The organism is Paraferrimonas sp. SM1919 (assembly GCF_010993985.1).
GTDB lineage: Bacteria > Pseudomonadota > Gammaproteobacteria > Enterobacterales > Shewanellaceae > SM1919.
Genome location: NZ_WINH01000007.1, coordinates 1 through 57,671, shown reverse-complemented (window position 1 = coordinate 57,671; position 57,671 = coordinate 1). Strand labels below are relative to the sequence as shown.

The window sequence follows — 57,671 nt, the reverse complement described above, 5'->3', positions numbered from 1 at the left end:
CTGTAACTGTCACTAAACCTCAAATCGCCATAGATATTCATAATTTCCCCTGTAAATATTTGCTCAACTCAAACTGAATACTTATAGTAGCTAAAATTTTTACAGATTATAAAGTGAATTCAACAATGGCTGTCATCCCTAATAACTATGCTCAACTTGAACAAGGCTACCGTGATAAAGCATTAAAACTGTTCCCATGGGTTTGTGGACGCTGCGCTCGTGAGTTTCAATACTCTAATCTTAAAGAATTAACCGTTCATCACATTGACCATGATCATACAAATAATCCGAATGATGGCTCTAACTGGGAGCTGCTGTGTTTATACTGCCACGATAACGAGCATGAAAAATATACCGATGCAGCACGCTTTGGTAGCCATGTAGAGGCTGGGGCTGACTTAAAGACTGAAGCAGCGACTCACAACCCTTTTGCAGACCTTAAAGCTATGATGGGTAAAAAATAATGGCGGCGATTTGGGTGGATGCCGACGCATGTCCAGTCGTCATAAAAGAAATTATTTACAAAGCCGCAGACCGTACTCAAACCCAAACCACACTCGTGGCTAATCACGCCCTACGCACGCCTCCATCGCGTTTCATCAAGGCCATGCAAGTCAATAAAGGGTTTGATGTCGCTGATGATGAGATCGTCAAACGTGTGAACCCCAATGATATCGTCATCACCGCCGATATACCGCTGGCTAGCGAGGTTTTAGCCAAAGGTGCTCACGCGATCAACCCTAGAGGGGAGCGCTATACTGAACATAATATTAAGCAGAAACTTAATATGCGTGATTTTATGGATACCATGCGCGCAAGTGGTGTACAAACCGGTGGCCCAAGCAGCCTAAGTCACAGCGATCGAATGTGTTTCGCTAATACCTTAGATAGTCTGTTAACTAAGCTAAAGAAAACGCTATAATAGAAGCGTTTTCATTTCATACTGTAAAAAGGCACTTCAGTGACCGATATTCGCTTAAATAAATTTATTTCTGACTCTGGCTTTTGTTCACGCCGCGAAGCAGACCGCTTTATTGAACAACAAAAGGTCACACTTAATGGCCGTGTGGCGGAAATGGGCACCCGCGTCAAACCTGGGGATAAAGTACTTGTTTCTGGTAAATTGATTAAAGCCAGTGCTAGCAATAAATCGGATCGTGTCTATATTGCCTACAACAAGCCTATCGGTATCACCTGCACCACAGAGCGTCATATTAAAGGTAATATTATTGATGCGATTGGTCATCGCCAAAGAATTTTTCCTATCGGACGATTAGATAAGCCTTCTGAAGGGTTAATCTTTTTAACTACCGATGGTGATATCGTAAATAAGATTTTGCGTGCTGAAAACGCCCATGACAAAGAATATGTCGTCACCGTTGATAAAGCCATTACCGACAGTTTTGTTAAACGCATGAGTTCGGGGGTGCCAATCCTAGGCACGGTAACCAAACGCTGTAAGGTAACCAAAGTCAGCGACCATGTATTTAAAATCATTTTGACTCAGGGTTTAAACCGTCAAATTCGTCGGATGTGTGAGTTCTTAGGTTATAACGTGACTAAGCTAAAGCGAACTCGCATTATGAATGTCACTCTCGGCAAGTTGCAGCCCGGTCAATGGCGCAACCTAAGCACCGAAGAAATGAATGAGATTAACCAAGCAGTAGCAGGCTCCAGCAAAACCTCCGTTAAAGTGGATCAAGCTAATGCCCCGCAGCAGCCCAAGGCGAAACCGCAAAAGCCAAAAGTAGATTCCAAATCGCCTTTAGCTAAGTATCACGCTAACCATAAGTCTAACACAGACAATAAACGCAGTGATGGGCCAAGCTTCAAGCCAAAATCTGGCGCCAGCTTCCGACCTAAAAAGCGTTAAAGGAGTAGATCAGCACTGATTTCTTGGTAATGGTCGCAGGCTTTAATCAAGCTTGTGGCGGTGAGATTCGGTGCTGAAATCACGCGAGTTTTAACACCGAGGCTGCGCAACTTATCCAGTAATATAGCAAAATCTCCATCCCCAGATAGCAGCACCACTTCGTCGACCTTGGTTGCCAAATCGAGCATATCAATGGTTATGCCTACATCCCAATCCCCCTTAGCACTGCCATCGGCGCGACTTATAAAAGGTTTTAATTTTACTTCAAACCCTATATGTCTGAGGGCATCTTGGAATTTAATTTGACCGTCATCACCCTTATCGATGGCGTAGGCATAAGCATGAGTAATATCACCATACTGAGTGAGTTGCTGCCAACATTTGCGGTAATTAAACGACCCGCCTAGGCTCTCTTTACAGGTGTAATAAATATTTTGTACATCAGCAAACACCGCCAGCTTAGTCATGGTTTAACTCCCACATCATTATTTGTGCATCTTCCTTGGTTTGCCCTAGGGTTTTATAGTAATTCTTACGAAGCCCCATAGCTTCGAACCCCATTTTTTGATAAAGCTTTATCGCCCTATGGTTGCTTGCCCGTACTTCAAGGAAGACTTTTTCTACTTTATTAGCTAAATAATACTGCTTAAGCTGGGCCATAAATGACACTCCAAATCCATTTCCTTGGTAGGCTGGATCGATACAGATATTGAGTAGATTGGCTTCTTCAAAAAGAATTTGATTCACACAGAATCCTATTAATTGATTATCTAGATAGAGGCCTAAAGTATGGCCAAATTTATCATTTAGGCTCGACTCTAATAATGACTGTGACCAAGGGATTTTGTGAGCACGCGTTTCGATTCCATACAACAGGGCAATATGCTCAGCATTCAGACGTTTTATCGATAATACCATTAACTGATTGCTTTTAACTTATCCCAAAGCAAACGCTTTTGCTCTGGTAAGTGGTTAAGGGCACTGAGATCAGCAGTCACAACCGCACCTTGGTAATCGGCATCAATTGCCCAAACCAATTGCTTATTTGGAAATTTAGTCGCTATCGTCTGGGTTTGCTGGGTCACTTGCCATTGGTTGGGGAGGAGTTTGGCAGCTTTAATGATGTTTTTAAAAAGCGCTACATCGATCAATTGATCTCGAGAAAGCTCGCTAATGACGACCAGCTTAATGGCCGGTTCAGACGTGATTGTTTCAGCGAGTCTGTCTGCCTGACTTTTTAAGCTCCAACGGGTTATGCCCATTTTATCTAAAATTTGCTCTCTCAAAATCTTGCCCTTTACCCTAGTGTTTATTCAACCATAATAACAAGCTCATTATTTTTTCTCTACCAAGGATAGACTTCACGCTCTCGGTAAAAGCCGCCTGTTGGACCGTCTTTAGCTAATGTTGCCAACCAAATGGCCGTGTCCGCGCCCTGCTCTGGTGTTAACGGCGCACCTTCCCCTCCTAAGGCTGTTTTTACCCAGCCCGGTGCAGCGCTATTGACCTTAATATTTGAGTAATCATTCAATTCTAATGAGAGCACTTTAGTTAAGGAGTTTAAGGCATTTTTGGAAGCACGATAAGCCAAAGTATTGCCCATTTGCATTTCGTTTAATGAAGCTAACTCACTGGATATATTAACAATTCGGCCATATTTATGACTTTTCATAATGGGTAACACTTGTTGGGTCAGATTCACTTGAGCAAAAAAGTTAATTTCAAAAGTGTGCTTGAGTACAGCCATATCAAGATCCTGAATAGGCACCCACTGATCTTCGGCCACCCCAGCATTATTAATGAGAACATCAACTCTGCCTAGGCGGCTAATTAGCAGCTCTAAATTATGGATGACGGCCATTTCATCGGTAATATCTAGGGCAAGGGTTTCAGCGCTTTTGCATTGGCTGGCGGTTTGTTCGAGCCCCTGTAAATCACGGCCTATTAGCACTAAGTGCATCCCTTTCTCTGCCAAACCAATAGCGATGGCTTGACCAATGCCTTTACTGGCACCAGTCACAATAGCAACCTTATTTGCCATGTATTCCCCCCAATAACTTGCAGATCTTAAACGATCTTTTTTAGTAAAAATTAAATTTCAGCTTTACTCTAACGCAACTTTAGATTTAATGTTATAGCTATATGACATTTTAATGCATTCTAGGAGCTCAAAGATGGCGGTTGATTATTATGGGTATAGAAAAAAGTTTGCGTTGCTGGTGCCAAGCACCAACACCGCAGTAGAGGTTGAATACAACATGATGCGCCCAGAGGGTGTCGTGTTAGCCACTCGAGGGTGTGTGATCCCGCCATTTAAAGTCACCAATGAAGCAGAATTTGTTGCCATGGTTGAAGCCATTGGTGCAGCAACAGAGCAAGGTTTGCGTGACGCCCTAACCTGTAAACCTGACCATGTCATTTTTGGGTATTCCGCCGAAACATTCTGGGATGGTAAAGAGCGTTCTGATCGAGAGTTTAAACGTTATAACGATATTGCCAATGAAGTAGGCAACTGTAATGTAACATTCGGTGCTCAGGCGATTTTAGATGCCCTAAGCTGCTATCCAACTGTACGTAAAATTGGTGTGGTCACCCCATACATGCCTGTCGGCGATAATATGGTAGTTAAGTTCTTAGCGGATATCGGTTATGAAGTAGTGACAATTAAAGGTCATAACTCGCCAGGGCCAGTAGAAATTGCCCATGAAAGCTTTGCTAAAACTCGCGCTTTGGTTGCACAGGTAGACTCTGAAGAAGTAGATTTAATTTTACAAGCTGGCAGCAACCTCTACTTTGTTGAACTGGCGGCCAAGCTAGAACAAGAATTAGGCAAGCCGGTACTGGCGATTAATGCCCTGACTTTCTGGCACGCCCTACGCAGCAATGGCATTAATGATCGTATTCACGGCTTTGGCTCATTGCTGTCTGAGCATATCGAAATCCCTTCTAAAGCATGATTTCACTTAAGCAGAAGCTGCTTCAACCTGGGGTAATAAAAGCCCCAGGGGTCTATGACGGTATGACGGCACTGCTGGCCCAACAGACTGGATTTGAAGCCGGCTTTGTTTCTGGCGCTGGTATTTCTCTAGCTCGATTTGGTTCTCCTGACTTGGGTTTAGTCTCTATGTCGGAAGTCGCTACCTGTGTCAGTCAAATGCGTGAACGGGTCGAATTGCCTTTGATTGTTGATATTGATACCGGTTTTGGTAACGCCATCAATACCGCCCGTACAGTGAAAGTGCTAGAACGCGCAGGTGCCTCTGCGCTGCAATTAGAAGATCAGCTTATGCCTAAACGCTGTGGTCATCTCGCGGGTAAACAGGTAATAAGTAGCGAAGAAATGGTCGGTAAAATTCACAGCGCCTTAGATGCCAGACAAGCGAGTGACACCTTAATTATTGCCAGAACTGATGCCTTAGGGGTGAATGGTTTTGAAGATGCAATCGCTAGAGGTCAGGCTTATTTAGAAGCAGGAGCGGATATGTTATTCATAGAAGCGCCAAAATCCCTGGCGCAGATACAAACCATTGCCAAACTGTTTTCAAATAAAGCGCCGTTAGTGCACAACTTAGTCGAGGCGGTCAATTCTCCAGTGAATGATGCTAACCAGCTTGAGCGGTTAAATTACAAGATCGCCCTATATCCATTAGCGTTATTAGGCAGCGCCATTGCCGCTCAAAAACGAACGTTAACGCACATTTATGACACAGGTGAAAGCCAATGCCAATTGCTACCTAAGGAGAATTTGACAGAAATCAATAATACAGTAGAACTATCTAAACTATTGGATTTGATGAAAAAATATATTTAAGTTAACAATAAGGACTGACTTAAAATTAACCAAAAATACAATTGACATAATGTAATAACATTTATACATTCAAGTATGAAAACATAAAACTAAGCCACAGCTGTTTGATGGTAGATAAATTATAAATACTCCACACCTGAGGTTAATGCTATGAAACACTACAAGGTACGTTATCCTGTTATTACCGCAGCAATTACAGCTGCTCTAGGTTGTAGCTGGTCGGCAATTGCTGCCGAAGCAGAGGATGCACAAGCTCAAGAAGATGCTGCCATTGAGCGCATCATTGTTACTTCCCGTAACAAAGAAGAATTGATCAACAAAATTCCGGTTGCCGTTAGTGCGTTCTCAGGTGATGACATTATTAAAAATAGCATTAACTCTGTTGAAGATGTGATTGCTCAAACTCCAGGTGTGACCTTTGATTCTACCGGTTCTGACGGTACTAACGGTCCCGTTATCCGTGGTCTAGCCCAGCCGGGTCTAGTCGGCGATGAAACCAACGTTGCGGTATTTATTGATGGCGTGTATGCCTCAGGCCGTGAAGCGGCGTTCATTCCTTTCTCAGGCCTAGAGCGTGTGGAAGTGGTACGTGGTCCACAATCGGCAATTTATGGTCGTAACGCCTTCGCCGGTGCGATTAACTATATTACTAAGGGTACTGCAGATGAGCTAACGGGTGGCTTTAACGTTACCCTAGGCACAGATAAGATGAGCAAAGTTGACCTTAACTTATCTGCACCTATTAGCGATAAACTGGGTTTCCGTTTAGACGCTGCCCGCCATGATAGCGGCTCAACCATTGAAAACATTAACCATATTACCGGTGATAAAATTGATGATCGCCTCCTTGGCCGTAAGAAAACCGATACCGTTAATGCCAAATTAAGCTTTGACCCAACCGATGATATAAATATCGTACTTGGTCATGCTTATACTAGCAGTCATGAAACACCACGAGCCACTGCCTATATTGATGCGAATGCAGGCATGAAAGATACCTTTGTAGGAACTTATTACCATCTTTATAAAGGTGAACTTAACCATGACCTCTGGAACTCCAACTTCACTGGTGTACCAACGGCTGCAACAGGTACCGACCAAGAAGTTAACCGTACCACTTTCAAGTTTGATTATACTGGTGAAGATGTAAACTTCACCTATTTAGCAGGTTTTAATAAGAGCAAATATAGAATTAACGTTGGTCAAATAGCTCCACAAGATGGCATGTTAATGATGCCTACAGCATTAGCTAATATTTATAGCCCGGTAAATATTTTAGATGTAGTTAATTCTGACTTTAGTGCATTCCCACCTCAGATGGTATACCTAGCTCAAGCTCCATTCCCTGGTGCACCAACACTTAGCGGGATGGCTATTGGGCCTTCGTTAATTGGTACTTTCGCTCATGGTTATGATATTGGTGGCCAACCAAACAAAGATCGTAAAGAATTTAGCCATGAAGTCCGTTTAAGTGGTGATATTGGTGATGTCGGCTGGGTAGTTGGTGGTTTCTACAGCAAACTAAACCTAGATGACTGGTTACACTATGCTTTTGTCCCAGTCACTACCATGACTCAAAATGGCCCATTAACGGCTGAAGATCAAGCAGCATTAGCAAGTTTCTTAGGTGAAATGCAAGGTGCTGATGGTAGCCTTCCAGTTCGTAAGTTCAATAACTACACGACTAAAACTCAGTCTGCTTTCTTTTCATTAGATTATGACTTCCTAGATGATTTTAACATCACCGCTGAAGGTCGCTACACTAAAGAAGAAAAAACGACAGATAACACAGTTGGTCTACAAGGCCCAGGCTCTGAAACTGGTTACCAATCTGGCGATTGGAGCTACTTCACTCCTCGCGTAACCGTTGATTACGACTTAAATGAATCATCACTGCTTTATGCCAACGTAGGTAAAGGGGTGAAATCAGGTGGTTTTAACGGTGGAGCAATGGGAGCTGAAGCTAAGTTTGAGCCAGAGGAAAACTGGACCTATGAGCTTGGTTTAAAAAGCTTCGTTATGGATGGCATGGTTAAATTTAACCTAGCCGCCTACTTTATCGATTGGGATAAACAACAAATTCGTACTTTTGCATCGAATGATAATGCGCAACTAAGCAATATTGTTGCCAACCTAGGTAAAACCGAAGTTAAGGGTATTGAATTTGATTCTCGAGTACAAATTAACGACTACTTTGGTTGGAACTTAGCTGTTGCATATAATGATGCTAAAGTGAAAGAAGGGGTGGTTCAGTCAGAATACGGCTACCAAGATACTGAAAACTTTAATATGGAGACTATTGATACGCCTATCTATGCATACCCTGCACCTGGCGCACCAATCGTAGGTTATAACAGTATTACTAATGGTGACATTTCTGGCACTACCATGCCACGTACATCTAAATGGACAACCAATTCCTCACTGGATTATAACCAAGTTTGGGGTGAAACCACTAGCTTCGCTAAACTAATTTTTGGTTACCGTTCAAGCCAGTTCTTAGACAACACCAACAGCACCGAACTTCCTGGTGTATGGTCGTCAAAGTTTACCGGTGGTATAGAACGTAACGGTTATCGCATCAGCTTCTTCGTTGATAACCTACTTAACGAAGATATTCCAACTGCAGGTTACGGTAAGTACATTTGGAATGGTAAACGCCAAAACGTAATTGAACCACGCATTGGCCGCCAAGCGGGCATCAGTTTTGCTTATCAGTTCTAATATTTGATTAGAAAAACAAAAGGGGCTACCAGTTGGTTGCCCCTTTTTATTGGGGATTATTTATATTCTAAAGCGATTAGAACTTGTACTTCACGCCAACTTTGATTTGCCACGCACTGCGGTTAGTACTTTGACCAGAGTAATTACGTAGGTCTAACTCATCATAACCATGTGGCATTGAGTACTTATAAGTACCTGTTTCTGGATTGTAATCGTAATCAACTAGCTTCTTAGATTGATAACCCACGTATTCTACACGGCCCCATTCATCGTTTAGGAAGTTAAGAACGTTAACCATAGTGAAGTAAGCTTCACCTTTATGCTCTTTAACAAACCCAGGAACCTCTTGAGTGAATTTGAAGTCTAACTGGTGAACCCATGGCATATTGTGAGTGTTTTTATCAATAATAGAACCTTTGTAACCGTCTAAGCCAAGTTCAGATACTGCACCCATAAAGGTATCGCAATCCATTCCTGAACCCCACTCGACATTCTTATCATCACAACCTGTAGGAATGTAAGGTAGATAGTAGCTTGAACCAGAAAAACGTGATTGGTCGCCTAAGTCACCATCACGCCATGAGCCTAGTACCCAGCTAAATGGCTTACCTTCACGGGCATCATAGAATAGGTTGAAGCTAGATTTATAGCCACTGAAAATCTCAGTGTTGTAACCTAGAGTCATGGTAATACGGTGTGGAACTTCGTGGTTACCTGTACCTAACGTGGTGCCATTACGGTCATACTGAACTGGAGTGTACTGGAAGTTAGAATCCGCAGTTGATGAAGAACCTTGGTTACCTTCTTGTACGCGGTTAGTCGCATAAGAGGTACGGAAACTCACACCGTTATCCCAGTTTTTAGCTAAGGTAAAGGCAAGAGTTTGACTATTACCATCCTTAGCAGCATTGGTAAACATGATATCGTAACGGTTAGTCTGTTCACCGGTTAGTGGATCGTGTGTTTCATATACTACACGGCCTGTATCATCGGTATGGCTGTAACGACGGGCAAGATCTACCCAAGCAACATCGTTCTCTTTTTGAATGTATAGGAACTCAGCACCAGCAAACCAATCTTCACCTAGAGCACCTAAGTCCCAGATAGAATCCACGGCAAAGTTTGCACGCCAATCTGAAGGCAATTTAAAGTTAGGGGCAAGTACGTTGGTGTTACCATCACCACCTACCATGCCATTGTGCGCTTGGTCAGGTACCTGTCCAAAATCAGGCGTACCCCACTCTGAGTTCCAACCACCGTTGTAAGACAGCAAAGTCGTACCATCATTTTGCAGTGAATTAGCAATCCAAACCGTTGGCATACCACCAGAGAAGCGGCCTACGCCACCTTTTAGGGTTACGTTATCAGTTGCAATGTAGTTAAAGCCGACACGCGGTAGAAAGATGTCATGACCATCTAAGCTCGTGGCATTAGAGAAACCGTAACGGTCTTCAAAGTTTTGGTTATGACGAGCGACAGAGTCAGTGCTAATACGCTCGTAACGCACGCCATAGTTAAGCTCTAGGTCTTCATTAACCAACCAAGTGTCTTCGACAAATAGAGCTAGCTTCTTCATGTTGATATTCGCTGCAAGCTCATCAACGTTACCAGAGGCAGCGTTTGAGTAATCAAAATTACCTACAACACCATTTTCAAAATCTTCTATAGAGCGGAAATTCCACTGGCCCATAACATTACGAGCATATAAATTGCGAATGTTTAGGTCATTGTATTGCACACCAAAACCAATAGTATGCTCATCTAAGAAGTAATCACCAGTAAATAGCACTTCTAGGTTTTGGTTATCTAACTCGTTGGCTTGACGAGAGTAGTCGGTACCAAAGCTGATCTCACCATCATTTACGCCAGTTTCAATGGTTACATGACCAATGTTTAGTGGATCAAGCGGGTTAGCACGCTTAGAAGAATCTTTATGAGAAACTTTAAATTCTGTAGATAAGTTTTCAGACCAATCCGAGTATAGATTTAATGCAAAAGTCTCTAAAAATTGCTCTTCGTTATACGCCATTGAAGTGGTGTTAATAGACTTAAAGCCTGAGGTATTGCGGGTTTCATTACCAACGGTGCGTTGGTAAGTCACTGCTGCACGGTGGTCATCGTTAATGTGCCAGTCGATTTTAGCAAGAATCTTTTCGTCTTCTTCCACTGGATCCATTTTGTAAGAACCAATGGTGTTTAGACCATATACATCTTTAGCGATTTGTTGTACACGCTCAAATTGCTCTAATGTTACTTCACCAGGAGCGGCATAACCTGAACCGGCAGGACCAATTGATGCTTCGCGTGGAGCATTGTATTTTTCGTAGGAACCAAAGAAAAATAATTTATCTTCAATCAGAGGTAGACCAATGGTACCGCCCCAAGTGGTTTCATCGAAGGTTTGATCAACTTTGGTACCATCACGTAGTTTTGAGTAACCAGCCATTGAGTCATTGGTAGTTTCCCAAAATAGTGAACCAGATACTTCATTGGTACCTGATTTGGTTACGGCGTTAATTTGCGCACCTTGGAAATCACCAATACGGGCAGAGAAAGGAGCAATATTTAACGCTACTGACTCAATGGCATCCATAGAAATTGGTGAACGTAGTGAAGGGTAACCACTCTTATTAAGACCAAAGTCATCATTTTGGGCAATACCGTCTACTACAAATGAGTTTGAACGAGGGTTCATACCGGCAACTGATAGGTTTAAACCATCAGTATCGAAAACCGCCATTGGGTTTTGCTTAACCACATCTTTAAGGTCACGGCTAATACTTGCTGAACCATCAATAGCACCACGACCGAAATAATTGGTATCACCAGCGACCTGATAAGCAGATGCACTACCACCCACGGCAATACGTTCAATAGTAGTTAACTCTAAAGCTTCGTTTAAACGGAAAGTCTCACCTACATTCAGGTAGATACCTTCGATGGTTTTTTGTTGTAAATCAGCTGAATCAACAACAATTTTGTATGGGCCACCAACTGGTAAATTGCGCGCACTAAAGTAACCTGCGTCATTAGTGGTCAAGTTTGTAATATTACCTGTTGGCTCATGGGTAATCACCACTGTTGCATTAGCTGCTACAGCACCATTGATATCAGTAATTTGGCCACGGATGTTAGAAGCGGTTTGGCTTGCTACAGCTTGAACGCTTAAGCCTAAGGATAAAGCTAACGCTACTTTAGTTAACTTGCTGTTTAAAAGTTTCATCATTTCCCCAATGAATGCAACGTGATATTGAAAACGGCGCAATAATACACAGGGAAAAATTACATTTTTAGCGAACTTTTCTTACAAACCGCGAAAATCATTAATAAAAACAATAAAAACCATATAAAACAATTACTTCAGCAATTATACCCCCCATTGGGTAGACACTTAACAAGTTCACGCAACCACCGAAAATTTAACCTAGATCACACAATTAAACGGTCGATTGTTTCCAACATGTTACTCCCAAGCAAACAAAAAGGCTGCCAATTGGCAGCCTTATATACAAGTTACTAACAACTAATTAGAATTTGTAGTCTACACCCACTCGTATTTGCCATACCGAGCTATTAGTGCGAATAGTTTGTGGGTTATCACCATCAAAGTTAGTAAATACATACTGGCCTTGATCGTTGATGTAAGCATCCACAACTGGATTGTTATACTCGAAGTTTACTTGACGACGAACACCCCAATCATCATTTAACATATTACCTAGGTTATAAATGTTAAAGAAAATTGACGCTCTGTGCTCAGGGGTAAACCCCTTGAACTCTTGACGAACATTCAAATCAACACGGCTCCACCAATCAGAGTTAAAGGCATTACGCTCTTGGATTTGACCACGGGTCATACCTTGCTCAGCGATTAATTGATTAAACCCATCTAAATCGAAATCAGCATCGTAGATAACGTTTGGATCATCCGTTGCACCTGGACCTGAAGGTACATATAACAAGTTACGATCTTCCCATGGAACAGTATCACCAAAGCCAGGATCCCAGTCGAAGTTATAGCTGTAAGCACGACCTTTCACACGTTGACCAAACATGCTGAAACGTGTCTCATAACCATCAAAGAACTCATGAGAGTAGCTTAGCTTTAAGGTGAAACGATGTGGCGTTTCGTAGTTTGAAGTGCCCACCGTTGGGTTATTAATATCTAACGTAGATAAATTACCAAAGTTTGAACCAGCAGTAGAGCTCGTCATTGGATGCACTTCTTGCATGTTTTGGTAAGTGTAACCAGCGCGTGCATTAAAACCACTCTCGAAACGTTTTTCAGCAAATAAAGTCCCTACAAATGACTGACCAGAGTCATTAGAGTTAGTTAGCATGTAATCAGGGTTGCTACGCTTAACACAAGCACCGCTTGGATTATCAACATCTGTGGCACAATTTGTATAAGTTGGACGACCATCAGGTGCAGTACCAGTGGCTTGTAAACGAAGATCCTGAACAATCGCTGGATTATTTTCTTTAGTAACAATAACGTCTGCACCTGTGAAGTAACCACCATCCCACTCCTTTTGAACACCTAGGTTAAACTTCCATAAGCCTGGAGCTTTAAAGTTAGGGTCAATGGTATTCACCTCACCGTCGCCACCGGTAAAGTAACGTGGATCCGTTGATAGTGCAGGCACTTCATAACCAAAGTTAGTTGTATTGGCTGCGTTTAACGCATCAAGCTCTTCTTGAGTATCTCCTTCAAAATTTGAACCTAAAATTGCCACACCGTTATTCGAGTAGTTATTAGAGATCCAAACATTTGGGTTACCGCCAGAGAAAAGACCTAAACCGCCGTAAACCATCATGGTTTCATCGGCAGACCAGTTAAAGCCAACACGGGGTTGGATTAAGTCAAAGTTTGGTGCGATAGCGTTGCTGAAACCATAACGGGTTTCAAATTTAGGGTTATGAGTTGGCTTGTCATCACTTTGCCACTTATCCCAACGTAAACCAAAGGTAAGGGTTAAGTCACTGTTTACTGACCAGGCATCCTGCACATATAAGCTGTAGTTAGCTAGGCTAAAGCTGGCTGCAGCATCATTAGCATTCAGGCTAGGCGCATTACGGTAAGTAATGTCAGAAGCGATACCATTTTCGAAATCTTCTAGGCTTGCGAATGTGAATAAGCCTTCACTTGAGTGAACGAATAGGTTGAAGAAGTCGTTCTGCTCACCTTCAAAACCAGCGGTAATTTGGTGATCACCCACTAGGTAGGTACCTGCAACCTTAAAAGTTAAAGTATCGTACTTTAACTTGTTGGCATGACGGTATTGATCAGGCCCCATGTGAATGTCGTAGCCATTCACATCTTCAATCTTGAATTCGCCAAAGTCTGGACGGCTAGTTAATGGCTTCTGGCCATTATCAATTTTAGAGCTGGCCACACGTACTTCTGTGCTGAAATCTGAAGACCAGTCCGAGAACAACTGCACGGCAACTGAGTCCATTTTATTTGAACGCTCATAAAAGTGATCAGAAAAAGCAAATCCGCGGGAGTTATTATCAGTAGTGCTAATGTTATTACCATTAGTGTGTTGGTAAGTCATTTGCGCACGATGGTCTTCGTTAATTTCCCAGTCTAATTTAAATAGGAATTTTTTCTCTTCTTCGTCGAAGCTGTTTACTAGTGGGCCAGTTTCATAGCCATACACATCACGAGCGGCATTAGATATACGTTGAACATCAGCTACGCTTAAGCCAACGTGCTCATTAGAAAATCCTGCTCCCTCTGGACCATATTCTACAATTTCACTTGGGGTATGCTCTTCATAAGCGAAGAAAGCAAACAGAGTGTCTTCAATAATTGGCGCGCCGAAAGTTAAGCCATAACGATATTCGTTAAACTTAGGAACGTCGAACTCATTGCCTTCAATTGAATTGCCTTGCATTTTGTCATTAGTGAAATCAACAAATACACTGCCTTCAATTTCATTCGAACCAGAGCGAGTTACTGCGTTAATCGCACAACCGCTGAAACCACCATAGGTTACGTCGAAAGGTGAAATTTCAACAGCAACTTGATCAATAGCATCAAATGGGAAAGGTAAACGTTCAGTTGGGTAGCCATTGTTGTTTAAACCGAAGTTGTCATTCATACGAATACCATCTACGGTTAAGCTGTTGTAACGGTTATTCGAACCGGCACATTGAATAGCATTAGAGTTGGTTTCATCGATCATGATACGAGGATCTTGAGCGATAACATCTTTAATATCACGAGTAACTGACGGCGCATTTTGTAAATCATCAAAACCAAATGAAGCCGATGCACCATTACTGTCAAAGTTTAAGTTGGTTTGACGAGCAGTCACTACGATAGTTTCAACGCTTGACTCTGCTAGTGCTAAATCTAAACCGTATTCTTCACCAAGCTTGATAAATACATCGGTTACTGTTTGATCGGCTAGATTATCAGAATCAAACTCTACCTTGTATGGTCCGCCAACACGTAAGCCTTTAAAGGTAAATATACCATTCTCATTTACGATTCCTGAACGAACCGAGCCTGTTGGTACGTGAGTAACAGTAACTTGAGTGCCAATAGCTGGACTACCATTTGGACCAGTAACCACACCACGCATAGATGATGAGGTTGAGTCAGCTAACGCGTAACCGCTTACGCCAAAAGTCAAACCAACGGCTAAAGCGACTTGGCTGAGTTTCCTATTCAATTTAGACATAGTCTTCCCTGTAAAGTGAAATGTATTTTTTTGAGGTAGTATTTTACCTTATGCAAGGTTACATTTTATTTACAGAGATTAGAATAAAAATTTACATACACGCAGCATTTATAACTCATACCTGTGATAAATGAATTTTTCTAGTGCATTACACTACCCTTCTAACCATTACTAGAATTATGATTTATCTAGAATTTTATTAAGTTATTGTCTTATTATTAGGTTATTCAGCTGCAAATACATGTTTTAGGAAGCATAATGCCAAACACAATAACAAAAGTTGCTCTTATAGCACTATCCATCTGCTCTACTGACGTTACGGCCTGGGGGCAAAATGGGCATAGGATTACGGGCGACATTGCCCAAAAGTATCTATCCACTGAGGCCACAAAGCAAATTACCGCAATCATTGGCGATATGCCTTTAGCTAGGCTGACCACTTGGCCAGACGAAATGCGCAGTAATCCTGACTGGGATCATGCCAAACCTTGGCATTATGTTTCTATTGATGATGGTAACACCATCGAACAAATGCAGCGCAACCCACAAGGGGATCTATTAACGGCACTTAAAAGCTACGAGAACCAACTTAAAGACCCTCGGTTAACACCCCAACAAAAGTGGCAAGCACTGGCCTTTTTTACCCATTTTTTAGGGGATTTACACCAACCTTTGCATGTGGGTCATAGCCATGACCTTGGTGGAAATAAAGTCAAAGTAAAGTGGTTCAATGAAGAAACCAACCTACACCGAATTTGGGATTCAAATTTAATCGAACATAAGCAACTCAGTTACACCGAATATAGCGCCTTTTTACCAGTAACAAAAAATGAACTGGAAACTTGGCAGAAGGGGAATTATCTGAGTTGGGCTTACGAATCAAAGGAGACCCGCGATGCTGCCTACGTTTTTGATAAACCAAGATATGAAGATCAAACTGGTCATTTAGCTGGCTGGAATTATGTATATAGAAACACCCCAATTGTTGAAACTCGATTAAAGCAAGCTGGGGTTCGTATTGCTTATAAATTGAATCAAATCTTTAAGTAGGTTTGTAAAAAAGTTTATTATCGCGCCTAAACTAAAAAGGCCCAACAGTGAAAACGGTTGGGCCTTTTTGGTCACTGTTGCTATTAAGCTTCGGCAGTTGCCTTTTCAGCTTCCATAGACTTAGCAATTAGACGATGCATTTGGTGCATTGAACCTAATTGAGTAAAGATTGGACCTAAGAAGCCGCGCTTACGTAGATCTGCAAATTGCTCATCTGAAAGTTCGTTTAGCTTCTTCTCATCAATCATGTTGATACCAGTAATATTACGCTTCTCACCATTGGTTTCCAGAGTAAAATCCTGTGCCTTAAATAGATCAAGTTCAGCAAGTGTTTTACAGAAAGCACGAGTAATTTGAGTGTACTCGAATTGAGTTACAAGAGCTTCTTTACGCTTAGCGAGTGCTTCAGACTCTGTACCATCTTCGTTAAATAGACGCTGGCCTGACTCTTTACTTACTAGGTCTGAGTCTTCAACAATAGCAACAAGCAGTTTATTTTCATCTTCTTGTGATGGCACAAGTGCTAATGGGTAATGAGTAATTGCTGCAGGTACATAAATACCCGGCCATTGAGACTTACCTGCGTATAGGTTTTGTTTTGACTTAAGGCCAAGCATTACCACAGGTTGGTATTCACCTGTGTTTTCATGCTTAATGAAAACAATTGGAAACTCAGCTGCTGCATTTGGAAATTCATGCACTACAACTGGAGCCATATGTTGAAATTCAACATGCTTAAAATCTGTAATTGGGTTTAGATGTACGTCTGCATGTTTGTTTTTATCTAACAGGGCTAAGCTTGACATATTTAATAATCCTTTGGCTTTATTATTCTTTTATATTTAAGTATGCACTATCAATAAAGTGCTTGCATATTGGCAATGATAACACCACAGCTTAAGTTAAAATTCAAACCCATATTGGGTTATTTATGAAAATTCATACTTCCCAAGCTTAACCGTTCAATCCTTGACCATAGAAAAATATGGGGATTTTTGTTGCCAATTACAAGCCTCCCTACACTCAATTAACTAAAAAAGCAGCAATCAGACTCATTAAAGGGCTGATAACAGAAAAACAGGTTGACCCTAAGCCCAAAAACAAGTTTAATAGCGCCCCGTTGAGAGACAAAAGTGAAAGCTTTTTCTTGAAGCCTCGATAGCTCAGTCGGTAGAGCAGAGGATTGAAAATCCTCGTGTCGGTGGTTCGATTCCGCCTCGAGGCACCATATTCAATTACATTGATGTGGCGTCATCGAACAACGTTCGATTAGAACCTACATCCATGTAGGTTGCCTTAAGGCCATCCTTCGGATGCTCAAAATTGTTCCATACAATTTTGTCCGCCTCGAGGCACCATATTAATGGAGCCTAAAACTCCAAACTTAGTTAACCGAAACTAAGCGCACAGATTGCTGTGCCTCGATAGCTCAGTCGGTAGAGCAGAGGATTGAAAATCCTCGTGTCGGTGGTTCGATTCCGCCTCGAGGCACCATTTATAAGAAAGCCCGGTATTTATATATCGGGCTTTTTTGCTATATAGCGCTGCTGTTAAGTAGGCGACATCGAACTTCGTTCGATTTATAAAGTACATCCTTGTACTTTACCCTACGGGGAGCTTAGCTCTACAAAATATCTTCCCTGTTATTTTGTCCGCCTCGAGGCACCATTTATAAGAAAGCCCGGTATTTATATATCGGGCTTTTTTGCTATATAGCGCTGCTGTTAAGTAGGCGACATCGAACTTCGTTCGATTTATAAAGTACATCCTTGTACTTTACCCTACGGGGAGCTTAGCTCTACAAAATATCTTCCCTGTTATTTTGTCCGCCTCGAGGCACCATTTATAAGAAAGCCCGGTATTTATATATCGGGCTTTTTTGCTATATAGCGCTGCTGTTAAGTAGGCGGCATCGAACTTCGTTCGATTTATAAAGTACATCCCTGTACTTTACCCTCCGGGGAGCATAGCTCTACAAAATAACTTCCCTGTTATTTTGTCCGCCTCGAGGCACCATTTATAAGAAACCTCTTCTTTTAAGAGGTTTTTTTATATCTAAATTTTTTATTTTTCGAGAAGGCGAACTCGAACTCCGCTCGATGCATAAAGCTACATCCCTGTTATTTTAAATGCTTGTTTATGCTTATACATAAAAAAGCCCCCAATAATTGCTATCCAACTATTGGGGGGCAGTTCATAAAGTGTAGCGCCCTAGCCTCCAAACAAACCTTTCAACCTGTCTTTTAAGCGATTTTCAATTTCTTGCTTAGCGCGATCTTGTAAGTACTGTTCAAGCTTTAATTCGTATTGAATATCATCCGTAGTGCCATATAAACGTACTGGTAATGTCGAGTTGTTGTGTTTCTCAGTCGCGGCTATATTCATATCAAATTCACCAGAAACGAGCTGATACCAACCATCGGCTGTCGCATCGACTTCATTACCCGTCATTCGCGTTTGAGAAACCACCGCTTTACCATCGACAAACTTCACTGAGGCTGACATGTTATCAAAGTTGAGACGGTTAGCTGGCAACTGCTTAGGTTTAGCTAAGGATTGATAAGCACTGAGTAATTGTTCACCCACCTTACCACCTTCGATACTGCCTTTTGTTAATTTAAGCTGACCATCACCATTTAATGAGTTCAGTAAACTGTCTTTATCTAAGCCCTTAGTGGTAAGTTTAAGCTGGCTATTTAAGCTTGATTTAACAACCTCTTGGGCCGCTAATTGATAACTTATTGGCGCTAGGTTTAAGCTCTCAATGGTTAAGTTTGCCTTATGACCTGCGTTCGGCGTCGCCAGTGCCAACTGCGCATCAAAACTTACATTGCCATCATAAAGTTTGGCTATAAAGCGCGGCATGGATAGCATTCCTTTATAAAGCTGAGCTTTACCAGAAAGACTATCGATCATCCAACCTTGTGCTTTTATGTTTGCTAAATTCAAACTAGCGTTAATGGTAAAAGATTCTAATGAGCTTAAATCAAGGGGTTGTTGATCATCTTCTTTACCCTTAGTTTCAATGGCCGGCTCTTCCTTTTGAAGGAGTAATGCATCTAAGTCCAATAGGTTTGAATCAACATTGAATTGGTAATTTTGTTGGGCTAAATCCGCTTCTACCTCAAGTTTTGAATAGATTGCTTTAGGGGATTCAAATTGTGCATCTGCACTAAATTTACCGTCATTAATAAGATAATCAGCATCAAACTTTAAAGAAAATGGTGTCTTTGGGTTAGCTAGACTTGGATTGGTTAGCTTGATATCTAGCACACTATTTTGCGCCTTAAAGGAAGAAAACGCTTTATCAATGGAAAACGGTATTTCACCATTTAACGCAACTTCATTTTCCCCACTCACCAGCTCACTTTGAATATTTAAAGTACCCACTTCATTAAAGTTAAAAGAAGCTAGGGCTAGTTCAAAACGTTTTAAATCAAGTTCAGCAGACTGTGCTTGCAGGCTGCCCTTAACATCTGAAAGGGCAAAGCTTTTAGGATCAGGTAACATCAAGCCAGAGGCTTCAACTTGAGCGGTTAACTCATCAACCACAATGTTGGAACGAAATGTAAATTGGTGCCACTGACTCATGCCTTGCTTAGCCAAGCTAAAGTGAACGCCACTTATTTGCTGGCTAACCCCTTTGGTTTCATCAATATAACTAAAGCTGGCGTCGTTGAGCTCGAGTAGTGCAATATCTAAATTTAGTGAGTTCGGAGATTGCTCAGTCTCAACTTCTACTTCCACATTAACATCAGCCTCAGTGACGTTAACGCCCTGCTCCTCAATAAAGTTGCTGCTTCCATCTTTGAGCTTTATTAGATTAACCTGTGGACGATTAACTCGAATAAGATCAACCTCTAACTGGCCCTGCAAAAGCGCCGCTAATGACAACTCTAATTCAACGCTCTCAAGCTGTGCCACTGGCTGCGACTTAGTCTCTGGGGCGTAGATAATGGTCTCACCAAGATTTAAACCAATGCTCGGAAACAGTTGCCAATCAATATTGCCAGGCATATCCAGCTGGTAACCAGAGTTTTGCTCCGCTTGCTCAGATAGCTGTTGTTTATAATCGTTAGGATCGACCGCTGCCACCAGCGCCAAAGCCGCGGCAATTCCAATAGCCACAGCCGCCAACAAAAGTAAGATTATTTTTTTCATATGTATTTTTTAAATCAACAAGTTAATATACTTATGATAGCCGATTTATTTTTGACTTTAAAATGATGCTTGATCGTTTATAAGCTGATAAATTCTAAATCTGCATTGTTTGCTAAGGAAAGCACATTGAACACTTATACAACAAATACTAAGTTTTATACTTTTACAAAACTAATAAAAATCGCCTTAATCACGCAGATAGTTGTGGCCATTTTTTCTATTATCTCCAATAACCTTGAATATAAATTATTAGATGATTTCCAACATGGGGCTTACCTTTCACAGGAACTCGCCGAGGCCGAGGCCACTGCCAGTGATAATCGACAGCAAATAGCAGGGGGTATTTATCTCATTACATTTATTATTACTGGGACAATGATTTTAAGATGGATATATCTCGCTAACCAAAATGTAAGAGAGCTAGGTGCTGAAAACCTTGAATATACTCCGGGTTGGTCGGTGGGTTATTTCTTTATTCCAATTTTATCACTTTGGAAGCCCTACCAAGCAATGAAGCAATTGTGGCAAGCCAGTCAGTCACCTGCAGACTGGCAAAATCAATCTACACCAGGTTTATTATCCATTTGGTGGACACTCTGGTTAGTTGGAAATGCACTAGGGCAGGTCATATTCAGACTCGCCAACAGAGCGGAAGAAATAGAGCAGTTTATAATGTTAAACATTATTAACCATATTAGTGATGTCATTGATATTTTATTAGCCATCGCATTAATGCAAGTAGTCAAAAACATTTCAGAAATGCAGCAACGACTACAACCTAACACAGAGAATAATATTCCAATTTATTACGCCTCTAAATAAGGGGCCTACAAACCAAAAAAGCCGAGCAGTGCTCGGCTTAATTAAGGTGTCTTTGCAAGCCTTGCAAAGTGATAACAAGGCACTGAGAAAAACGAGCCCGGGGAGCATAGCTTGCCTATGTGACTCGGGTCGGCTTTTGCAGATAACGCAGTTAGGTCAAACTAGGCGCAGCAGAATTTTTCTACAAGCATTGCGAAGTTAACGCAGTATAGTTTTTCTGCAAGCTCTAGGAAAAGAGAACAAGGCCGCAAGAATTTTCAGCCCCAGGAGCTTAGTTCGCTAAGTGACTGGGGTGAAAATTAGCAGCAACGCAGTTATCTTGAACTAGGCGAAGCAGAAATTATTCCCATTCGATAGTGGCGGGAGGCTTGCCCGAAATATCGTAAACCACGCGGCTAATACCGTCGATTTCATTAATAATGCGATTCGACACATTGCCTAAGAAATCATACGGCAGGTGCGCCCAATGGGCCGTCATAAAGTCAATGGTCTCTACCGCACGCAGACTCACCACCCAATCGTATTTGCGACCATCGCCCATCACCCCAACCGAACGTACTGGTAAAAATACCGTAAAGGCTTGAGATACCTTGTGGTAAAGGTCGGCTTTATGCAACTCTTCAATAAAGATGGCATCGGCACGACGCAGTAAGTCACAGTATTCCTTCTTCACTTCACCCAGTACACGTACCCCAAGGCCTGGGCCTGGGAACGGGTGACGGTAAAGCATGTCATACGGCAAACCTAGCTCTAGGCCAACGCGACGTACTTCGTCTTTAAACAGCTCTTTTAATGGCTCAACAAGGCCAAGCTCCATATCTTCTGGTAAACCACCAACATTATGGTGTGACTTAATCACATGGGCTTTACCCGTTGCCGAGCCTGCCGACTCGATTACATCTGGGTAAATGGTGCCTTGGGCTAGCCACTTAGCATTCACTAGCTTTGAAGCTTCTTCATCGAAAATTTCAACAAATACATGGCCAATGATCTTACGCTTAGCTTCAGGATCATTCTCGCCTTTTAGGCGATCTAGGAATCTATCTTCAGCTTGCACATGAACAATGTTCAAGCCGAAGCCTTCACTGAACATTTCCATTACCTGCTCGCCTTCGTTTAAGCGCAGTAAACCGTTATCAACGAATACACAAGTCAGTTTATCACCAATAGCGCGATGCAGTAATAATGCGGTTACCGATGAATCAACACCACCTGATAAACCTAGTACCACTTCGTCATCGCCCACTTGCTCTTTAATACGGGCAATCGCATCATCAATAATTGAGCTTGGCTTCCAAGTTGACTCAAGGCCACAGATGTTTAGGGCGAAGTTGGTAAGTATTTCTTTACCCATTTTGGTGTGAGTCACTTCAGGATGGAACTGCACTCCATAAAAGTTACGAGCTTCGTCAGACATCGCCGCAAACTGACAGGTATCAGTGTTGCCAAGGCCAGTAAAGTTCTCAGGAATTTTTGATACTTTATCGCCGTGACTCATCCAAACATCAAGCTGGTTACCTAAGTTGGCAAACAGCTTAGATTCAGCCGTTAGGGCAACATTGGCATAACCAAATTCACCTTCACCTTCGCCTTTAATAACTTTACCACCTAGCTGCTCTGACATGGTTTGCATGCCGTAGCAAATGCCTAATACAGGCACGCCAGCGTTAAACACATATTCTGGAGCTCGGGGAGAGTTATCCTCAGTAACGCTTTCTGGACCACCCGCCAAGATAATTCCATTAGGGTTAAAGCCTTTAATCTGTTCTTCAGATACATCCCAAGCCCATAGTTCGCAATAAACACCGATTTCGCGGATGCGGCGAGCAATCAGCTGGGTATACTGAGAGCCAAAATCTAGGATAAGGATACGTTGATCGTGGATGTTGCTCATGATCTTCTCTTAATAAATATGCTTCGAAAAAGGCCAAGTTGAACACTTGGCCATATTAATTAACCGCGTTGGTAATTAGGTGCTTCTTTGGTAATCGTTACATCGTGAACATGCGACTCACCCATACCAGCAGAAGTCACTTGCACAAACTCAGCTTTGGTTCGTAATTCTTCAATGGTGGCGCAACCAGTAAGCCCCATGCAAGAACGTAAGCCACCCATTTGTTGATGAATGATCTCTTTTACGCGACCTTTGTAAGGCACTCGACCTTCAATACCTTCCGGTACTAATTTGTCGGCAGCATTATCAGATTGGAAGTAACGATCTGAAGAACCTTGCTTACCTGACATCGCTCCTAACGAGCCCATGCCACGATAAGATTTATAAGCACGACCTTGAAATAGTACTGTCTCACCAGGCGCTTCTTCGGTCCCGGCCAGCATAGAGCCTGCCATGATACATGACGCTCCTGCCGCAATCGCTTTAGCGATATCCCCTGAGAAACGGATACCGCCATCGGCAATCACTGGAATATCTAAATGAGCCACTGCGGCCGCAGCATCGGATACAGCTGTAATTTGTGGCACACCTACACCGGTAACAATACGGGTAGTACAAATTGAACCAGGGCCAATCCCGACTTTAACCGCACTGACACCGGCTTCAGCTAAAGCTAATGCGCCTTCACCAGTGGCCACGTTGCCACCGATAATCTGCAGATCGGGGTAAGCCGCTCTGGTATCACGAATACGCTGTAACACCCCTTCTGAATGGCCGTGAGAACTGTCGATTAACAGCACATCAACACCCGCCTCTACTAGAGCTGCTACACGCTCTTCGTTGCCAGGGCCGGCACCTACAGCTGCCCCGACTCTTAAGCGACCTAGCTCATCTTTACAAGCATTGGGCTTACGCTCGGCTTTTTCAAAGTCTTTACAAGTGACCATGCCAGAGAGTGAAAAATCAGGGCGAACCACTAAAACTTTTTCAATTCTGTGCTTAGACATTAATGCACGGCACTCATCTAATGATGCGCCTTCTTCAACAGTAACAAGACGCTCTTTAGGGGTCATCACCTGGCTCACGAGAACTTTATGATCATCCACAAAACGAACATCACGGCCCGTAATGATACCAACCAACTGGTTATCATTATCGACAACAGGAAAACTGGCAAAGCCGGTATGTTGTGATTTCTCGATGGCCTCGGCAATGGTCATATCAGGCGTCACAGTGACAGGAGCCTGAACCACACCCGATTCGTATTTTTTCACTTTACGAACTTCATCGGCTTGTTCTTCAATTGGCATATTTTTATGGATAAAACCAATACCGCCTTCTTGTGCCATAGCAATAGCTAGACGGGCTTCGGTAACGGTATCCATAGATGCTGAAAGCATAGGAACGTTTAGTTCAATAGTTTTAGTTAGTCTCGTTTTTAGGGAGGCAGTGTTTGGTAGAACTTCAGAATGAGCCGGTACTAGTAGTACGTCGTCAAAGGTTAGAGCTTCTTTTTTTAAACGCAGCATTGCAATATCTCGCTTGGGTTTAGGTGAAAGAACGTGATTGATATTGCGGCTAAATATTAGCTTGCAAATTCACTTTAGTAAATGTGAAAATGAATAAATTACAATTACATTAGATTTTTTCACTATGGGGCACTCCTCAAAGCATCCAATTAGCGTTTCAGAGCTTAATTATCAGGTTAGAAATTTGTTAGAAGGCACCATCGGCCAAATATGGCTCACTGGTGAAGTATCTAACTTTTCAGCTCCTAGCTCTGGCCACTGGTATTTCACCCTAAAAGATGATAAATCTCAAATTCGTTGTGCGATGTTTAGAGGCCGGAGTTCATTAGTTAATTTTATAGCAAAAAACGGCCAGCAAGTCATTGTATGTGCCAATATTAGCGTATATGAGCCCAGAGGGGACTATCAATTAATTGTTGAAACGATGCAAGCGGTTGGCGTAGGCCTACTACAGCAACAATATGAACAGTTAAAACAAAAACTATTTGAACAAGGCCTATTTGAACAAAGCCATAAAAAGCCCATTGGTAAACCCAATACCATAGGCATCATTACCTCAGCTACAGGGGCTGCTCTGCACGATGTATTGCACGTCCTTGCTCGACGAGCCCCCGATCTTGAAGTGATTGTTTATCCTACCCAAGTACAGGGCGAAGCAGCCCCCGCGCAAATTATTAATGCTATTAACATCGCGGTTCAACGTAATGAAGTCGATGCGATTTTGCTCACTAGGGGCGGTGGCTCCTTAGAAGATTTATGGTGCTTTAATGATGAAGCCTTAGCCCATGCTATTTACGATTGCCAGCTGCCTATTATCAGTGCAGTGGGCCATGAAGTGGATGTTACCATCTGTGATTTTGTCGCCGATTTAAGGGCGCCTACACCATCGGCTGGAGCTGAAATTTTATCCCAAGACAGGCAAGAGCAATGGCAACAACTACGCCAGTTAAAATCGCGCCTGTGGCACGGATTTAATAACGTAAGGTCAAAGCAAAATCAAAGTTTTGCTAATTTGAAACTGCGCCTTGATAATTGCCACCCCCAACGCCGACTGAATCAGCAATCACAACAACTCGATGAATTAAGTGTCCGTTTAGAAAAGTGTTTAGGACAAAAACTGTCACAACAGCAATTAGCACTGGCAAATTTAACTCAAAGATTAAACCGTAAGTCCCCTGAGCTTAAATTAAGCCAACTTGCTGCCACTAAAACTCAGCTTGAGCAAAGGCTCACCCAGGCAATAAAGGCTTTGGTTACCGCCAAAGTACAGCATGCCGACAAACTCTCGACCACCTTGAATGCCGTCAGCCCATTAAACACCCTCAATCGAGGCTATGCCATCGCCTTAGATGAGCAACAAAAGGTTATCCAAGACAGCAGCACGCTATCTAGTGGAGATAGAATTCAAGTGCGCCTCAAGCAAGGACAGCTAGAGGCCACAGTGACGCAAGTTAAACCAGATTAACGTCTACTGACTAATACCATTAACAATTTCTGGCAGCTCTGGCTGTAGATTTTGTGGGTACATGGTGTAGGTGAGATGGTATTTCACCAGCGAGGTTTTCTTTACCCCTTGGCTGACCAATAACTTATGCTTGAGGGCCAGCTTTGCAAAAGCTTGGGCATCGCCACGCACAAATAAACGCACCGGTTTGGTAAATTCACCATCCACAATCGTGGCGGGGTACTCGCTCGCACACAACACTACAATCGGCTTACCAATGCCCTTGATCATAATTTTTTCATCAAGCACATCTTCAAATTCGGTTTCCCAATCATGGGCTTCCACGTCTTCTAATAGTGCAGTTAAGCGTTCACCCATGCCCTGTTCATAGCCTTGCACTTGCTGGTATTGCGCTTGAATATCTTGCAACTGCGCCACCAGATTAGCACCCGCTCCCTTTGAACGTGCTTGGGATACAAAAGCATGCAACTGCTTGGCAATCAAGTTAGAGAAGCGTTGCTTTTTAATTGCGGTCACAATCCAATGGGTTAGAAAATGATTTTCTGCCTTACCACTTTTTGCGGCTGAATCACCGCGCCACTGCTCGAGTTCGGTTAAGGCCGCATCAACAAATTCAATAATGGCTTGATTATAATTTTGTGCTTTAGACAAAATAATTTTCCTAAAAATAAATTTTGCAGCTATTTTAGCTAATAGCTAAGGGATTAGGCACTAAAATCTTTGAAATAACGTACCACTTCACCATCCCAAGCGGGATCCTCATCAATCCCTGTAGATAAGTATTCCAGTCCGATGCGCTGCATGACCTTAACCGAAGCCGCATTTTCAATCGCCGCAACGGCAATGTATTTATGGTTTCCGGCAAGCTGTAGCTGCTGCATTACTGCCTGCGCCGCTTCAGTGGCATAGCCCTTACCCCAACTGCTTTGCACAAAACGCCAACCTATCTCTAAGGCGCTAAAATCCGGCTTATCAGTAAAAAAGCCAGCAGGGCGAATAAGAACCCAACCAATAAATTTTGATTCTAAAAAGCAACCCCACAGTCCCCAGCCTTTATCTGGATTATGGTACTTAGCCAGCCGTGGCAAAAACCTATTATTAATGTCATCCCAACTGGAAGGTATACCATGGTTTAAATGACGCATCACTTGTGGGTCTTGGTCAAGATCAAACAAAAGCTGCTTATCATCAGCACTTAATAGGCGATAGGTTAATCTTGGTGAAGGGGAAACTTGCATATCATCATCCATAAAAAAGGCCAGCAATATGCTGACCTTAACCTAATCCTACTGAAACTTACAGCGCGATAAAGATACCCGCTAGAGTTGCGCTCATCAGGTTTGCTAGGGTTGCAGCAATCACAGCTTTAAGACCTAGGTTCGCCACATCACCGCGACGCTCTGGCGCCATTGCCCCAATCGAGCCAATTTGAATCGCAATCGAGCCAATGTTTGCAAAACCACACAGCACAAAAGTAATAATCACCTGCGTGTTGGCCGATAACGTATCTTTAATAGAGGCAAAATCGATAAAGGCAACAAACTCGTTCATTACTACTTTTTGGCCAATTAAAGAGGCTGCCGTTACCATTTCACTGGCTGGAACTCCAATAATAAAGGCGATAGGGGCAAATACATAACCCAGTATTTTTTGCAGCGTTAAGCCTTCAACACCTACTGCCGCACCCAGCGTTTCAAGGCCGGCATTCGCCATCGCAATAACCGAAATAAATGCAATCAGCATAGTGCCCACAGCAACGGCTACCCGCATACCATTCATGGCACCTGCGGCCATGGCATCAATACCATTTGAAAACTCGCTTTTCTCAAGTTCAATATCATCTTGATTAGAAACCTGCTGAGTTTCTGGCACTAAAATTTTAGCCATTAATAAGCCCGCTGGAGCCGCCATAAAACTAGCAGCAATCAGGTATTTAAGCTCAACCCCTAAACCAGCGTAACCGCCAAGCACAGAGCCGGCAACCGATGCCATACCACCTGTCATTACCGCAAACAGCTCAGAACGGGTCATCTTATTTAAAAACGGACGAACTAATAGCGGTGACTCACCTTGGGATAGGAAGATATTACCCGTCGCCACAAATGATTCTGCGCGAGATGTTTTTAATAAACGCTGTAAGCCACCACCAATCACTTTAATCACCCATTGCATCGCACCGATATGGTATAGCAACGAAATTAGCGCACTAATAAAAATAATAAGTGGTAGAACTTTAACCGCAAAAATAAAGCCGGTATCGTAAAGGTCACCCAATACAAAACGAATACCCTGCTCAGAAAAGCTTAATAAAGAAGCCACACCAGAACTCATCGCGCCTAGTAACGACTGACCTAATGGCACGTATAAGACTAATGCCGCAAAAGCAGCCTGCAGACCTAGCGCGCCTAGTACGGTACGCCAGTTGATTGCCTTTTTATTTTCCGAAAGCGCGAAAGCGCAAAGCAGTAGAGTCACTACCCCTACCAATCCCATAAACAGCTGCATGTTTTACCTATAAATTACCCAACAACAAATTAGGAGCAATTGTACCCACAGCTTTTTAAGTCACTAGCGGCAAAACATGATTATCAGCCCAGCGTCACAAAAAACTTTTTATTGTTTACCACGGGAAAATATAAGCTCACCCTCTCATCACCAGCCTGTGGTAAAATAACGGCGTATTCATCTTTTGGGTTAAACATGTCAGCGTCTTTATCTTGCGAACAATTACAACAACTTGCCAATCAAATTAAACAGTGGGGGCTAGAGTTAGGCTTTGCTCAGGTTGGTATTAGCGATATTGATTTAGAAGCCCACGCGCTGCCATTACAAAAATGGCTCGATGAGGGCATGCATGGCAGCATGAATTTTATGGCTGAACATGGTTCAAAACGTTACCGACCAGCTGAGCTGCACCCAGGAACCTTACGAGTAGTCACTGTCAGAATGAACTACCTACCTCCTAATGCCAAATTTGCCAGCAACCTAAAGGATCCTTTACAAGCCTACATCAGTCGCTATTCCCTTGGTCGTGACTACCATAAAATGATGCGTAATCGCCTCAAAAAGCTCGGGCAAAAAATCGCCGAAGTGGTACCGGAATACCAAGGCCGCCCTTTTGTCGATTCAGCCCCCGTTATGGAGCGCGCCCTCGCTGAAAAATCCGGCTTAGGTTGGACAGGAAAACACTCGTTATTATTAAACGAGAAGGCAGGTAGCTGGTTCTTTTTAGGGGAGCTATTCGTCAACTTGCCCTTGCCCACGGATACTCCAGTGAAGAATCAATGTGGCAGCTGCGTAGCCTGTAAAACCATTTGCCCAACTAATGCCATTGTTGCCGATGGCGTGGTCGATGCCAGACGTTGTATTTCTTATCTTACCATTGAGCATGATGGCGCAATCCCTATCGAATTCAGACAAAATATGGGCAATCGTATTTATGGTTGTGATGATTGCCAATTGGTATGCCCATTTAACCGTGAAGCTCCAGTAACAAAAGAAACCGACTTCCACGCCAGAAGTGAACTCACCACCCCACAATTATTAGAACTGTTTAGCTGGAGTGAGCAAGAATTTTTAGATAAAACCCAAGGCAGTGCTATTCGCCGTATTGGCCATAAAAAGTGGTTAAGAAACCTATCTATTGCCCTAGGCAACGCCTGTTATAGCGAGCAAATTATTCAAGCCTTAGAGCAAGCCAATGATTACCAAGAAAGTTTTTTACAAGAACACTATCAATGGGCATTACAGCAACAAGCACTAAAAGAACAACGCCCTTTTAGTCATCAAAGAAGCACCCAACGGCTCATTCGAGTCATAAATAAAGGATTGCCCAGAGACTCCTAACCAATCAAAAAAGCAACAAAATACCCCCATAAAGTCAAAACTTTAGCCACAATAACGACTGGTCATACCTCATATTGACTATTTATGCTAAAAAAGCGCATTTTTAATGAAAAACTCGATTGATTATTCGAGCGAAATGTTATAAATTGGAAAAATGGTCTGACCAAGAAGACGGACTGATTATAATTATTCAACATGAGATTTCATCATCTGAAATGATTATAAAAAATTAAAACATGGGAATGCATTGGATGCTGAGTTCATCTAGATTTTTAATCTTTGATTTAAAAGCTAAACTAATTTTGTTAGCAATGTCATCTCCGAACAATAAGAAAACATACCAACCAAACATTGTGAGGACATCATGATCGAGTTACGTCATTTACGTACCCTGATAGCACTTAAAGAAACAGGAAGTCTTGCCGGGGCGGCAAAAAAAAGATTTGTGACACAATCTGCGCTATCACATCAAATTAAAGAATTAGAGACTCGAATTGATGCTCAACTTTTCATTAGGAAAAGTAAGCCGCTTAATTTTACCCCAGAAGGTCAAAGGCTAATCAGCTTAGCCGAAAAAATAATTCCAGAAGTTATCGCTGCAGAGCAGGAGTTAAAAGCGGGATTAGAACAACAAAGAATAGCATTAAATGTTGGGGTTGAATGTCAAAGTTGTTATAGATGGATGCAACCAGCACTAGAAAGATTCCGAGTAATGCACCCAGATGTTGATATCAACTTCACTGCCCGCCATGGTTTCCAATCTTTAGATGCTTTAGAAGCCAACGACATCGACCTCGTATTTACCTCTGACCCAACACCAAGTTACCAAATTCAATACCAACACCTTTTTGATTTTGAAGTTCGATTACTTACTTCAAAAAATCACTCGCTAGCGCATCAAGAATTTGTTAGTCCCCAGCAACTAACTGATAGTAACCTTCTGACTTACCCTCTTCCACTTGATAAAGTTGATTTATATAAGCACTTCTTAGCGCCAGCACAAGTGACAATTGGTCAGCAAAAACAATGTGAATTAACCCTGATGCTGATGCAGCGAGTTGCCTCTGGAGATGGTGTCACTGCGTTACCAATTTGGTCAATACCTGAAACCCATGGTATTTCGTTAGCCAGTATTTCTTTAGGCAAAGACGGACTGCATAGACCTTTATTTAGTGCAATTAATCGAAGCACTAAACACCAAGATCTCCTTAATCAGCTTAAAAATGAAATTTGTTTAGAAGCGAGTCAGTATCAACTTAAAGAAGTCGCCGCGGCCTAACCACTGCTGTTTTCCCCTAAAACGCCGAATGAGCATCTCATTCGGCGTTTTTGTTATTACTCCTTGGTGGCAATTGGGTTGAAATTGCTAAACTTGGCTGGTTAAATGCGCAAATTTCAATTTACAGGCAAATTCTATGGCAAGCTACACTGCACTTGAAACCTTAATTCACCAACGTCGCTCAGTGCGCAAGTATGACCAGCAACATCAATTTAATCATGATAGCGTCCAACGCGCCCTGGAATTAGCAACTCTCAGCCCCAACAGTTCTAATATGCAGTTATGGCAATTCCACCGTGTGATTGACGCCGATAAAAAAGCCGCTTTAGCTAAAATCTGTATGAACCAAAACGCCGCCAAAACCGCGAATGAATTAGTGGTATTTGTCACCACACCAACGGATTGGAAACAAAGAGCCGAGAATAATGCCAAGCATATTCGCGATAGTTTCAATGGCCGTACCGACAAAGCGGCCCTGGGTGCCTATAAGTATTACGAAAAGCTCATCCCGTTTCTATACAACAACGATAGGTTTGGTCTTTATGGCATGGGGCGTAAAGTCATGAGCTTTGTTATGGGCTTTAAACGCCCTATGGTTCGTGAAGTAGCGAAGTCAGATGTGCACGCCACCTTGCATAAAAGCAGCTCATTAGCCGCCATGACTTTTATGCTGGCTATGACAGAACAAGGCTATGACACTTGTCCGATGGAAGGCTTTGATTCCAATAAAGCCAAAAAGCTCCTTGGCCTACCGAGTAACGTCGATATCACTATGATCATTAGCTGTGGTAAGCGTACAGATGAAGGCGTTTATGGCGAGCGCCAACGTGTTGAAAACGATTCTGTAATTTTTAAGCATTAAATCAGTCTTGAGAGTCGAGGGGGGCTTCGCAACGAAGTGCCCTCTAAGTCACACAGTGACTCCCTTTTCGGCACACATATAGACACCCATAATTAATTGCTTTCGAGTAAACACACCACTTATCTATTCAAATTTTGCACTGCACCTGCGGTGTCACAGTGTTGCGTGATTTTTGATGAATAGATACTTAAAGTAACCAAACCAAGCCAATAAAGCTCAACCTTACTTCCAAGCACCACAGAGTATGGCCAACATGAATGAAGCTTGATTGAAGTTCAAGATTTTGTGTTGTAAGTTATTGATTAATAATGGGTGGCTATAGTTAATTTTATCGGAAAATTGAAATTTAAGTGGTAATTAATATGTATCAAAAACTAAAAGCCTTTTGGTCTTATACGCTATATGCTTTTATTGTAACGATGATAGGTCATTTTTTTGGCCTTAATAAAAATGACCTATTTGTTTTTTGGGAAGGTGTAATTGCTATTGCATTTCTAATTGCGATGCTTACTTACTCGATGTTCTTGTGCTTTAAGCTAACTGGATGGAAGAAGTACATTTTTATATTTTTTACATTGTGTACACTTGGTGGTTTCTCTGTGATTATATACGTCCTAACGAGGAATACTCTGGTGGTTAAGAGGTTACTAGGCGAAATCGCAATTGATAATAAGTAAATAATAAAGGCCAGGCATCGTTAATTTCTTGAATTCTGGTCTTATAAATATGACTAGCAAGATACATATAGACAGCCATAATTAATTGGTGAACGCCAACGCGTTGAAAACACACATATAGACACCCATAATTAATTGCTTTCGAGTAAACACACCACTTATCTATTCAAATTTTGCACTGCACCTGCGGTTTCACAGTGTTGCGTGATTTTTGATGAATAGATACTTAAAGTAACCAAACCAAGCCAATAAAGCTCAACCTTACTTCCAAGCACCACAGAGTATGGCCAACATGAATGAAGCTTGATTGAAGTTCAAGATTTTGCGTTGTTAGTTATTGATTAATAATGGGTGGCTATAGTTAATTGTTGATATAGACCCTAACACCGGAAGACCTGGCGGGGTCCACGTGTCTTATCAAGTTTACAATGGAAGCGAACGCATTAAGCATTTCGGACAAACATTCGATAATGAGCATGGTGCAGGATATTTAGGAAGAGATTAAATGAATAACAATATAGATGATACTTTAGTGTTTATTGCCAAAGAGTTTATTAATTACACTTTAGAAAGCACTGAAAAATGGAGTGAGGCCTACTTAAGGTTTGAATCCGAGCCAGGTGCAAGGAAGGTTGAAATGATCTATGGCTATGATGGGAATGGCACATTTTATGAATTTAATGAAGCTAATGATGAGTTTACATTTGCGATAATGGAGCCTTTTAAACATTTAAAAGAATTGCTATTTAAGAAATTTGAAAAGGAATTTTGTGTTTGTTTGTTGAAAATTGACTCTGATTATAATTATGACTTCTTTTATGAATATGATGACAGAAATAAGTGGGAGATTAGTAAGATGAACGGTGCATCAGGCATCCCAAATTTGGATTAATTAATAAATTAACAAGGACATATATGGACGCTCAAATGGTGTCAAGGCACAGTTTGCATGTCGGGGCATGTTTGTCCCGATAACAAAGATCCAGAGACACCCATAACAAATTGTCAGTTTAAAGCACACATATAGACAGCCATAGTTAATTGCTATGTTAAGGCCGTGAGTCGTGCATATGATGTATCAGCTAAAGTAACAGGAGTTTATGGTGATGCTGCTCAGTCAGATTTTTTAAATAGAGTACAAATATTCGACATTGAGCTAAATCAGTTTATGGCTAATGAAAACTATAGAAGCGAAGTATCTCTATTAGTCGAGAACAACCTTGAAAGGTCATTAGCTATGAAGGATGATTCGAAGACTTGTTATGTATTAGGTAGATTAAACGGGCGTCTAGGGGCTGGAATGGCTGCTAATAAATTTGGTAAGTCAACAGCACTGTTAGGTGATTATATGCATGAAGTTGGCGTCGCTGGTGCGGGAATAGCCGGAGTTTTCGATTATATTCTTTTGGGAGAATCTATAGAGGAGTTGAAGTATGAAGAATAATGCGAAGTCTATTCTTGCTATTATTATTCCTGCCAGTTATTGGTTAGGCTTGCTTTATATGTTTGTGTGTGGGTGGATAAATGATGGTGTTTACCTGATTATTATTTTTATATCGATGTTTCTTTTGATAAGAGTTAGAAACTATAGAAGTACCCATGAGGCTTTGTATAACTGCACAATGCTACTGTTTGCATGTTTAACTTTAGGATATTTATTTATATAAATAAAAAGAAATAAAACAAATAAAGTGGCACACAATAGACACCCATAATTAATTGCTGCTTTTTCAGCCTCCTACTAAACTTGTTTTATAGCGAGTTGTAGGAGGTAGCCATGCCTAGACCCCGTAGTACGTTAATTTCAGTTGAAGATACTCCTTATTATCACATCACTAGCCGTGTTGTTAGTCGTGCTTTCCTGTGCGGATTTGATAAATACACCCATGGTACATATAGACAGTCATAATTAATTGGGAATAGTATTGTAAGTAAAACAACAAGGACACCCTTCGTTAATAGAATGATAAAGTAAGCATTTACACCCACAGTTATTTGGGTTAGTGCTGCTTTATTTAGGGTGAATAGACGCTTAAATCCACAAAATCACGCAAATAGGAAGCAATATTAAATATTACTTCCTATAACTACTGAGCAATACCATCATCAACCATGGTCAACTTACTCTCAAACTTTAGCTGTGTAACTAATTGATTAATAATGGGTGGCTTAGATTAATAAAACGCCAATGTCGATATCACTATGATCATCAGCTGCGGTAAACGCACCGATGAAGGCGTTTATGGTGAACGCCAACGTGTTGAAAACGATTCTGTAATTTTTAAGCATTAAATCAGTCTTGAGAGTCGAGGGTGGCTTCGCAACGAAGTGCCCTCTAAGTCACGCAGTGACTCCCTTTTTACAGCATGACTTTCAATCCGACAAAACTGACCATGGCGAGCACGATGACCAGTAGCGTGTTTTTCAGCTTTAAACTCAAACCGATGGCTATAAGCCCTGCTAGAAAATAAGGGCTCGTTAATGGGTTAATCCAATTGCCTGAGCTTGATTGAAAAAGTATTGGTGCGGTCATCGCGGTTAATACACAGGGCGCGCTAAAGCTTAAAAAGCGCTGCGCCCTTGGCCCTAGTTTAAAGGGCAAATGCGGGCTTAAAAAGAAATAACGACAACCAAAGGTGATCCCGGCTATTGCTAATAATAGCCACCATAGGTTATCCATTATCCTTTCCTTTTAGCTGTATTTCGGAGGAGATAAAGCCTGCCAACATTCCAGAAAACGTCGCCACAATTAAGCCGTTGGCTATTGATAAATAGTCATACACAAGGGCTACTGCAGCACTCACAGTTACCGCCAATACCATGGGCTTATCCTTTACCATAGGCACGACTAAGGCGATAAATGTCGCCGCTACCGCAAACTCAAAGCCAAAATGCTCAAGGTTAGGAATACTATTCCCAATGATGATGCCGGCTAATGTTGCCAGATTCCAGCTGACATAAAACATAAAGCCAGAACTTAAGGCATAACCGTAATCAAATTGTTTGTCATCAACCAGTTGTTTTTGGGATAAGGCAAACATCTCATCGGTAAGAACAAACGCAAATATCGCCCGTTTATACCAAGGCAATGTAATCACATGCTGGCGCATCACCGCACTATAAAGTAAATGCCTAGAACTGATCACTAATGAAGAGTTAAGCATTGCAATGGCTGATGGGGGACCCGTGTAGCCACCCACAAAGGCCAACTGCACCGCCCCTGCAAAAATTAACAGCGACATAGCTTGGGCTTGCCAAACCGATAAACCTAATTCCATCGCTAACGCGCCACAAAGAACGCCCCAGGGGATCACTGCCACAGATAATGGCACCATATCTTTGATGCCCCTAAAAACCGATTGTGTCATTAAAATTCCGCTGGGCGCTTATCCATAAAGGCCGCTGCCCCTTCTTGAAAATCTTCCCCTTCAAAGGCACGATCAAAAAGGGCGCGTACATCAGCTGCTGCGAGAGTATTGGTTTGTCCAAGGTAGCCTAAGGTCGCTTTAATGCCAGATAATGAAGTACGGCTAAGCTGCAAGGTATGCTCAATCAACTGCTGTGCGGCCGAATGCAATTGCTCTGACTCAACCACTTGATTAACCAGCCCAAAATTTAGGGCATCGACAGCTAATAAAGTGCGGTTAAACAGCAACAACTCTTTCGCTTTGGCAATTCCAATAAGATTGACGAGACGTCTCGAGTCTTCAATAGAGTAAAGCAAACCAAGTTTAGCAGGAGTAATGGCAAATTTAGATTGTGATGTAGCAATTCGATAATCACAAGCACAAGCAATACCTACGCCGCCACCCATACAAATACCATCAATCAGGGCAATGGTAGGGATAGTTAATTGCTCTAGCTTTTGCTGAGCAAGCTGCACTAACTCGTTATTAGTGCGCATCTGTTTAGGGTGATTAATTATACTTTTCAGCTCAGCAATATCCGCACCAGCACTAAAAGCCCTCGAGCCCTTGGCCTGCAACACTAATACTTTAGCATTGGATTGGTTAACGGTTTGACAATGCTCTATTAAGCTTTGCCACATCTGAGCGTTGAGCGCATTGGACTTATCCGCCCTATTAAGGGTTATGGTGGCAATAACGCCTGATATTTCAAGTTGTAGTGTTGACATTAATCAAAAAATTCCTTGTCGCTATGCCTGCCTGATTGTAATTAGCTGCTGCTTTCATGCACCATGAATTTAGGGTCTATAAACCATTTAACCTTATTGGCTCAAAGCCCCCTAATAAAATTCTAACCGATTTGCCATTTAGCAAGAAAAACAGGGAAGTAACATGTCTAAGCAAACCCTAGCGCAGAAAATAATTAGCCGAGTAAGCGGTCATAGTATGCCTCAACCAGGGGAGATTGTTACCTGTAAAGTGGACAAAGTACTGATGCACGATTCCAGCGGTCCACGTCGAGTTAAGGATAGGCTAGCACACCTTAATGCCAAAGTATTTGATCCTAAAAAAATCGTCTTAGTCAGCGATCACTATGTCCCTGCTACCGATACAGAAAGTGCTGAAATATTAGCACTCACAAGGGACTGGGCTGAAACAAACAACATTGAACATTTTTACGATATGCAGGGCATTTGTCATGTGATGCTACCCCAGCATGGTCACTTAGAGCCCGGCATGTTTTTAGTGGGTGGCGATTCCCACTCCCCAACAGGCGGTGCCTTTGGCACCTTTATGGTCGGCATCGGTGCCACTGAAATGACAGGGGTGTTAGCTACAGGTGAAATCTGGATTCGCGTACCTCAAACCATTCGAGTTAACTGGCATGGTAAGTTGCAAGATGGCGTTAGTGCTAAAGATATTATGCTGTTTTTATGCCGTGAACTTGGAGTAAATAATCACTATAAGGTCATTGAATTTGCTGGCGAATGTATTGATACCATGGGCATGCCAGAACGTATGGTGCTGTGTAATATGACCGCAGAGATGGGCGCAAAAACCGGTGTCATTGCTGCTGATGAAACCACCCTTGATTGGTTACGAGACAAAGGCAAAACGCCAGCTCAAGACGCACTAAGTTGGCGCAGTGATGACGACTGTCAATATGAAGCAATTTACCACTTCGATGCTTGTGAATTAAGCCCTCAAATTGCCGCACCGCACTCGCCAGAAAACACCTATGCAATTGACGCTATTGGTAAAGTGAAAATCCACCAAGCCTATATTGGCGCCTGTACTGGAGCCAAGCTCAGCGACATGCAAATGGCCGCCAAAGTGTTAAAAGGCCATAAGGTGGCTCAAGGCACCCGCTTATTGGTGGCTCCCGCTTCTCAACTGATGCTGCACCAAGCTTCCCTAGATGGCACCTTACAAACCCTAACCGAAGCCGGTGCGATTATTTTACCAAGCGGTTGTGGTGCCTGTGCCGGCATGGGCGCAGGCGCTATCGCCGCCGGCGAGAACTGCCTCTCATCCACCTCTAGAAATTTTAAAGGAAGAATGGGCTCAAAAGACGCCAACGTATACCTAGGATCGCCTTACTCTGTCGCCGCCAGTGCCATCGCAGGCAGAATTACTGACCCCAGAAAATACCTCTAAGGACACCGTAATGAAAACAACATTTAGTGGAAAAGTATGGCGCTTTGGTGACAATATCGATACTGACCTACTCGCTCCTGGTCCTTATATGAAGTCACCTTTAACGGAGATGGCACAACACTGCCTCGAGGCGATTGATGAAAACTTTGCCAAATCAGTACAGCATGGTGACATCCTAGTTGCGGGTATCGGTTTTGGTATTGGCTCTTCCAGAGAACAGGCCGCTCAAGTATTGATTGAATTAGGTATTAAAGCCGTGGTTGCGGAGTCTTTTGCTCGCATTTTTTATCGTAACGCCCTCAACTTAGGCTTACCTGTAATTGAATGCCCAGATTTATCGCCCATAAAAGATAACGATCGGCTGCAGATTGATATCACCACTGGAATAATAACCAACCTCTCGGATGGCTCACAACTGCAAGGAAGCGCTATCCCAAGTCAACTAATGGCGATTGTTGAAGCGGGAGGCTTAATGCCATATCTGACTGCCAAACATGGAAACTCATAAATGAATAATTTAAAACAACGGTTAATGGCAGATGAAATCTTATTGGCTCCGGGTGGATACGATGCCCTGAGTGCCTGCATGATTGAGCAAGCAGGATTTAATGCAATGTATCTATCAGGAGCCTCTATTGCCTATACCCGCTTTGGACGCCCAGATATCGGCTTAATATCAATGAACGAAGTCGCTGAGACTATTGCGGTTATTCGTGAACGTGTAGATTTGCCAATTATTGTCGATGCAGATACTGGCTTTGGTAACGCTTTGAACGTACACCGAACCGTGCGCCTGTTTGAGCGTATGGGGGCAAGCGCCATTCAACTTGAAGACCAAATGATGCCTAAACGATGTGGCCACTTAAAGGGGAAAACATTAGTCTCTAAAGATGAAATGGTAGGGAAAATTAAATCTGCCGTAGACGCTCGCGCCAGTGACAACACCTTAATTATCGCCAGAACAGATGCGATTGGTGTAAACGGTTTTGAGGATGCTATGGATAGGGCTGAAGCCTTCCATGAAGCTGGGGCAGATGTACTATTTATTGAAGCCCCTGAGAACCTAGAGCAAATGCAACTGATGAATGATTACTTCCGAGATAAAACACCATTATTGGCTAACATGGTTGAGGGTGGCTCAACCCCTATATCAAGTGCTAAAGAACTCCAAGAAATGGGCTATAAGCTGGTCATTTTTCCAGGTGCCATGGTTAGAGCTTACACCTTTATGGCACAGAACTTTCTTAAATCTTTAAAAGAAAATGGCTCAACCAAGGCCTATGCGACTTCTATGCTCAACCTTGCTCAGCTTAATCAGTTGTTGGGTACTGATGAAATGTTAGCAAAAGGAAAACAATATCATGGCAGCTAACCTAGGCCGTTTAGGTGAGTTTACTGGAGCAGTATTAGCGAGTAACAACATAGAAATGCAAGCGCACAGTTACATTCATGCTCTAGGATTTAAAGTTAGCAAGCGCTCACTTGTTTGCGAGAAACAAGCTGACAACTGGCAAGCTTCAGGTTTACTAGGTAGCCCGAGAATTGACCTCATGGCTCCTGATGGTAGCAGTTGGTTGACTCTAGTCCAGGAACAACACTTGGTTCGAGCGAATCCATTACAAACCCATGGCTGGATGGCTCTTGAAATAAATGTAGCCAATGTCGATAAACTTCGTCAAAGCTGTATTGGAGCCGGATTTGAGATTATTGGTGAGCCAGCATATTTGCAATTAAGTGATTCCATTAAGGCTATGCAGATCAAAGGACATGGCGGTGAAATTTCTTATCTCACCCAAATTGATAATGAAGTCCCCCCTTTTAAATTGCCTCAAACCGATGCATTATCCGCCGGCCTATTTATTACTGTCCTTAATTGTGCTGATCGTGCTGAGTCGCTAGCATTTTATGAATCTTTAAACCAAGGCCAAGCGGGCTTAAAGTTTGATACCAAAGTGACTGTACTTAACAAAGCTTGGGGGAAAGCCACTGAAAATCAATACCCTGTAGCAACCTTGCAATTAAATGGCAAAGCGCTGTTTGAAATTGATGAAGTTGTCGGTAGTGATATCAACCCAGCATCTGACAGCTTACCAGCCGGTATAGGCTTAATCAGAATAGAGACCTTTGCTCTGGATGATATTGCGAAAGAGCAAGGAGTAGAAATCTACCAGGCGGATTACGGTCGCGCGGCGCTTATTATCGGTCCAAGTGGAGAACGTCTAGAACTGATTGAAGGGAGTTAGAGAAAATATCAAGCAGCCAGCTACAGCCATTGATTTCTTTTTAAACCACGATGGACATTTTTACAAAGTTTAACGAGCTTTCTGAATTCTTCAAAATTGGGTGAGCGCTCACGCTTGATGGCGCTTTTCCAATAACTTAATTCACTTTCTACTAACTCTAGTAACTTTTTAGGGCAGCCGATACAAGTATTAGTTGGCCCGCACACGAACGTATCTGACTCGTATAATGGCAAAGCGGCTTCGACTTCAGATATCAAGTTCAATGTTGCCAACTGTAAATTAGGTTTAGTGGACATATCATCTCCTAGATCATTGTCGACATTTTACTCGTCAATGTCCCCGGAAAACTCGCGCGAGCTCACACTTTAATATTTATCGATAATTTTTTCAAAAACAACAATATTAGTCTAAACTTATCAATGCGTTACATAACAAGGAGAAAGTCTATGATTCGTCATATCTACCGCTTACCCTCGACTATGCTAATGGCGGCATTCATTAGCTTCGGGCTATTTGTCTTGATGGCTCAACTGATCAGCAACCCTGTAGCTACCGTCACAACAGCGATACCCACACCTAATATTGTTGTTACCTTTGAACCTAATGAAATTCCCCCTGAAACCAAAAGAAATATTACACCACCACCGAAACCTGTCACCCAACCACAAACTCAGCCTCCGCAAATTAAAGACTCAGACCCAATCATTGATACTGTCGTTCCTGTTGTGGCTACACCTATCATTCCCACAACCTTAAATCCAAGTGAAGCTGGAATAAACAAACAAGCGACACCTGTATTTAGAATAGAGCCTCAATATCCAATTAAAGCCTTATCAAGAGGCATCGAAGGTTATGTTGATCTGTATTTTGATGTGGATCAGTTAGGACAAACTCATAACATTCGAGTCATTGCTGCCAAGCCTAAAAGAGTTTTTGATAGCGCAGCCATTAAAGCACTAAAAAAATGGCGTTATCAACCACAAATGATTGAGGGAAAACCTATTGCGCAATCTGGACTACAAGTAAGATTAGAATTTAATTTAAATGACTGACTCAGTGTTTATAACGGGTAAAAGCCAATAGCTGGCTTTTACCCATGCTATGCGTGAACTTAAATCGCCACAGTATATTTAAACCCCGACAGTCACTTAATAATTGAATCGATGAACTTGTTGATTAAGCTGTTCTGTAATACTTATTAACTTGTTGCTTGTATCCGTTAATTTTACTCCCTGAGTATTAAGGTTATCTGTGCAACCAGTAAGTGCAATTAAATCCTGCTCTAATAATTTAGACTGAGCCTGTTGTTGCTCACTGGCACAACCAATTTCGATGATAGCATTATCAATTTGTTTTAATTCGCTGGTGATCCCAGCCAAAGTCTGTTGCGACTGCGCTGTACTTTCTAAAGTCGAAGCTATCTGCGCCTTAGAACTTTGAGTCACCTCAAAAGTGCTTTGGGCGTGGGACTGTAACTGGCCAATGATTAACTCGATCTCATTAGTTGAGTGGTAGGTCTTGCTCGCAAGAGCACGCACCTCATCGGCCACCACCGCAAAACCCCGGCCATAGTCACCTGCTCGGGCCGCTTCAATAGCGGCATTTAATGCCAACAGATTTGTTTGCTCGGCAATGTTCTTAATCACATCGAGCACTTGGCCAATGCCATCCGAGCTGGTTTTTAATAACTCAACTTTTGCTGCTGTATCTTCCAGTTTGGTTATCAAACTAGAGACTTGCTGCATGTTAATCTCTATTTTTTCAACCTGTTGCTGCAGTACCTGATTTGTCTGTTGTGACTGCATTAAAGCCGCTTGGGTGGCTTGGTTAATATTACTGCTGGCCTGATTAAAGTGATGCATATTTTGTTGCTGGGCTGCCACTAACTGCAATTGCTCAGTCGTGCTGCTATGACTTTGCTGTTGCACCTGACTCATTTGTAAAGAAATGACATTAAGCTGATCACAATCATGGGCTATTTTACTCACCATTTGCTGTAAAGAGACAATAAACTGGTTAAAACTATTGCCTAGCAAGCCCAGCTCATCTTGGCGTTCCACAGGAATTCTTGCAGTGAGATCACCTTCCCCTTCGGAGATATTTTTAAGCACCTTATTTATCTTCTCCAGCGGCGCAAGCAACAAGGCTTTTAAGCCTATATAAATACTCAAACCAGTAATACTGATAAACGCCACCGCCGCAATAATCAGCCGCCATAACATTTCGCTTAATTGCTGCACTAATGAGGCCTCACTGATCTTTAAAGAGAGAGATCCAATGCTTTGCTGTTCAAATTCTAGTGCTACTTCAATGCTTTTGTCTTGGGCCAAATCTTTACTAAATTCTCCTAAGACCATGCCGCGGTGATCTTTAACCTCAACGCCAACTAAATACTCTTCCTGTTGGTAGGCATTTAAAATTGCCCTAATGACCGCTCTGTCATAAACATAAACCGGCTCTTGTAGCGCAGTGGCTAATTGTTGCTGGGTAACTTGCAGTCGACTCGCAAAATTTTGCTGCAAGCTGTGCTGTTGTTGCCAGTAGTTAAAGCTTACAAAGCCAATACTCAGTAGCACTAATCCTATGCCTAAAAAACCGAGCAGCCTTTGGGTAATGGTGGTCATTATTTTGCCTCCTGCAATGGGTCAAACCAAAATTCAGCCTTTATCGCTTTAGTTTGTTCTGTTAATTCTGGGTTTACTAATTCTATTAATTGTCGTTGTTGTAAATTGGCTTGGGCAAGCGCGGTGGATACCTCTGAATCTGCAAAAAACAGTTGTTCAAATTCTCCCGATAGCAACATTTCAGTAAATATTTGGGTCATCTTTTTAGCCAGAGTTTGATTATCTTTGCGTACAAACAGGTAATAGGGCATGCGGTATTTAATCAGCAGGTTTGGCTCTATCATAAAGGGGAAGTGGGCATAGGATTTCAATTCATTAAAAGGTTCGAACACTCCCCTAGGAAAATAATCACAACGCCCACCATCAAGCATGTCAAAAAGATTAGGGTACTTAAGGGAAGCGGCAACGTTAATATTGTTGGCCTTAAGAATATTAGTATCTGCCCAGGTTTTTCCCTGACAAGCTCTAAATTCTTGCAGCTGATACAGATTGCTCACACCAGCAAAACGATTGCTATTTTTATTAGTGATTAAACCAATGCGCATGCCTAGCAAACCACGATAAACAGGCACATAAATCGCCTGATAATCTCGTTCATATTGCACAGATGTACCCAGCCAGACCAAATCTAATTGCCCCTGCTGTAGGTCTTGCAGCATTTTGCTGGTACTTGGCTCACCTTGATCACCATAGATAAACTCAATGGAGTCATAATCCTCTGACTTAGCCACAAATTGTTTTACCAAGGTTAATGCTAATTTGTTATCTGATGCCTTTCCCGGCAGCTTTAAAGATTGGGCAGATGCACTGGTTATTAGCAGCATTGCCAATGCTATCGCTATTATTTGGGTCATGAAATTTCCTAACGTGACTCTTTTTTACCCATATGAAATCATTTATCTCAGTTATTCAATCTGCATACGTATGCAGGGTAAAAATTAATCCATACTAGGCTTTTTATGACCGAATTAGATGTCCAACTATTGGCTGCACAACAGCAAGCAGATCAATTATTTAAACTGTTTGAGAGTCAGATCCTTAAGGTCGGAAAATCCGCCGAACAGTTAACCCAAGAATTACTCAATTTGGCACAAAACCAGTTTGATTTTCAGGGCACCTGGCACCCCAATATGGTGCGAGTCGGCAAAAATACCCTATGCACTTTTGTTGATACCCCAGAGTATGCCGAGGTGCAGGCTGACGATATTGTGTTTGTTGATTTAGGGCCGATTTTTGCCCACATTGAAGCCGACTTTGCTCGCACCTATGTTCTGGGTAGCAATGCCGATAAATTAAAAATTCAAGGTGATGCCAATCAAGCCTGGCAAATGGCGAAAAGTTATTTTGACAACAATGATGATATTACCGGCGAGCAGTTGTTTAATTATGTTCGACAGTTAGCCTGCGATTTTGGCTGGCAGCATACCAACCCCATTGCCGGGCATATTTTAAGTGTGATCCCAGATAAGTCTTCTAAGCAACTGTTTAGCGAAAATGAATTTACCGATATTTGCATTATGCCCGGAAACCATAAGCCACTTAAAAGTCAGCTTAAAAGTCAGCTTAAAAATGGACAAACGAAGCATTGGATATTAGAGATCCACTTTGTTTGCCCACAACGTCAAATAGGCGCTTTTGTAGAAGAACTACTAACGATTTAGCAGCACTTTTGGGTATATACCGGCGCGTCGTAATGCTCGCCTTCGTCGGTATAAGCCGTCACAATAACATCCTCCACTAAACCATCAGGGCTTAACACTTGTGATTCAAAAAACTCAATAATCTGCTTTCTTGCACAGTGTTCGGCCCAAGTGTCAGCAGTAGTCCAGACCTCGTTAAATACGATAGGATATTCATTACGAGTCGCATTTGGGTGATCAACTTGACGGGTTACAATATATTGCAAGCACCCCTCTTCACGGAGAGTATCTGGCTCTAGCGCTTTTAATATTTCAAATAACTGGTTTAACTTGCCTTATTTAGGTTTAAATTGTGCCAACACATAGATTTTTGCCGACATTGTCTATTCCTTACTTTTAAAAAAAAGCGCTAAGGTAGCAGCTATTATTAGTTTGCCCAAGCTTTTTGCTGTATGCTTGCGCCCTAGTCCAATTTGGGCCCATTCCTTAACTCTAGAGTAGTTTTTTATGAGCTTTGCCTCCCTTGCGCTTAGTCCCCCTATTTTACAAGCTGTTAATGAGCAAGGTTATAATGAACCTTCACCCATTCAAGCTAAGGCCATTCCGGCAATTTTAACAGGCAATGATGTCATGGCTGCGGCGCAGACTGGGACAGGTAAAACCGCAGGCTTTACCCTACCTATTCTAGAGCTACTGAGCCGCGGTAAGCGCGCACGCTCAAAGCAAGTTCGCACCTTAGTGTTGACTCCAACCCGCGAACTTGCCGCCCAAGTAGCAGAAAATGTTGAGAAGTATGCAACTCACTTACCTTTACGTTCAAACGTGGTATTTGGTGGCGTAAGCATTAATCCGCAGATTCAAAAGTTGAGCCGCGGTTCAGATGTGTTGGTAGCAACCCCAGGGCGCCTACTTGATTTACATCAGCAAGGCTGTATCAGGTTTGATGACCTTGAAATATTAGTGCTTGATGAAGCTGACCGAATGCTAGATATGGGCTTTATTCATGACATTAAGCGCATTCTAAAGTTACTGCCGGCTAAACGTCAGAACTTGTTATTTTCGGCCACATTCTCAAATGAGATTCGCGCCTTGGCTAAAGGCCTGGTTAACAACCCTGTTGAAGTGTCAGTGGCAAGCCCTAACACTACCGCCAAAACCATTGAACAGTGGGTTTACCCAGCCGAGCGCTCAAAACGTGCAGCGCTATTGGTTCACTTAGTTAAAGATAACGATTGGCAACAAGTGCTGGTCTTTACGAAAACCAAACACGGCGCGAATCGTCTCGCTAAACAGCTTGATGATAAAGGGATAACGTCCGCCGCTATTCATGGTAACAAAAGCCAAGGCGCCCGTACCCGCGCCCTTGAAAACTTCAAAACCGGTCAAATCAAGGTACTGGTAGCTACTGATATCGCCGCACGCGGCATTGATATCAGCAGCCTGCCACAGGTAGTAAACTTTGATTTACCAGAGGTAGCTGAAGACTACGTTCACCGTATTGGTCGAACAGGTCGTGCTGGTATTGATGGCCACGCCATCTCTTTGGTGACCAATGAAGACTTCAAATTACTGGCTGCCATTGAACGGCTAACCGCACAAGTGATTCAACGTAAGATGATTGAAGGTTTTACTCCAATCAATCCGTTACCAGAATCATCGCTAGACAGCCGTGGGCAAAAAGCGCCTAACAAGCCTAAAAAAACTGCGAGCAGAAACTCACGTTCAAAGCCCAGACCCAACAAAAACAATGGTTCTGACGATTCAAAAAGTGATTCACGCCCTAAACGCCGGCGCGTTAACCCTAACCCCAAATCTCGCACCGCGAGAAAGCCTCAAGGGTAATCTCAGTCACAAATATTAAGCCAAGCATCTGCTTGGCTTTTTTGTTCTAGAAAGTGTGAATTGCGCCCCTTTCTCAAACTGGTCACCAGCACCTTACTGGCTATATAATTCCCAATCAAAGCCTAAACTCAATGATGAACAACATGGATCAGAAACAACCACACCTTTCTTTGCCAGAAAGCTTAGCGCTCACAGCAGAAAATAATGCCGTTAAGAAAACCAAGCGTGATCCATTAAGCGCTTTTATCCTTGCTATTAGCGCAGGTATTTTTATCGGTTTGGCTTTTGTGTTTTACACCACTGTAACCACTGGCATGACAGGTCAACCTTGGGGCAGTGTTAAACTGCAAGGCGGACTCGCGTTTTCTCTAGGGCTCATCATTCTGGTGGTTTGTGGTGGTGAGTTATTCACCTCTAGCGTATTAGCCACCCTTGCTCGCGCGAGCAATAAAGTCACGACTAAAGAAGTCGCTAATAACTGGCTGACGGTCTATTTAGGTAATGCGGTAGGCGCGTTGTTTTTAGTCGCTATTATTTGGTACGCCCAAATGCACATGGCTGCAGGTGGTCAATGGGGCTTAAACGCCCTTAATATTGCGACCCATAAGCTACACCATAGCTTTGGTCAAGCAGTGGTATTAGGCTTTTTATGTAACCTTATGGTGTGTTTAGCCATTTGGATGACGTTCTCTACCCAAGACCCTATTAAGAAAGCACTATTGGTGATGTTACCTGTAGCGCTATTTGTTAGCTCGGGCTTTGAACACTGTATTGCTAACCTGTTTATGGTGCCACTGGGTGTGACTATCCATGAATTTGCAGGCCCAGAATTTTGGACAGCCATTGGTAAATCAGCCGCAGCTTACAGCGAATTAACCATGGCGAACTTTATCACCAGCAACCTGATTCCAGTGACCATTGGCAATATTTTAGGCGGTGCATTCTTAGGCCTAGGCTACTGGGCGGTATACCGCCGACCTGAGATGAAATAAGCGAGAAGCGAGAAGCGAGAAGCGAAAAGCGAAAAGCGAAAATATTCAAAAGGGTTGTTCGATTAGAAGCAACCCTTTTTTACATTACAAAATATGTTAAGTAATCAGTCTTTTTCTCGAGCTGCGCAGCAGCGTCCTCGAAGCGAAGCGCCCTCTTTTATGCCTCTACCTGCTGTTCCTTCGCTTTTAGCATTTCTTTTAATGGCCATAAGATAAAGATAACGCCAATAATAATGCCTACCCCCCAGGCAATCACATAGCCAGATTGAGTCAATACTACCCCTGCAATTAATGGCCCAATCACCCTGCCCCAAGAACCCATCGCGCTTGAGGTACCCATAACCTTACCGCGATACTGAGCAGGCACCCGCTTCGATAAAATAGAGTTAAGCACCGGGCTACAAATGGTCGCCCCAGAGATAATACAAAAAAAGCTAATGATCACCAGTGGCACAGCATCGGCTTGGGTGGCAACGCTAAAACCTAGGGTTAGTAACGTCACGCCAAAGCTTAACAGTGATAGCTCACCAAATTTCGCCACCAGCACCCCAACCAATTTACCCTGCAGTGCTGCCATCATCAGACCTTGAACTCCAAAGACAATGCCTATCTCTTTAGGGCCCCAACCAAGCATCCAGGCTGTCCATAACGGGAACAGATAACTGGTCACTGAAATCACTATCGAGTGCAACACATAAAGCGAGATTAACCAACGGCTTTGTATTTCACCCAATAATGGCCATAACTTTTTGGTATCGCTGTTATCTGCCGAGCGTTTGGTTTTTCTTAGCTCTTTAGGCAGCGATTCAGGCATCAGCACAAAGCAGAATATGGCTGCACTAAGGGAAAGCACCGCCGCCACACTTGCAGGCAACACAAAATTCAATTCATCCCCTGCTAATACGCCCCCTAAAAACGGGCCAAACACCATGCCTAAGCCGAATGCTGCACCAATCACGCCCATGTTTTTGGCGCGATTTTCGTCATCGGTAAGATCAGCAACGGTTGCTGCTGCGACGCCATAAATACCTGCGGCGCAACCGGCAACAATACGGGCGATATAAACCATTAATAGGGTTTGGGCAAAAGCAAGCATCACATAGGATAACGAGGTCAACAACAAGCAACCAATAAGTACGGGCTTACGGCCAACCCTGTCACTTAAGCTACCCCAAGCTCCACCCAATAGGCCAGAACACACCGAGTACACGGCAATAATCAGCGCAATATCCATATTAGAAGCACCAAATTCTGGCGCTAAAAATGGAATAATTGGGATAATGATGCCAAACCCAATCAGATCAATAAACACCGTAAAAAACAACAACCTCATAGTCACTCCTTGTGAAAATTGACCTGACCTAATTATTTAGAGATTAAAGTCGCAAAGCCTGCTGTAGCTTCATCAATCGCGCCTGCTTCTATGGCATAGCTGGCATCTTCAATGCCTTTTAAATAAGTATCTAAAAATGCTGTAGTAATAGACTTTAATATTTCAAACTGCTTAGTTTGCGGTGCTTGCTCTCGCTCTGGGCGGCAAATTAAATTTCCGTAATAGTGATCAGCCCCAGCCACTACTAAGGTGTATTTATCTCCTTTGGGCGCTTTATCATAAGACATTTGATGCAGCTGATATTGCGGAAAGAACCTTGGTTCTACATCCCAAGTTCCCGTAGTCACTAACATAGGTTTATTAATGCCATCCCAGCTTTCACTGGTGATTTCATCAAACATAGGGCCAGGTGGCGACACCGCCACAATGGCTTTAATGTCTTCCATACCAATTTCACCGCTCAATAAGCCCGTATCAAACTGATACCAGCCCTGATCACTTTTGGCTCTCGCGCCAGCAATCATTTGCGCGCTAAAAGCACCAAAGGAATGCCCCACAATGGCCACATTGGTGGTATCAATAGTCACCCCATGCCTGTTAGTGATCTCTGGCGCCAAATTAAGCAGTGCTGCGATGTCTTGGTCGCGCTTTTGAATCAAGCCTAGGTTGCCATAGCGCAGTGAATTAAAAATACCCTTAGCCATTGAACAGCAATCGACATGGTTAATACTTAACACCGCATAGCCTTGCTTGGCCCAATGCATTAATAAATTGTCATAGCGAGTTTGACTGGCCCACATACCATGGGAAAACACTAATAACGGCAATGCCTGTTTAGTTTCTACCGCCAGCAATCTAAATGGGGCTTCTAAGCTTGATTCACTCTCTTCACCATAATCAATCACATCTAGGTTTGGCGCTGTCGCGCCATATAAATTACTCAGCTCAAAGGTGCTCATTTGCAACTCTGGTACTGCTGGTAATTCCACTTCTGGAGATGAACATGCGCTTACCGCTATCGATAGCCCAACTACAGCCGCGTTGAATATTTTCATTTTATTATTCCCTATAGTTGGTTAACAAAATCGATAAAGGTATTGGCACTTTGCCTAGGTTGCTCAAGGGCTAATACATGGCCAGCTTTCGGGTAAATTTCAACTTCAACCTTGCTTGCACGGGTTAGGTGCTCAACAAAATTTTCCGCCAAAGCCACAGGCAATTGCGGGTTGTCTTGACCCCATTGAATAAGCACTGGAACAGTGATCTTTTGCAAAGCCTCGGCGGTACCGCCAAGCTTAAACTGGCGCATGCGCTTAATTTCTGCCTCACGATTGCCTTCGCGCAAGAAACCATTATGGAAGGCATCAATATTGTGTTGTTGGTGAGCGCTGACATCTACCACCACCCATTTATAAAACTTTTCAAAGGCAAGTTTGGGCATCACATACAGCAGATAATCCGCCCACCATGGCATATCTTCGGCACGACCACCACGACTGTTGGCCTTCCTAAATCCACCAGAATTTTGCAATACTAAGGCGCTGACTTTATCTGGATGAGCAGCGGTGTAATTGAGGGCGATATTGCCCCCTAATGAACTGCCAACCAAAATAAATGAATCAAGCTGCAGTTGTTCGACTAAACCTGCGAGTAAAGCTACATCCTGAGCCATGGAATAATCATGGTTGACCTCGGCCCCTGTCAGACCGTGGCTGGTTAAGTCATAGCGGATAATATTAAAGTGTGGACTTAATAACGCTACCCAGCTGTCCCACATATCCATAGTAAAAAAGTGAGAATGAATAAGCACTAAATTAGGCGCATCTGGGTTACCTTGACGCTGATAATAAACCGTATTATCTAACACCTGCATGGTTTGCGTTTGCTTGGAAGCCAGCTCTGCCACAGGAATATCTTGATACCTTAACAGGACATAACCTAAGTATGCAGCAATCGCTAATACCAAGGTTAACAATGTGTAACCAATTCCCTTTAACAAAGCTTTCATGCTATTTCCTATTTAATTGAGTAAAAAGTAGCGCTATTACTGCCTATATTGTTGTTCAAAATGGTTCAATTCTTGTCATCGTTATTGCATTTGCAATCTTTCTCAGGCTACTGCTATTAAGTTAGTTTTACCATCAACTTTATAGCCCAAAGTAATTCATAGCTCATTGAGGCTATTGCCTTTTTCTAACTGCAAAGAACGGAATTTTTGACCACGACCGCCCGATTCAAGTTTAACTAAGGTACCCGCCTGTTGGCCGACTTGATAGAGCTTATCTAAATCGATATTGGTCTCGACCCCCATCTGCTGGAACATCTGCACCACATCTTCGGTGGCCACATTTCCCGTTGCGCCAGGAGCAAATGGGCATCCACCTAAACCACCAATGGCGGCATCAAAATGACGAACTCCCGCCTCATAGGCAGCATAGACATTGGCCAATCCCATCGCCCGAGTATCATGGAAATGACATCCTATATTGTCCTGACCAAATTGCTTCACCAGAGGTGCCATTAAGTTTTTCACCGCCGTCGGTGACGCCGCGCCAATGGTATCGGCTATCAACAGGCTATCGGCACCTATCTCCTGTAAGGCCTCAGCCATTTGCCATACTTGCCTAGGCTCAGTTTTACCCTCAAATGGGCACTGCCATGCAACCGCAATACAGGTAATTAATTTAACCCCATCAGCCTTAGCTTGCTTATACAACTGGGCCAAATCGTTAATGGAATCTTCAATGCTCATGCGGACATTTTTTTGATTCATGGTTTCAGATGCACACACCACAAACATCATGGTTTTGGCACCGTTGGCCAGAGCAATGTCATAGCCTTTAGCGTTAGGGATAAGAACCTGAAAGTCTTGAGCTGAAATATTAGCGAGCGCCCTGGTAATCACATCGGTACCCGCCATGGCTGGTACCGCTTTAGGCGACACAAACGCCCCCACTTCAACTCGCTGTAAACCACACTCTAACAGGTTTTGGATCAGGCTTAATCGAGTTTCAGGACTTAGGTGCACGGCTTGGTTTTGCAAGCCATCCCTTGGGCCAACATCGGTAATAATGACGTTATCCATAGTGCTTACCCAATAATATTATTTTGTTTTAAACCAGCAATTTGTTCTTCACTCATGCCCAGTAATTCATTCAGCACCTCATCGGTATGTTGGCCAATATGAGGCGCTGGGCTATAACTGTCTTCATTGGTGCGAGATAACTTAATTGGGTTACCCGGTGCCTTGGTAGATTTACCATCGGGATGATGTATATCCACCACCATATTACGATGCAATACTTGACTGTCGTTGAGTACATCAGAGAACTTATTGACTGGTGCACAGGGAATACGGGCCGCTTCCAGCTTTTCTAACCAGAACGCATTGGTATTGGTACTGAATAATTCGGTTAACGCCCCATCGATCATAGCTTTATCGGCTAAACGACCCGGCTGACCATCGTATTTGGGATCGTCAAACTGGGGCAGGTTCACTACGGTTTTCAGGTTCTGCCAGAAATTATCGGTAATGACTGCCAAAATAATATGGCCATCTTTAGTTGGGTAAGAGTTATAAGGTACATGCACAAAATGGCCATTACCAATAGGATGCGGGTTTTCACTTGAGATAAAATGCATGGTCGCCATATAGTTCAGCATAGACACCTGACAATCCAGCATAGAAATATCCACATGCTGGCCAATGCCGCTTTTTTCACGCTCAAGTAGCGCGGTAAGTATGCCCATAACCGAGAACATACCGCCGCCTAAATCACCGATAGGAATACCAGCACGAATAGGGTCGCTGGCATCCTTACCGGTAATCGACATACCACCACCAAACGCTTGAGCCACTTGATCAAAGGCTGGACGCATAGAGCCAGGGCCAGTTGAACCAAAGCCGGTTACTGTACAGGTAATAATTTTTTGATTGTGCTTTTTAAGGGTGTCGTAATCAATACCTAAACGTTCAGGTACCCCTGGGCCAAAGTTAGAAATCACCACGTCTACTTCAGCCACCAATTGATAAAACAGCTGTTTGCCTTCTTCGGTTTTTAAATCAATTGCCACTGAACGCTTGTTACGGTTCAAGGTAATAAAGTAAGCACCAAAGCCGTCCACCGAGTTATTGGGATCACTGGCTAATAGTTTACGGGTACCTTCACCTTTTAATGGCTCCACCTTAATGGTATCTGCACCCAAATCCGCTAAAATCATCGCCCCATAAGGGCCAGACAGCATATGGGTTAGATCAATAACTTTTACACCGGTCAATGGCTTGTTCATGGTTTGTCCTACTCACAACAAAAAATCATAATGATATAAACTTATAGCATTTATTAGTATGAGTAAATATGACGAATGTCAGTCGTTTATGTGCAAATAGCAAAATGCCGGATAAAATATCCGGCATGGTTTAGCAAACAAGCTTTACGTCTAGAACATATTATTTAATGCAATTCCTAAACCGAATCGAGTTTGATGGTGGTTATAATCAATCATGGAATCACCATAACCATTAAACACACTCACATAACCCCTAAGCTTTCCCCAAAGAGGTGTCGTTAGACTCAACTCAGCTGCGCCTTTACCTGTAGAAAAGTTTTGTCTCAGCTTTAAGCGATATTCAATATCATTTTTATGGTAAGCGGTACCAAACTCAAAATGACCCATATAATCTTGTATATCTGGGTTATCATCACCTTCGGTATCACCTACAAATTCTTTAGTATCTTCAGGTAACCTAAACCAAGGTTGAAATGACACGGCCCATGGGCCTTTTTCAAAAAGTAAGTTAGCATATAAACGATTCCATGAGCGAGATAAAGCAGAGCTGCGACCATTAGACTGATGCTCCATGCCAAAGACTAAGCCAGTGTTACCATCAAAGGGTTTCCAGCTGGTAGGCATAATATAAAACACTTCAGGTTTATAATTGGTTTCCCTAAATGGACTCGATAAATCGGTAGCATACACCTGCCACCAAGCCTCAAGAGTAAAAGCAAAGTACAAGCCATCGCCGCTGGTAAATAAATCACCGTAGCTCAAGGGCGCTTTTACACTCAATTGAAATTTGGCTTCTATGTCTTTAAAGCCTTCGGAAAACTCTTCAACGCCCTTATAGGCTTGCTGGTTAATGCCTGACGTCGCATACACCGGCAGCATATAGTTAATATCGTGGGGAGTAATGGCAAAGTCATTTTGCTGGGCAAGTTGCTCTTTTAAAATCCTTTTAGAGATCATACCAAGCTTTATGCGCTTGCCATCAATTTCTATCTCTTCCAATTCTTGAGCAACTTGAATTTGACTAAAACACTCACGGCGGATTTGGCCAGCAGTTTTTCTATCCTCTGCAGTTTTTACTTTTTCTAATAAACATTTCTGTTGCTGCTCTCTTATTTCAGTTTCTAACTGAACTTCTTTAGCATCAGTAGCAGCACACGCTACCGCGGCGAAAAGCCCCAAAACATAGTTAACATTCATATAAATACTATTATTTCCAATTCATTGTCGGTAATGGCGCTTACTAATTATTGCCTAAAATGAATAACTTATACTTCAAGATTCTAACATTTCCAAATTAGCTGCTGTATATTTTTTGTTCATCACTTTTTTGAGGGAACAAAATGAAACTTGAATCTTTAGCTCTCCACCATGGTTACACTAGTGAAGCCACCACCAAAGCGGCAGCCGTTCCTATTTACCAAACCACGTCATTTACCTTTGATGACACCCAGCACGGGGCTGATTTGTTTGACTTAAAAGTGCCCGGTAATATCTATTCACGCATCATGAACCCGACTAATGACGTGTTAGAGCAACGCCTTGCAGCAATGGAAGGCGGTATTGCCTCATTAGCCGTAGCTTCAGGTATGGCAGCCATTACCTATGCCCTAGAAACCATTTGTGATGTCGGTTCAAACATTGTGAGCTGCGCCAAATTATACGGCGGAACGTACAACTTATTTGCCCATTCATTCCCGAAAAGGGGCATAGAAGTCAGAATGGTTGATGACCATGACTTTGAGGGCTTTGAAAACGCTATTGACGCTAATACCCGAGCGATTTTTTGTGAGTCGATTGGTAATCCAGCGGGCAATATTGTCGATATAAAACGCCTTTCAGAAATCGCTGCAAAGCATGGGGTGCCGTTGATTGTCGATAACACGGTAGCAACGCCATTTTTATGCCGTCCGTTTGAACTTGGTGCCCATATAGTGGTGCACTCGCTTACCAAATACATTGGCGGACACGGTACCACCATTGGCGGCATTATTGTTGATAGCGGCAAATTTGATTGGGCAGCCAATAAAGATAGGTTCCCAATGCTGAACGAGCCAGATCCTTCTTATCATGGAGTGGTGTTCACCGAGGCCCTAGGCCCTGCGGCCTATATTGGCCGCTGCCGCGTGGCGCCACTGCGTAATACTGGCGCGGCGTTATCCCCACAAAATGCCTTTAATATTATGCAAGGCCTTGAAACCCTTGGCCTGCGTATGGAACGCCATTGTGACAACGCATTACAGCTTGCACAGTACCTAGAAGCTCACCCAAAGGTAAACTGGGTTAACTATGCCGGCCTAGAATCAAGCCCTTACAATGAGCTGATGCACTTAACCACTTCCGGCAAAGCTTCAGGTATTTTGAGTTTTGGTATTAAGGGCGGTAACGAAGCAGGCGGTAAGTTTATTGATGCCCTACAGATGATTCTGCGCTTGGTTAATATTGGCGATGCCAAATCCTTAGCCTGTCACCCAGCATCCACCACCCACAGGCAACTTAATGATGAAGAACTTGCCAAAGCTGGAGTAAGCCGTGACTTGGTTCGTATTTCTGTCGGTATTGAAAACATCGACGATATAATTAACGATGTGGAGCAAGCACTAGAGCAGGTGTAAAACCTATACTCCAGTAAAAACAAAAAAGGTAGCAAATTTGCTACCTTTTTCGTTAATTCTTAGCTGTTAAAAGAAATGCTGATAAAACACTGTTAGCCAAATCATCCCAGCGATGACCATGGCAATAAATACTGCCGCAGAGCCTATGTCTTTGGCGCGGCCAGACAGTTCATGGTGTTCAGGGCCAATTCTATCGACGACGGCTTCCACCGCTGAATTCATAAGTTCAGCCAGCATGATTATCAACACACTGATAATTAATGCGACGCTTTGGTATAAACCAAAATCAAACACGGCAACCACAGCTAATGCCGCCACTAGCATCATCACTTCTTGGCGAAACGCCGCCTCATGTTTAAATGCCGCTTTCAAGCCCTGCATTGAATACTTAGTCGCATATACAATACGGGTTAATCCGGTTCTGCCTGGTTTGCTCATTAATAAAACTCTTATTTATCCAGCTTATAGCTTAACTGTTCATTATGGTTATGGCTATCTTGCATGTCTTTTTGTTTAGCGATATTCGCGAGTGCTTGGAAATCATTATGGGTCCAAGTTTGTTTATCTTTAAGATCTTGAGTGATCACTTCAAACTCGCCTAACTCATCAGTAGCATTGAGCTCTAAGGTGGCAAACTGCTCCCACTTAGCCCATGTTGCAATTGATTGCTCATTACCCTTACTCATACCATTAGGCATTAGGGTTAGGCTAAAGTGGTAATCACGGGTACGTAAGACCCATTTACCTGGCAGGCGTGATTCACTGTCCCACCATTTGCCGTCAAGCTCTTTAATTTTAGCGATAGTGGTGTCTTCATCTTGGGCTTGTAATGCTTCCAGGTGGCCTTCAAAGTGTTCACCAAAGGTTTGTTCGTACTCTTCTTGGCTTAGCTCTGGGTTAGCCATCACCATTTCCACTGCAATACGGGCACCTAACATATTTGAATATAGGTCTTCAGGTGAGAAAGCCGATGGATATTCTTTAAAGCTGCCCACCGATACTAAACCGTACCACTGCGCCACTTCATGCCATTGGGCTAAACGAAATGCCAGTAAACCTGCTAGTTCAGCATTGGCTTGTAAACGCTCAGTCGCATCAATTTGAGAAAGATCATGCAAGACAATCTGACGCTGACGTAATTCATCGGTTAACTTAATTGGCGCTTCATCTGCTTTTGCAGACTGAAAACGTTGGAATAAGTAAAACGCAAAGTCGGCAGTGTCACGAACGTGGGCAGTATCAATAAATCCGCCTTTGTTAGTGTAAATTAAACCGTTAACTTCATCCTCTGCGCCAAATAGACTGCCAAGTACTGACGATGAGCCATCATTAAAACTATGGTCTTCTACATCATCCGTTTCAACAACATTCTTAATCGAATATAAAGGCACTGGAATAGGGCCAACTTCAGCCTGAAGATCGGTACCAAAGGCACAACAAGGTCGGATCCCAACAGGTACCGATTCACTGTCAGCAAAGCTAGGAAAAGTTACCGCCAATAAAGAAAAAACAAACATAATAGATCGCATTTTGCCGACTTCCATTAATAAAAACATAATTGGTCGACATTATATTGATTGGCGAAAGCCCCGAGCGATTAGTCACTTGAGACTTTGATGAGAGTCACAGTTGACAACCAAAAACTGCCATAACGGTCACCTTTTAAAGATAAAAAAACAACACTAGCTTAACCTTACAAATTAACTGAAATAAAAAAACCGTTAAGCCTAGACTTAACGGTTTTCATCCAAACAGCTGCTTCAGTAACGATTATTCGGCAGTACGAGTCTCGGTTAGGCCCGCATTAATTTGCTGTACATCGGCTTCAGTTAGATTACCTGCCGCG

At 42.7% G+C, this 57,671-nt stretch carries 52 protein-coding genes, 2 tRNA genes and 1 pseudogene (1 of these 55 running past the window's edge); 26 read left to right on the top strand and 29 right to left on the bottom strand.

The genetic code is table 11. The features are described 5' to 3' along the window. A protein-coding gene (locus GFB48_RS05865; RefSeq protein WP_163932541.1) for a glutathione S-transferase family protein crosses the window boundary here: on the bottom strand, positions 1 to 41 show its 5' portion. It extends 556 nt beyond the left edge of the window; only the first 41 of its 597 coding nucleotides appear in the window; the start codon lies at positions 39 to 41; its stop codon lies beyond the left edge, outside the window. A gap of 84 nt (positions 42 to 125) precedes the next feature. Here GFB48_RS05865 and GFB48_RS05860 point away from each other — a divergent pair, with 84 nt between their 5' ends. Genes GFB48_RS05860 through rluF form a run of 3 tightly spaced genes read left to right on the top strand, consistent with a single transcriptional unit; the run spans position 126 to position 1,873 of the window. Further along, a complete protein-coding gene (locus GFB48_RS05860) occupies positions 126 to 464 on the top strand; it encodes a YajD family HNH nuclease (protein ID WP_163932538.1) in 339 nt (112 codons plus the stop codon). Continuing rightward, on the top strand, positions 464 to 922 hold the full coding sequence (locus GFB48_RS05855) for a YaiI/YqxD family protein (protein WP_163932535.1): 459 nt from the start codon (positions 464 to 466) through the stop codon (positions 920 to 922). The genes GFB48_RS05860 and GFB48_RS05855 overlap by 1 nt, the downstream gene beginning before the upstream one ends. 39 nt (positions 923 to 961) lie before the next feature. Further along, on the top strand, positions 962 to 1,873 hold the full coding sequence (gene rluF / locus GFB48_RS05850; RefSeq protein WP_163932532.1) for a 23S rRNA pseudouridine(2604) synthase RluF: 912 nt from the start codon (positions 962 to 964) through the stop codon (positions 1,871 to 1,873). Here the strand turns inward: rluF and GFB48_RS05845 are convergent. The 4 genes from GFB48_RS05845 to GFB48_RS05830 are packed head-to-tail and all read right to left on the bottom strand — an operon-like array spanning position 1,870 to position 3,914. After that, positions 1,870 to 2,340 (bottom strand): NYN domain-containing protein, encoded by a 471-nt coding sequence (locus tag GFB48_RS05845; RefSeq protein WP_163932530.1) that lies wholly within the window; start codon positions 2,338 to 2,340, stop codon positions 1,870 to 1,872. The genes rluF and GFB48_RS05845 overlap by 4 nt on opposite strands. Then, positions 2,333 to 2,791 carry a ribosomal protein S18-alanine N-acetyltransferase gene (rimI, locus tag GFB48_RS05840; protein ID WP_163932527.1) on the bottom strand — a complete coding sequence of 153 codons (459 nt, stop codon included), beginning with the start codon at positions 2,789 to 2,791 and terminating at the stop codon, positions 2,333 to 2,335. The genes GFB48_RS05845 and rimI overlap by 8 nt, the downstream gene beginning before the upstream one ends. Then, positions 2,791 to 3,159, bottom strand: a complete 369-nt coding sequence (locus GFB48_RS05835; RefSeq protein ID WP_163932524.1) for a DNA polymerase III subunit psi — start codon at positions 3,157 to 3,159, stop codon at positions 2,791 to 2,793. Before GFB48_RS05835 ends, rimI begins: the two co-directional genes overlap by 1 nt. A gap of 59 nt (positions 3,160 to 3,218) precedes the next feature. Next, positions 3,219 to 3,914 (bottom strand): SDR family NAD(P)-dependent oxidoreductase, encoded by a 696-nt coding sequence (locus tag GFB48_RS05830; RefSeq protein ID WP_163932521.1) that lies wholly within the window; start codon positions 3,912 to 3,914, stop codon positions 3,219 to 3,221. Positions 3,915 to 4,047: 133 nt separating this feature from the next. Here GFB48_RS05830 and GFB48_RS05825 point away from each other — a divergent pair, with 133 nt between their 5' ends. The 3 genes from GFB48_RS05825 to GFB48_RS05815 all read left to right on the top strand — a co-directional run bounded on the left by GFB48_RS05825 (position 4,048) and on the right by GFB48_RS05815 (position 8,408). Then, a complete protein-coding gene (locus tag GFB48_RS05825; protein WP_163932519.1) occupies positions 4,048 to 4,830 on the top strand; it encodes an arylmalonate decarboxylase in 783 nt (260 codons plus the stop codon). After that, on the top strand, positions 4,827 to 5,684 hold the full coding sequence (locus GFB48_RS05820; RefSeq protein ID WP_163932516.1) for an oxaloacetate decarboxylase: 858 nt from the start codon (positions 4,827 to 4,829) through the stop codon (positions 5,682 to 5,684). Before GFB48_RS05825 ends, GFB48_RS05820 begins: the two co-directional genes overlap by 4 nt. A 150-nt stretch (positions 5,685 to 5,834) precedes the next feature. Beyond that, entirely contained in the window at positions 5,835 to 8,408 is a 2,574-nt protein-coding gene (locus GFB48_RS05815; RefSeq protein WP_163932513.1) for a TonB-dependent receptor, read from the top strand. A gap of 76 nt (positions 8,409 to 8,484) precedes the next feature. On the opposite strand, the gene GFB48_RS05810 is transcribed toward GFB48_RS05815, so the two are convergent. Together GFB48_RS05810 and GFB48_RS05805 are read right to left on the bottom strand one after the other, a co-directional pair. Then, positions 8,485 to 11,634, bottom strand: coding sequence for a TonB-dependent receptor (locus tag GFB48_RS05810; RefSeq protein WP_163932510.1), 3,150 nt, complete (start codon positions 11,632 to 11,634; stop codon positions 8,485 to 8,487). 301 nt (positions 11,635 to 11,935) lie between these two features. Continuing rightward, on the bottom strand, positions 11,936 to 15,100 hold the full coding sequence (locus tag GFB48_RS05805) for a TonB-dependent receptor (RefSeq protein ID WP_163932507.1): 3,165 nt from the start codon (positions 15,098 to 15,100) through the stop codon (positions 11,936 to 11,938). A gap of 258 nt (positions 15,101 to 15,358) precedes the next feature. Here GFB48_RS05805 and GFB48_RS05800 point away from each other — a divergent pair, with 258 nt between their 5' ends. Further along, on the top strand, positions 15,359 to 16,150 hold the full coding sequence (locus tag GFB48_RS05800) for a S1/P1 nuclease (RefSeq protein WP_163932503.1): 792 nt from the start codon (positions 15,359 to 15,361) through the stop codon (positions 16,148 to 16,150). A gap of 83 nt (positions 16,151 to 16,233) precedes the next feature. Here GFB48_RS05800 and GFB48_RS05795 read toward each other — a convergent pair whose 3' ends face one another. Beyond that, on the bottom strand, positions 16,234 to 16,956 hold the full coding sequence (locus GFB48_RS05795; RefSeq protein ID WP_163932500.1) for a SapC family protein: 723 nt from the start codon (positions 16,954 to 16,956) through the stop codon (positions 16,234 to 16,236). A gap of 346 nt (positions 16,957 to 17,302) precedes the next feature. Here GFB48_RS05795 and GFB48_RS05790 point away from each other — a divergent pair. Together GFB48_RS05790 and GFB48_RS05785 are read left to right on the top strand one after the other, a co-directional pair. Continuing rightward, positions 17,303 to 17,378: transfer RNA gene (locus GFB48_RS05790), tRNA-Phe, on the top strand. A gap of 190 nt (positions 17,379 to 17,568) precedes the next feature. Then, positions 17,569 to 17,644, top strand: a tRNA-Phe gene (locus GFB48_RS05785). A gap of 717 nt (positions 17,645 to 18,361) precedes the next feature. Here the strand turns inward: GFB48_RS05785 and GFB48_RS05780 are convergent. Next, a complete protein-coding gene (locus GFB48_RS05780; RefSeq protein ID WP_163932497.1) occupies positions 18,362 to 20,311 on the bottom strand; it encodes an AsmA family protein in 1,950 nt (649 codons plus the stop codon). A gap of 204 nt (positions 20,312 to 20,515) precedes the next feature. Here GFB48_RS05780 and GFB48_RS05775 point away from each other — a divergent pair, with 204 nt between their 5' ends. Beyond that, positions 20,516 to 21,133 (top strand): DUF4328 domain-containing protein, encoded by a 618-nt coding sequence (locus GFB48_RS05775; RefSeq protein ID WP_163932494.1) that lies wholly within the window; start codon positions 20,516 to 20,518, stop codon positions 21,131 to 21,133. Positions 21,134 to 21,473: 340 nt separating this feature from the next. Here GFB48_RS05775 and guaA read toward each other — a convergent pair whose 3' ends face one another. Further along, positions 21,474 to 23,027, bottom strand: coding sequence for a glutamine-hydrolyzing GMP synthase (guaA, locus tag GFB48_RS05770; protein ID WP_163932491.1), 1,554 nt, complete (start codon positions 23,025 to 23,027; stop codon positions 21,474 to 21,476). A gap of 59 nt (positions 23,028 to 23,086) precedes the next feature. Then, positions 23,087 to 24,556, bottom strand: a complete 1,470-nt coding sequence (gene guaB / locus GFB48_RS05765) for an IMP dehydrogenase (protein WP_163932488.1) — start codon at positions 24,554 to 24,556, stop codon at positions 23,087 to 23,089. A 124-nt stretch (positions 24,557 to 24,680) separates the two neighbouring features. On the opposite strand from guaB, the gene xseA reads away from it, so the two are divergent. After that, positions 24,681 to 26,021 (top strand): exodeoxyribonuclease VII large subunit, encoded by a 1,341-nt coding sequence (xseA, locus tag GFB48_RS05760; protein WP_163932486.1) that lies wholly within the window; start codon positions 24,681 to 24,683, stop codon positions 26,019 to 26,021. 3 nt (positions 26,022 to 26,024) lie between these two features. On the opposite strand, the gene GFB48_RS05755 is transcribed toward xseA, so the two are convergent. Genes GFB48_RS05755 through GFB48_RS05745 form a run of 3 tightly spaced genes read right to left on the bottom strand, consistent with a single transcriptional unit; the run spans position 26,025 to position 28,526 of the window. Continuing rightward, positions 26,025 to 26,672: a DUF2913 family protein gene (locus GFB48_RS05755; protein WP_163932483.1), complete on the bottom strand. Its 648-nt coding sequence runs from the start codon at positions 26,670 to 26,672 to the stop codon at positions 26,025 to 26,027. Between the two features lie 53 nt (positions 26,673 to 26,725). After that, positions 26,726 to 27,259 carry a GNAT family N-acetyltransferase gene (locus GFB48_RS05750; RefSeq protein WP_163932479.1) on the bottom strand — a complete coding sequence of 178 codons (534 nt, stop codon included), beginning with the start codon at positions 27,257 to 27,259 and terminating at the stop codon, positions 26,726 to 26,728. Positions 27,260 to 27,317: 58 nt separating this feature from the next. Further along, positions 27,318 to 28,526: a NupC/NupG family nucleoside CNT transporter gene (locus tag GFB48_RS05745; protein WP_163932477.1), complete on the bottom strand. Its 1,209-nt coding sequence runs from the start codon at positions 28,524 to 28,526 to the stop codon at positions 27,318 to 27,320. A 195-nt stretch (positions 28,527 to 28,721) separates the two neighbouring features. Here GFB48_RS05745 and queG point away from each other — a divergent pair, with 195 nt between their 5' ends. From queG to GFB48_RS17750, 6 genes are all read left to right on the top strand, one after another. Then, positions 28,722 to 29,867 carry a tRNA epoxyqueuosine(34) reductase QueG gene (gene queG / locus GFB48_RS05740; protein WP_163932474.1) on the top strand — a complete coding sequence of 382 codons (1,146 nt, stop codon included), beginning with the start codon at positions 28,722 to 28,724 and terminating at the stop codon, positions 29,865 to 29,867. 364 nt (positions 29,868 to 30,231) lie between these two features. Further along, entirely contained in the window at positions 30,232 to 31,146 is a 915-nt protein-coding gene (locus tag GFB48_RS05735) for a LysR substrate-binding domain-containing protein (RefSeq protein WP_163932471.1), read from the top strand. Between the two features lie 136 nt (positions 31,147 to 31,282). Next, the gene (locus GFB48_RS05730; RefSeq protein WP_163932468.1) at positions 31,283 to 32,008 is read left to right on the top strand and encodes a nitroreductase family protein; all 726 of its coding nucleotides are present in this window, start codon (positions 31,283 to 31,285) and stop codon (positions 32,006 to 32,008) included. 1,182 nt (positions 32,009 to 33,190) lie between these two features. After that, complete coding sequence (locus GFB48_RS05725) at positions 33,191 to 33,577, top strand: hypothetical protein (protein WP_163932464.1); 387 nt, start codon at positions 33,191 to 33,193, stop codon at positions 33,575 to 33,577. Between the two features lie 165 nt (positions 33,578 to 33,742). Next, positions 33,743 to 34,129 carry a hypothetical protein gene (locus GFB48_RS05720; RefSeq protein WP_163932461.1) on the top strand — a complete coding sequence of 129 codons (387 nt, stop codon included), beginning with the start codon at positions 33,743 to 33,745 and terminating at the stop codon, positions 34,127 to 34,129. A gap of 333 nt (positions 34,130 to 34,462) precedes the next feature. Then, positions 34,463 to 34,594, top strand: coding sequence for a hypothetical protein (locus GFB48_RS17750; protein WP_256377988.1), 132 nt, complete (start codon positions 34,463 to 34,465; stop codon positions 34,592 to 34,594). A gap of 450 nt (positions 34,595 to 35,044) precedes the next feature. Here GFB48_RS17750 and GFB48_RS05710 read toward each other — a convergent pair whose 3' ends face one another. Genes GFB48_RS05710 through GFB48_RS05700 form a run of 3 tightly spaced genes read right to left on the bottom strand, consistent with a single transcriptional unit; the run spans position 35,045 to position 36,820 of the window. After that, entirely contained in the window at positions 35,045 to 35,365 is a 321-nt protein-coding gene (locus GFB48_RS05710; RefSeq protein ID WP_163932458.1) for an AzlD domain-containing protein, read from the bottom strand. Then, complete coding sequence (locus GFB48_RS05705) at positions 35,358 to 36,053, bottom strand: AzlC family ABC transporter permease (protein ID WP_163932455.1); 696 nt, start codon at positions 36,051 to 36,053, stop codon at positions 35,358 to 35,360. Before GFB48_RS05705 ends, GFB48_RS05710 begins: the two co-directional genes overlap by 8 nt. Beyond that, on the bottom strand, positions 36,053 to 36,820 hold the full coding sequence (locus tag GFB48_RS05700) for an enoyl-CoA hydratase/isomerase family protein (protein WP_163932453.1): 768 nt from the start codon (positions 36,818 to 36,820) through the stop codon (positions 36,053 to 36,055). The genes GFB48_RS05705 and GFB48_RS05700 overlap by 1 nt, the downstream gene beginning before the upstream one ends. Positions 36,821 to 36,983: 163 nt before the next feature. On the opposite strand from GFB48_RS05700, the gene GFB48_RS05695 reads away from it, so the two are divergent. Genes GFB48_RS05695 through GFB48_RS05680 form a run of 4 tightly spaced genes read left to right on the top strand, consistent with a single transcriptional unit; the run spans position 36,984 to position 40,492 of the window. Then, positions 36,984 to 38,249, top strand: a complete 1,266-nt coding sequence (locus GFB48_RS05695; protein WP_163932450.1) for a 3-isopropylmalate dehydratase large subunit — start codon at positions 36,984 to 36,986, stop codon at positions 38,247 to 38,249. A gap of 10 nt (positions 38,250 to 38,259) precedes the next feature. Further along, a complete protein-coding gene (locus GFB48_RS05690; RefSeq protein ID WP_163932448.1) occupies positions 38,260 to 38,757 on the top strand; it encodes a 3-isopropylmalate dehydratase in 498 nt (165 codons plus the stop codon). Further along, positions 38,758 to 39,621 (top strand): oxaloacetate decarboxylase, encoded by an 864-nt coding sequence (locus GFB48_RS05685; RefSeq protein ID WP_163932445.1) that lies wholly within the window; start codon positions 38,758 to 38,760, stop codon positions 39,619 to 39,621. Further along, positions 39,611 to 40,492: a VOC family protein gene (locus GFB48_RS05680; protein ID WP_163932442.1), complete on the top strand. Its 882-nt coding sequence runs from the start codon at positions 39,611 to 39,613 to the stop codon at positions 40,490 to 40,492. The genes GFB48_RS05685 and GFB48_RS05680 overlap by 11 nt, the downstream gene beginning before the upstream one ends. A 20-nt stretch (positions 40,493 to 40,512) precedes the next feature. Here the strand turns inward: GFB48_RS05680 and GFB48_RS05675 are convergent, their stop codons facing one another. Further along, on the bottom strand, positions 40,513 to 40,788 hold the full coding sequence (locus GFB48_RS05675) for a hypothetical protein (protein ID WP_163932438.1): 276 nt from the start codon (positions 40,786 to 40,788) through the stop codon (positions 40,513 to 40,515). Between the two features lie 150 nt (positions 40,789 to 40,938). Here GFB48_RS05675 and GFB48_RS05670 point away from each other — a divergent pair, with 150 nt between their 5' ends. Continuing rightward, entirely contained in the window at positions 40,939 to 41,544 is a 606-nt protein-coding gene (locus tag GFB48_RS05670) for an energy transducer TonB (protein WP_163932435.1), read from the top strand. A gap of 96 nt (positions 41,545 to 41,640) precedes the next feature. On the opposite strand, the gene GFB48_RS05665 is transcribed toward GFB48_RS05670, so the two are convergent. Continuing rightward, a complete protein-coding gene (locus tag GFB48_RS05665) occupies positions 41,641 to 43,116 on the bottom strand; it encodes a methyl-accepting chemotaxis protein (RefSeq protein WP_163932432.1) in 1,476 nt (491 codons plus the stop codon). Next, positions 43,116 to 43,970: an ABC transporter substrate-binding protein gene (locus GFB48_RS05660; RefSeq protein ID WP_163932429.1), complete on the bottom strand. Its 855-nt coding sequence runs from the start codon at positions 43,968 to 43,970 to the stop codon at positions 43,116 to 43,118. Before GFB48_RS05660 ends, GFB48_RS05665 begins: the two co-directional genes overlap by 1 nt. Before the next feature lie 105 nt (positions 43,971 to 44,075). Between GFB48_RS05660 and GFB48_RS05655 the strand changes: the two genes are divergently transcribed. Continuing rightward, positions 44,076 to 44,777 carry a M24 family metallopeptidase gene (locus GFB48_RS05655; RefSeq protein ID WP_163932426.1) on the top strand — a complete coding sequence of 234 codons (702 nt, stop codon included), beginning with the start codon at positions 44,076 to 44,078 and terminating at the stop codon, positions 44,775 to 44,777. Here the strand turns inward: GFB48_RS05655 and GFB48_RS05650 are convergent. Further along, positions 44,774 to 45,076 (bottom strand): annotated as a pseudogene (locus GFB48_RS05650) (putative quinol monooxygenase); the annotation flags it as partial. The gene GFB48_RS05655 and the pseudogene GFB48_RS05650 sit on opposite strands and share 4 nt — an antisense overlap. A gap of 187 nt (positions 45,077 to 45,263) precedes the next feature. Here GFB48_RS05650 and GFB48_RS05645 point away from each other — a divergent pair. Together GFB48_RS05645 and focA are read left to right on the top strand one after the other, a co-directional pair. Beyond that, positions 45,264 to 46,598, top strand: a complete 1,335-nt coding sequence (locus GFB48_RS05645; protein ID WP_163932423.1) for a DEAD/DEAH box helicase — start codon at positions 45,264 to 45,266, stop codon at positions 46,596 to 46,598. Positions 46,599 to 46,741: 143 nt separating this feature from the next. Beyond that, positions 46,742 to 47,590, top strand: coding sequence for a formate transporter FocA (gene focA / locus GFB48_RS05640; RefSeq protein WP_163932420.1), 849 nt, complete (start codon positions 46,742 to 46,744; stop codon positions 47,588 to 47,590). 157 nt (positions 47,591 to 47,747) lie between these two features. Here the strand turns inward: focA and GFB48_RS05635 are convergent, their stop codons facing one another. From GFB48_RS05635 to GFB48_RS05610, 6 genes are all read right to left on the bottom strand, one after another. Further along, on the bottom strand, positions 47,748 to 48,923 hold the full coding sequence (locus tag GFB48_RS05635; protein ID WP_163932417.1) for an MFS transporter: 1,176 nt from the start codon (positions 48,921 to 48,923) through the stop codon (positions 47,748 to 47,750). 32 nt (positions 48,924 to 48,955) lie between these two features. Beyond that, entirely contained in the window at positions 48,956 to 49,978 is a 1,023-nt protein-coding gene (locus GFB48_RS05630; protein WP_163932414.1) for a hypothetical protein, read from the bottom strand. Positions 49,979 to 49,989: 11 nt separating this feature from the next. Beyond that, complete coding sequence (locus GFB48_RS05625; protein WP_163932411.1) at positions 49,990 to 50,931, bottom strand: alpha/beta fold hydrolase; 942 nt, start codon at positions 50,929 to 50,931, stop codon at positions 49,990 to 49,992. Between the two features lie 156 nt (positions 50,932 to 51,087). Beyond that, positions 51,088 to 52,008 (bottom strand): hydroxymethylglutaryl-CoA lyase, encoded by a 921-nt coding sequence (locus tag GFB48_RS05620; RefSeq protein WP_163932408.1) that lies wholly within the window; start codon positions 52,006 to 52,008, stop codon positions 51,088 to 51,090. A 5-nt stretch (positions 52,009 to 52,013) separates the two neighbouring features. Continuing rightward, complete coding sequence (locus GFB48_RS05615) at positions 52,014 to 53,213, bottom strand: CaiB/BaiF CoA-transferase family protein (protein WP_163932405.1); 1,200 nt, start codon at positions 53,211 to 53,213, stop codon at positions 52,014 to 52,016. A gap of 150 nt (positions 53,214 to 53,363) precedes the next feature. Then, positions 53,364 to 54,410, bottom strand: a complete 1,047-nt coding sequence (locus tag GFB48_RS05610) for a phospholipase A (protein WP_163932402.1) — start codon at positions 54,408 to 54,410, stop codon at positions 53,364 to 53,366. 143 nt (positions 54,411 to 54,553) lie between these two features. On the opposite strand from GFB48_RS05610, the gene GFB48_RS05605 reads away from it, so the two are divergent. Next, entirely contained in the window at positions 54,554 to 55,825 is a 1,272-nt protein-coding gene (locus GFB48_RS05605) for an O-acetylhomoserine aminocarboxypropyltransferase/cysteine synthase family protein (protein WP_163932400.1), read from the top strand. A gap of 66 nt (positions 55,826 to 55,891) precedes the next feature. Here GFB48_RS05605 and GFB48_RS05600 read toward each other — a convergent pair whose 3' ends face one another. Beyond that, a complete protein-coding gene (locus GFB48_RS05600; RefSeq protein WP_163932397.1) occupies positions 55,892 to 56,263 on the bottom strand; it encodes a diacylglycerol kinase in 372 nt (123 codons plus the stop codon). Between the two features lie 11 nt (positions 56,264 to 56,274). Beyond that, positions 56,275 to 57,342, bottom strand: coding sequence for a DUF4056 domain-containing protein (locus GFB48_RS05595; protein ID WP_205597685.1), 1,068 nt, complete (start codon positions 57,340 to 57,342; stop codon positions 56,275 to 56,277). Between the last annotated feature and the right edge of the window lie 329 nt (positions 57,343 to 57,671).

What these genes read in the sequence shown, in the direction of transcription:
- GFB48_RS05860 (WP_163932538.1), top strand. Translation starts at nt 126, where the DNA reads ATGGCTGTCATCCCTAATAACTATGCTCAACTTGAACAAGGCTACCGT.
- GFB48_RS05855 (WP_163932535.1), top strand. Translation starts at nt 464, where the DNA reads ATGGCGGCGATTTGGGTGGATGCCGACGCATGTCCAGTCGTCATAAAA.
- GFB48_RS05845 (WP_163932530.1), bottom strand. Translation starts at nt 2,340, where the DNA reads ATGACTAAGCTGGCGGTGTTTGCTGATGTACAAAATATTTATTACACC.
- rimI (WP_163932527.1), bottom strand. Translation starts at nt 2,791, where the DNA reads ATGGTATTATCGATAAAACGTCTGAATGCTGAGCATATTGCCCTGTTG.
- GFB48_RS05830 (WP_163932521.1), bottom strand. Translation starts at nt 3,914, where the DNA reads ATGGCAAATAAGGTTGCTATTGTGACTGGTGCCAGTAAAGGCATTGGT.
- GFB48_RS05825 (WP_163932519.1), top strand. Translation starts at nt 4,048, where the DNA reads ATGGCGGTTGATTATTATGGGTATAGAAAAAAGTTTGCGTTGCTGGTG.
- GFB48_RS05820 (WP_163932516.1), top strand. Translation starts at nt 4,827, where the DNA reads ATGATTTCACTTAAGCAGAAGCTGCTTCAACCTGGGGTAATAAAAGCC.
- GFB48_RS05815 (WP_163932513.1), top strand. Translation starts at nt 5,835, where the DNA reads ATGAAACACTACAAGGTACGTTATCCTGTTATTACCGCAGCAATTACA.
- GFB48_RS05810 (WP_163932510.1), bottom strand. Translation starts at nt 11,634, where the DNA reads ATGATGAAACTTTTAAACAGCAAGTTAACTAAAGTAGCGTTAGCTTTA.
- GFB48_RS05805 (WP_163932507.1), bottom strand. Translation starts at nt 15,100, where the DNA reads ATGTCTAAATTGAATAGGAAACTCAGCCAAGTCGCTTTAGCCGTTGGT.
- GFB48_RS05800 (WP_163932503.1), top strand. Translation starts at nt 15,359, where the DNA reads ATGCCAAACACAATAACAAAAGTTGCTCTTATAGCACTATCCATCTGC.
- GFB48_RS05795 (WP_163932500.1), bottom strand. Translation starts at nt 16,956, where the DNA reads ATGTCAAGCTTAGCCCTGTTAGATAAAAACAAACATGCAGACGTACAT.
- GFB48_RS05780 (WP_163932497.1), bottom strand. Translation starts at nt 20,311, where the DNA reads ATGAAAAAAATAATCTTACTTTTGTTGGCGGCTGTGGCTATTGGAATT.
- guaA (WP_163932491.1), bottom strand. Translation starts at nt 23,027, where the DNA reads ATGAGCAACATCCACGATCAACGTATCCTTATCCTAGATTTTGGCTCT.
- guaB (WP_163932488.1), bottom strand. Translation starts at nt 24,556, where the DNA reads ATGCTGCGTTTAAAAAAAGAAGCTCTAACCTTTGACGACGTACTACTA.
- xseA (WP_163932486.1), top strand. Translation starts at nt 24,681, where the DNA reads ATGGGGCACTCCTCAAAGCATCCAATTAGCGTTTCAGAGCTTAATTAT.
- GFB48_RS05750 (WP_163932479.1), bottom strand. Translation starts at nt 27,259, where the DNA reads ATGCAAGTTTCCCCTTCACCAAGATTAACCTATCGCCTATTAAGTGCT.
- GFB48_RS05745 (WP_163932477.1), bottom strand. Translation starts at nt 28,526, where the DNA reads ATGCAGCTGTTTATGGGATTGGTAGGGGTAGTGACTCTACTGCTTTGC.
- queG (WP_163932474.1), top strand. Translation starts at nt 28,722, where the DNA reads ATGTCAGCGTCTTTATCTTGCGAACAATTACAACAACTTGCCAATCAA.
- GFB48_RS05735 (WP_163932471.1), top strand. Translation starts at nt 30,232, where the DNA reads ATGATCGAGTTACGTCATTTACGTACCCTGATAGCACTTAAAGAAACA.
- GFB48_RS05730 (WP_163932468.1), top strand. Translation starts at nt 31,283, where the DNA reads ATGGCAAGCTACACTGCACTTGAAACCTTAATTCACCAACGTCGCTCA.
- GFB48_RS05725 (WP_163932464.1), top strand. Translation starts at nt 33,191, where the DNA reads ATGAATAACAATATAGATGATACTTTAGTGTTTATTGCCAAAGAGTTT.
- GFB48_RS17750 (WP_256377988.1), top strand. Translation starts at nt 34,463, where the DNA reads ATGCCTAGACCCCGTAGTACGTTAATTTCAGTTGAAGATACTCCTTAT.
- GFB48_RS05710 (WP_163932458.1), bottom strand. Translation starts at nt 35,365, where the DNA reads ATGGATAACCTATGGTGGCTATTATTAGCAATAGCCGGGATCACCTTT.
- GFB48_RS05705 (WP_163932455.1), bottom strand. Translation starts at nt 36,053, where the DNA reads ATGACACAATCGGTTTTTAGGGGCATCAAAGATATGGTGCCATTATCT.
- GFB48_RS05700 (WP_163932453.1), bottom strand. Translation starts at nt 36,820, where the DNA reads ATGTCAACACTACAACTTGAAATATCAGGCGTTATTGCCACCATAACC.
- GFB48_RS05695 (WP_163932450.1), top strand. Translation starts at nt 36,984, where the DNA reads ATGTCTAAGCAAACCCTAGCGCAGAAAATAATTAGCCGAGTAAGCGGT.
- GFB48_RS05690 (WP_163932448.1), top strand. Translation starts at nt 38,260, where the DNA reads ATGAAAACAACATTTAGTGGAAAAGTATGGCGCTTTGGTGACAATATC.
- GFB48_RS05685 (WP_163932445.1), top strand. Translation starts at nt 38,758, where the DNA reads ATGAATAATTTAAAACAACGGTTAATGGCAGATGAAATCTTATTGGCT.
- GFB48_RS05680 (WP_163932442.1), top strand. Translation starts at nt 39,611, where the DNA reads ATGGCAGCTAACCTAGGCCGTTTAGGTGAGTTTACTGGAGCAGTATTA.
- GFB48_RS05675 (WP_163932438.1), bottom strand. Translation starts at nt 40,788, where the DNA reads ATGTCCACTAAACCTAATTTACAGTTGGCAACATTGAACTTGATATCT.
- GFB48_RS05670 (WP_163932435.1), top strand. Translation starts at nt 40,939, where the DNA reads ATGATTCGTCATATCTACCGCTTACCCTCGACTATGCTAATGGCGGCA.
- GFB48_RS05665 (WP_163932432.1), bottom strand. Translation starts at nt 43,116, where the DNA reads ATGACCACCATTACCCAAAGGCTGCTCGGTTTTTTAGGCATAGGATTA.
- GFB48_RS05660 (WP_163932429.1), bottom strand. Translation starts at nt 43,970, where the DNA reads ATGACCCAAATAATAGCGATAGCATTGGCAATGCTGCTAATAACCAGT.
- GFB48_RS05655 (WP_163932426.1), top strand. Translation starts at nt 44,076, where the DNA reads ATGACCGAATTAGATGTCCAACTATTGGCTGCACAACAGCAAGCAGAT.
- GFB48_RS05645 (WP_163932423.1), top strand. Translation starts at nt 45,264, where the DNA reads ATGAGCTTTGCCTCCCTTGCGCTTAGTCCCCCTATTTTACAAGCTGTT.
- focA (WP_163932420.1), top strand. Translation starts at nt 46,742, where the DNA reads ATGGATCAGAAACAACCACACCTTTCTTTGCCAGAAAGCTTAGCGCTC.
- GFB48_RS05635 (WP_163932417.1), bottom strand. Translation starts at nt 48,923, where the DNA reads ATGAGGTTGTTGTTTTTTACGGTGTTTATTGATCTGATTGGGTTTGGC.
- GFB48_RS05630 (WP_163932414.1), bottom strand. Translation starts at nt 49,978, where the DNA reads ATGAAAATATTCAACGCGGCTGTAGTTGGGCTATCGATAGCGGTAAGC.
- GFB48_RS05625 (WP_163932411.1), bottom strand. Translation starts at nt 50,931, where the DNA reads ATGAAAGCTTTGTTAAAGGGAATTGGTTACACATTGTTAACCTTGGTA.
- GFB48_RS05620 (WP_163932408.1), bottom strand. Translation starts at nt 52,008, where the DNA reads ATGGATAACGTCATTATTACCGATGTTGGCCCAAGGGATGGCTTGCAA.
- GFB48_RS05615 (WP_163932405.1), bottom strand. Translation starts at nt 53,213, where the DNA reads ATGAACAAGCCATTGACCGGTGTAAAAGTTATTGATCTAACCCATATG.
- GFB48_RS05610 (WP_163932402.1), bottom strand. Translation starts at nt 54,410, where the DNA reads ATGAATGTTAACTATGTTTTGGGGCTTTTCGCCGCGGTAGCGTGTGCT.
- GFB48_RS05605 (WP_163932400.1), top strand. Translation starts at nt 54,554, where the DNA reads ATGAAACTTGAATCTTTAGCTCTCCACCATGGTTACACTAGTGAAGCC.
- GFB48_RS05600 (WP_163932397.1), bottom strand. Translation starts at nt 56,263, where the DNA reads ATGAGCAAACCAGGCAGAACCGGATTAACCCGTATTGTATATGCGACT.
- GFB48_RS05595 (WP_205597685.1), bottom strand. Translation starts at nt 57,342, where the DNA reads ATGTTTGTTTTTTCTTTATTGGCGGTAACTTTTCCTAGCTTTGCTGAC.